This is a genomic window from Cupriavidus sp. L7L, assembly GCF_004353535.1.
Lineage (GTDB): Bacteria > Pseudomonadota > Gammaproteobacteria > Burkholderiales > Burkholderiaceae > Cupriavidus > Cupriavidus oxalaticus_A.
Genome location: NZ_SMNY01000027.1, coordinates 1 through 55696 on the forward strand (window position 1 = coordinate 1; position 55696 = coordinate 55696).

At 61.0% G+C, this 55696-nt stretch carries 58 protein-coding genes and 5 pseudogenes (1 of these 63 cut by a window edge); 39 read left to right on the plus strand and 24 right to left on the minus strand.

The window, feature by feature from the left end:
* A pseudogene (locus tag E1J61_RS25425) lies at window positions 1-215 on the plus strand (IS630 family transposase); the annotation flags it as partial.
* Between the two features lie 26 nt (window positions 216-241).
* Here E1J61_RS25425 and E1J61_RS25430 read toward each other — a convergent pair.
* The 7 genes from E1J61_RS25430 to E1J61_RS25465 form a co-directional block, all read right to left on the minus strand.
* Complete coding sequence (locus E1J61_RS25430) at window positions 242-2173, minus strand: acyl-CoA synthetase (RefSeq protein ID WP_133096734.1); 1932 nt, start codon at window positions 2171-2173, stop codon at window positions 242-244.
* Window positions 2174-2202: 29 nt separating this feature from the next.
* Window positions 2203-3243, minus strand: a complete 1041-nt coding sequence (locus tag E1J61_RS25435) for an alcohol dehydrogenase catalytic domain-containing protein (RefSeq protein WP_133096735.1) — start codon at window positions 3241-3243, stop codon at window positions 2203-2205.
* Complete coding sequence (locus E1J61_RS25440) at window positions 3240-4196, minus strand: fumarylacetoacetate hydrolase family protein (protein WP_133096736.1); 957 nt, start codon at window positions 4194-4196, stop codon at window positions 3240-3242. Before E1J61_RS25440 ends, E1J61_RS25435 begins: the two co-directional genes overlap by 4 nt.
* Window positions 4197-4242: 46 nt before the next feature.
* Window positions 4243-5385 carry a VOC family protein gene (locus tag E1J61_RS25445; RefSeq protein WP_133096737.1) on the minus strand — a complete coding sequence of 381 codons (1143 nt, stop codon included), beginning with the start codon at window positions 5383-5385 and terminating at the stop codon, window positions 4243-4245.
* A gap of 81 nt (window positions 5386-5466) precedes the next feature.
* Window positions 5467-5736, minus strand: a complete 270-nt coding sequence (locus E1J61_RS25450) for a hypothetical protein (RefSeq protein WP_133096738.1) — start codon at window positions 5734-5736, stop codon at window positions 5467-5469.
* Between the two features lie 37 nt (window positions 5737-5773).
* A complete protein-coding gene (locus tag E1J61_RS25455; RefSeq protein WP_243736972.1) occupies window positions 5774-6589 on the minus strand; it encodes a helix-turn-helix domain-containing protein in 816 nt (271 codons plus the stop codon).
* A 370-nt stretch (window positions 6590-6959) separates the two neighbouring features.
* Complete coding sequence (locus E1J61_RS25465; RefSeq protein WP_133096740.1) at window positions 6960-7550, minus strand: TetR/AcrR family transcriptional regulator; 591 nt, start codon at window positions 7548-7550, stop codon at window positions 6960-6962.
* A 713-nt stretch (window positions 7551-8263) separates the two neighbouring features.
* Between E1J61_RS25465 and E1J61_RS25470 the strand changes: the two genes are divergently transcribed.
* The 5 genes from E1J61_RS25470 (at window position 8264) to purF (ending at window position 12104) form a co-directional block, all read left to right on the plus strand.
* On the plus strand, window positions 8264-8989 hold the full coding sequence (locus E1J61_RS25470) for a cysteine hydrolase (RefSeq protein ID WP_133096741.1): 726 nt from the start codon (window positions 8264-8266) through the stop codon (window positions 8987-8989).
* 87 nt (window positions 8990-9076) lie between these two features.
* Complete coding sequence (locus E1J61_RS25475) at window positions 9077-9307, plus strand: DUF2798 domain-containing protein (RefSeq protein ID WP_133096742.1); 231 nt, start codon at window positions 9077-9079, stop codon at window positions 9305-9307.
* A gap of 99 nt (window positions 9308-9406) precedes the next feature.
* Complete coding sequence (gene cynS, locus E1J61_RS25480; protein WP_133096743.1) at window positions 9407-9877, plus strand: cyanase; 471 nt, start codon at window positions 9407-9409, stop codon at window positions 9875-9877.
* A 228-nt stretch (window positions 9878-10105) separates the two neighbouring features.
* Window positions 10106-10423: a hypothetical protein gene (locus tag E1J61_RS25485; protein ID WP_133096744.1), complete on the plus strand. Its 318-nt coding sequence runs from the start codon at window positions 10106-10108 to the stop codon at window positions 10421-10423.
* 223 nt (window positions 10424-10646) lie between these two features.
* Window positions 10647-12104, plus strand: a complete 1458-nt coding sequence (gene purF, locus E1J61_RS25490) for an amidophosphoribosyltransferase (RefSeq protein WP_133096789.1) — start codon at window positions 10647-10649, stop codon at window positions 12102-12104.
* On the opposite strand, the gene E1J61_RS38380 is transcribed toward purF, so the two are convergent.
* Both E1J61_RS38380 and galU read right to left on the minus strand, forming a co-directional pair.
* Window positions 12081-12428 carry a hypothetical protein gene (locus E1J61_RS38380; protein WP_205751686.1) on the minus strand — a complete coding sequence of 116 codons (348 nt, stop codon included), beginning with the start codon at window positions 12426-12428 and terminating at the stop codon, window positions 12081-12083. The two genes, purF and E1J61_RS38380, sit on opposite strands and share 24 nt — an antisense overlap.
* A gap of 51 nt (window positions 12429-12479) precedes the next feature.
* Entirely contained in the window at window positions 12480-13421 is a 942-nt protein-coding gene (galU, locus tag E1J61_RS25500) for a UTP--glucose-1-phosphate uridylyltransferase GalU (protein WP_133096745.1), read from the minus strand.
* A 215-nt stretch (window positions 13422-13636) separates the two neighbouring features.
* Here galU and E1J61_RS37495 point away from each other — a divergent pair, with 215 nt between their 5' ends.
* From E1J61_RS37495 to E1J61_RS25535, 7 genes are all read left to right on the plus strand, one after another.
* The gene (locus tag E1J61_RS37495) at window positions 13637-13774 is read left to right on the plus strand and encodes a hypothetical protein (protein WP_165971538.1); all 138 of its coding nucleotides are present in this window, start codon (window positions 13637-13639) and stop codon (window positions 13772-13774) included.
* A gap of 58 nt (window positions 13775-13832) precedes the next feature.
* Window positions 13833-15629 carry a right-handed parallel beta-helix repeat-containing protein gene (locus tag E1J61_RS25505; RefSeq protein ID WP_133096746.1) on the plus strand — a complete coding sequence of 599 codons (1797 nt, stop codon included), beginning with the start codon at window positions 13833-13835 and terminating at the stop codon, window positions 15627-15629.
* Between the two features lie 741 nt (window positions 15630-16370).
* Window positions 16371-17366, plus strand: coding sequence for a GlxA family transcriptional regulator (locus E1J61_RS25515; RefSeq protein WP_133096747.1), 996 nt, complete (start codon window positions 16371-16373; stop codon window positions 17364-17366).
* A gap of 180 nt (window positions 17367-17546) precedes the next feature.
* Window positions 17547-18926: an undecaprenyl-phosphate glucose phosphotransferase gene (locus tag E1J61_RS25520; RefSeq protein ID WP_133096748.1), complete on the plus strand. Its 1380-nt coding sequence runs from the start codon at window positions 17547-17549 to the stop codon at window positions 18924-18926.
* Between the two features lie 39 nt (window positions 18927-18965).
* The gene (locus tag E1J61_RS25525; protein WP_243736973.1) at window positions 18966-20153 is read left to right on the plus strand and encodes a glycosyltransferase; all 1188 of its coding nucleotides are present in this window, start codon (window positions 18966-18968) and stop codon (window positions 20151-20153) included.
* A 14-nt stretch (window positions 20154-20167) separates the two neighbouring features.
* Complete coding sequence (locus tag E1J61_RS25530) at window positions 20168-21205, plus strand: NAD(P)-dependent oxidoreductase (RefSeq protein ID WP_133096749.1); 1038 nt, start codon at window positions 20168-20170, stop codon at window positions 21203-21205.
* A 220-nt stretch (window positions 21206-21425) separates the two neighbouring features.
* Window positions 21426-22367 carry a glycosyltransferase gene (locus tag E1J61_RS25535; protein WP_133096750.1) on the plus strand — a complete coding sequence of 314 codons (942 nt, stop codon included), beginning with the start codon at window positions 21426-21428 and terminating at the stop codon, window positions 22365-22367.
* A 6-nt stretch (window positions 22368-22373) separates the two neighbouring features.
* On the opposite strand, the gene E1J61_RS25540 is transcribed toward E1J61_RS25535, so the two are convergent.
* The 4 genes from E1J61_RS25540 to E1J61_RS25555 all read right to left on the minus strand — a co-directional run bounded on the left by E1J61_RS25540 (window position 22374) and on the right by E1J61_RS25555 (window position 27496).
* The gene (locus E1J61_RS25540; protein ID WP_133096751.1) at window positions 22374-23387 is read right to left on the minus strand and encodes a hypothetical protein; all 1014 of its coding nucleotides are present in this window, start codon (window positions 23385-23387) and stop codon (window positions 22374-22376) included.
* Window positions 23388-23525: 138 nt separating this feature from the next.
* The gene (locus E1J61_RS25545; RefSeq protein WP_133096752.1) at window positions 23526-24848 is read right to left on the minus strand and encodes a lipopolysaccharide biosynthesis protein; all 1323 of its coding nucleotides are present in this window, start codon (window positions 24846-24848) and stop codon (window positions 23526-23528) included.
* Window positions 24790-27030, minus strand: coding sequence for a polysaccharide biosynthesis tyrosine autokinase (locus tag E1J61_RS25550; protein WP_133096753.1), 2241 nt, complete (start codon window positions 27028-27030; stop codon window positions 24790-24792). The genes E1J61_RS25545 and E1J61_RS25550 overlap by 59 nt, the downstream gene beginning before the upstream one ends.
* A gap of 28 nt (window positions 27031-27058) precedes the next feature.
* Window positions 27059-27496 carry a low molecular weight protein-tyrosine-phosphatase gene (locus tag E1J61_RS25555; protein ID WP_133096754.1) on the minus strand — a complete coding sequence of 146 codons (438 nt, stop codon included), beginning with the start codon at window positions 27494-27496 and terminating at the stop codon, window positions 27059-27061.
* A 202-nt stretch (window positions 27497-27698) separates the two neighbouring features.
* Between E1J61_RS25555 and E1J61_RS25560 the strand changes: the two genes are divergently transcribed.
* From E1J61_RS25560 to E1J61_RS37500, 3 genes are read left to right on the plus strand one after another with little or no spacing between them, the layout of a single operon-like run.
* Window positions 27699-27878: a hypothetical protein gene (locus E1J61_RS25560; RefSeq protein ID WP_133096755.1), complete on the plus strand. Its 180-nt coding sequence runs from the start codon at window positions 27699-27701 to the stop codon at window positions 27876-27878.
* Window positions 27879-27926: 48 nt separating this feature from the next.
* Window positions 27927-29897, plus strand: coding sequence for an RICIN domain-containing protein (locus E1J61_RS25565; RefSeq protein WP_133096756.1), 1971 nt, complete (start codon window positions 27927-27929; stop codon window positions 29895-29897).
* A gap of 13 nt (window positions 29898-29910) precedes the next feature.
* Window positions 29911-30393, plus strand: coding sequence for a hypothetical protein (locus E1J61_RS37500; RefSeq protein ID WP_165971539.1), 483 nt, complete (start codon window positions 29911-29913; stop codon window positions 30391-30393).
* A gap of 250 nt (window positions 30394-30643) precedes the next feature.
* On the opposite strand, the gene E1J61_RS25580 is transcribed toward E1J61_RS37500, so the two are convergent.
* Together E1J61_RS25580 and E1J61_RS25585 are read right to left on the minus strand one after the other, a co-directional pair.
* Window positions 30644-30856: a galactose oxidase-like domain-containing protein gene (locus tag E1J61_RS25580; RefSeq protein WP_133096757.1), complete on the minus strand. Its 213-nt coding sequence runs from the start codon at window positions 30854-30856 to the stop codon at window positions 30644-30646.
* A 94-nt stretch (window positions 30857-30950) separates the two neighbouring features.
* A complete protein-coding gene (locus tag E1J61_RS25585; protein WP_133096758.1) occupies window positions 30951-31538 on the minus strand; it encodes an SCO family protein in 588 nt (195 codons plus the stop codon).
* A 210-nt stretch (window positions 31539-31748) separates the two neighbouring features.
* Here E1J61_RS25585 and E1J61_RS37880 point away from each other — a divergent pair.
* The 8 genes and pseudogenes from E1J61_RS37880 to E1J61_RS25625 all read left to right on the plus strand — a co-directional run.
* Window positions 31749-31871: pseudogene (locus tag E1J61_RS37880) on the plus strand (IS5/IS1182 family transposase); the annotation flags it as partial.
* Window positions 31872-32165: 294 nt separating this feature from the next.
* Window positions 32166-32966: a Crp/Fnr family transcriptional regulator gene (locus E1J61_RS25600; RefSeq protein WP_133096760.1), complete on the plus strand. Its 801-nt coding sequence runs from the start codon at window positions 32166-32168 to the stop codon at window positions 32964-32966.
* The gene (locus tag E1J61_RS25605) at window positions 32963-33250 is read left to right on the plus strand and encodes a hypothetical protein (protein ID WP_133096761.1); all 288 of its coding nucleotides are present in this window, start codon (window positions 32963-32965) and stop codon (window positions 33248-33250) included. Before E1J61_RS25600 ends, E1J61_RS25605 begins: the two co-directional genes overlap by 4 nt.
* Entirely contained in the window at window positions 33247-33693 is a 447-nt protein-coding gene (locus E1J61_RS25610) for a hypothetical protein (protein WP_133096762.1), read from the plus strand. Before E1J61_RS25605 ends, E1J61_RS25610 begins: the two co-directional genes overlap by 4 nt.
* Window positions 33686-34705: a UDP-glucose 4-epimerase GalE gene (galE, locus tag E1J61_RS25615; RefSeq protein ID WP_133096792.1), complete on the plus strand. Its 1020-nt coding sequence runs from the start codon at window positions 33686-33688 to the stop codon at window positions 34703-34705. The genes E1J61_RS25610 and galE overlap by 8 nt, the downstream gene beginning before the upstream one ends.
* A 212-nt stretch (window positions 34706-34917) precedes the next feature.
* Window positions 34918-35055: pseudogene (locus E1J61_RS37505) on the plus strand (IS110 family transposase); the annotation flags it as partial.
* 67 nt (window positions 35056-35122) lie between these two features.
* A pseudogene (locus E1J61_RS38910) lies at window positions 35123-35647 on the plus strand (DUF4158 domain-containing protein); the annotation flags it as partial.
* Between the two features lie 315 nt (window positions 35648-35962).
* The gene (locus E1J61_RS25625; protein WP_371704745.1) at window positions 35963-36607 is read left to right on the plus strand and encodes a lecithin retinol acyltransferase family protein; all 645 of its coding nucleotides are present in this window, start codon (window positions 35963-35965) and stop codon (window positions 36605-36607) included.
* Between the two features lie 234 nt (window positions 36608-36841).
* On the opposite strand, the pseudogene E1J61_RS25630 reads toward E1J61_RS25625, so the two are convergent.
* The 4 genes and pseudogenes from E1J61_RS25630 to E1J61_RS37895 all read right to left on the minus strand — a co-directional run.
* Window positions 36842-37047: pseudogene (locus E1J61_RS25630) on the minus strand (ISKra4 family transposase); the annotation flags it as partial.
* 188 nt (window positions 37048-37235) lie between these two features.
* Window positions 37236-37502 (minus strand): DUF4148 domain-containing protein, encoded by a 267-nt coding sequence (locus E1J61_RS25635; RefSeq protein WP_133096763.1) that lies wholly within the window; start codon window positions 37500-37502, stop codon window positions 37236-37238.
* Window positions 37503-37824: 322 nt separating this feature from the next.
* Window positions 37825-38112, minus strand: a complete 288-nt coding sequence (locus E1J61_RS37890; protein ID WP_207951253.1) for a helix-turn-helix domain-containing protein — start codon at window positions 38110-38112, stop codon at window positions 37825-37827.
* Between the two features lie 9 nt (window positions 38113-38121).
* Window positions 38122-38271, minus strand: a complete 150-nt coding sequence (locus E1J61_RS37895; RefSeq protein WP_167884636.1) for a hypothetical protein — start codon at window positions 38269-38271, stop codon at window positions 38122-38124.
* A gap of 269 nt (window positions 38272-38540) precedes the next feature.
* Between E1J61_RS37895 and E1J61_RS25645 the strand changes: the two genes are divergently transcribed.
* The 12 genes from E1J61_RS25645 (at window position 38541) to E1J61_RS37510 (ending at window position 47281) form a co-directional block, all read left to right on the plus strand.
* Window positions 38541-38867, plus strand: coding sequence for a DUF2282 domain-containing protein (locus E1J61_RS25645; RefSeq protein ID WP_133096764.1), 327 nt, complete (start codon window positions 38541-38543; stop codon window positions 38865-38867).
* A 96-nt stretch (window positions 38868-38963) separates the two neighbouring features.
* Window positions 38964-39473, plus strand: a complete 510-nt coding sequence (locus E1J61_RS25650; RefSeq protein ID WP_207951254.1) for a DoxX family protein — start codon at window positions 38964-38966, stop codon at window positions 39471-39473.
* Between the two features lie 43 nt (window positions 39474-39516).
* Window positions 39517-40944, plus strand: a complete 1428-nt coding sequence (locus E1J61_RS25655) for an NAD(P)/FAD-dependent oxidoreductase (RefSeq protein ID WP_133096765.1) — start codon at window positions 39517-39519, stop codon at window positions 40942-40944.
* Window positions 40937-41719 carry a 3-hydroxybutyrate dehydrogenase gene (locus E1J61_RS25660; RefSeq protein WP_133096766.1) on the plus strand — a complete coding sequence of 261 codons (783 nt, stop codon included), beginning with the start codon at window positions 40937-40939 and terminating at the stop codon, window positions 41717-41719. Before E1J61_RS25655 ends, E1J61_RS25660 begins: the two co-directional genes overlap by 8 nt.
* A gap of 9 nt (window positions 41720-41728) precedes the next feature.
* Complete coding sequence (locus E1J61_RS25665; protein ID WP_133096767.1) at window positions 41729-42790, plus strand: patatin-like phospholipase family protein; 1062 nt, start codon at window positions 41729-41731, stop codon at window positions 42788-42790.
* Window positions 42791-42852: 62 nt separating this feature from the next.
* The gene (locus E1J61_RS25670; RefSeq protein WP_133096768.1) at window positions 42853-43359 is read left to right on the plus strand and encodes a cupin domain-containing protein; all 507 of its coding nucleotides are present in this window, start codon (window positions 42853-42855) and stop codon (window positions 43357-43359) included.
* 47 nt (window positions 43360-43406) lie between these two features.
* The gene (locus E1J61_RS25675; protein WP_243736974.1) at window positions 43407-44432 is read left to right on the plus strand and encodes a YeeE/YedE thiosulfate transporter family protein; all 1026 of its coding nucleotides are present in this window, start codon (window positions 43407-43409) and stop codon (window positions 44430-44432) included.
* 44 nt (window positions 44433-44476) lie between these two features.
* Window positions 44477-44764: a DUF2282 domain-containing protein gene (locus tag E1J61_RS25680; protein ID WP_010812012.1), complete on the plus strand. Its 288-nt coding sequence runs from the start codon at window positions 44477-44479 to the stop codon at window positions 44762-44764.
* Window positions 44765-44786: 22 nt separating this feature from the next.
* Window positions 44787-46220, plus strand: coding sequence for an adenylate/guanylate cyclase domain-containing protein (locus E1J61_RS25685; protein ID WP_133096769.1), 1434 nt, complete (start codon window positions 44787-44789; stop codon window positions 46218-46220).
* Complete coding sequence (locus E1J61_RS25690) at window positions 46217-46507, plus strand: response regulator transcription factor (RefSeq protein ID WP_243736975.1); 291 nt, start codon at window positions 46217-46219, stop codon at window positions 46505-46507. The genes E1J61_RS25685 and E1J61_RS25690 overlap by 4 nt, the downstream gene beginning before the upstream one ends.
* Window positions 46508-46690: 183 nt before the next feature.
* Window positions 46691-46930 carry a hypothetical protein gene (locus E1J61_RS25695; protein WP_133096770.1) on the plus strand — a complete coding sequence of 80 codons (240 nt, stop codon included), beginning with the start codon at window positions 46691-46693 and terminating at the stop codon, window positions 46928-46930.
* Between the two features lie 201 nt (window positions 46931-47131).
* A complete protein-coding gene (locus tag E1J61_RS37510; protein ID WP_165971540.1) occupies window positions 47132-47281 on the plus strand; it encodes a hypothetical protein in 150 nt (49 codons plus the stop codon).
* Here E1J61_RS37510 and E1J61_RS25700 read toward each other — a convergent pair.
* Window positions 47268-48353 carry an AraC family transcriptional regulator gene (locus E1J61_RS25700; RefSeq protein ID WP_133096771.1) on the minus strand — a complete coding sequence of 362 codons (1086 nt, stop codon included), beginning with the start codon at window positions 48351-48353 and terminating at the stop codon, window positions 47268-47270. The two genes, E1J61_RS37510 and E1J61_RS25700, sit on opposite strands and share 14 nt — an antisense overlap.
* Window positions 48354-48865: 512 nt before the next feature.
* Here E1J61_RS25700 and E1J61_RS25705 point away from each other — a divergent pair.
* The 3 genes from E1J61_RS25705 to E1J61_RS25715 all read left to right on the plus strand — a co-directional run bounded on the left by E1J61_RS25705 (window position 48866) and on the right by E1J61_RS25715 (window position 52351).
* A complete protein-coding gene (locus E1J61_RS25705) occupies window positions 48866-49177 on the plus strand; it encodes a hypothetical protein (RefSeq protein WP_133096772.1) in 312 nt (103 codons plus the stop codon).
* Window positions 49178-49186: 9 nt separating this feature from the next.
* Window positions 49187-49429 carry a hypothetical protein gene (locus tag E1J61_RS25710; protein ID WP_133096773.1) on the plus strand — a complete coding sequence of 81 codons (243 nt, stop codon included), beginning with the start codon at window positions 49187-49189 and terminating at the stop codon, window positions 49427-49429.
* A gap of 495 nt (window positions 49430-49924) precedes the next feature.
* A complete protein-coding gene (locus E1J61_RS25715; RefSeq protein WP_133096774.1) occupies window positions 49925-52351 on the plus strand; it encodes a lanthionine synthetase LanC family protein in 2427 nt (808 codons plus the stop codon).
* Here the strand turns inward: E1J61_RS25715 and E1J61_RS25720 are convergent.
* The 4 genes from E1J61_RS25720 to E1J61_RS25735 all read right to left on the minus strand — a co-directional run.
* A complete protein-coding gene (locus E1J61_RS25720; protein WP_165971541.1) occupies window positions 52317-53225 on the minus strand; it encodes a 2OG-Fe(II) oxygenase in 909 nt (302 codons plus the stop codon). The genes E1J61_RS25715 and E1J61_RS25720 overlap by 35 nt on opposite strands.
* Entirely contained in the window at window positions 53222-54406 is a 1185-nt protein-coding gene (locus E1J61_RS25725; protein WP_133096776.1) for a hypothetical protein, read from the minus strand. The genes E1J61_RS25720 and E1J61_RS25725 overlap by 4 nt, the downstream gene beginning before the upstream one ends.
* Before the next feature lie 28 nt (window positions 54407-54434).
* A complete protein-coding gene (locus E1J61_RS25730) occupies window positions 54435-54851 on the minus strand; it encodes a hypothetical protein (protein ID WP_133096777.1) in 417 nt (138 codons plus the stop codon).
* Window positions 54852-54962: 111 nt separating this feature from the next.
* Window positions 54963-55696, minus strand: the 3' portion of a protein-coding gene (locus E1J61_RS25735) for a lantibiotic dehydratase (RefSeq protein ID WP_243736976.1). 2410 nt of this gene lie beyond the right edge of the window; only the last 734 of its 3144 coding nucleotides appear in the window; the start codon falls outside the window, past its right edge; the stop codon is at window positions 54963-54965.

Below are 55696 nucleotides of genomic sequence, written 5' to 3' on the forward strand. Positions count from 1 at the left end.
ACCACACGCCGACCTACACGTCCTGGCTCAATCAGGTCGAGAACTGGTTTGCGCGCATTCAGCGCGATGTGATCGCACGAGGCGTCTTCACTTCGGTGAAGGACCTGGATCGCAAGCTGATGCGCTATATCCGTCAACACAACAAGAATCCCAAGCCAATCAAGTGGAAGTACGACGATCCATCGCGGCGAATTCGCCCGGTGCCAATTCACTGACGCGATGGACTAGATCGAGCCTCGGGTCACGCCGGATGAGTGAAGTCGAGCGGGTACGGAAACCGACCTGCCAGGAGATCCCGCACCCGTGCTGCGTCGGCAGCGGCGCATTGAACGAATGCGACGGTACCCCGCCTGATATCCGGCCCGACACGTACGCTGGCGGGTACACCGGCCTGCTCCAGTTGTTCGCGGAAGACTTCCTCGACGGCGCGCATGCGCAACTCCGCGCGTGCCACTTTGCCAATGGGAGTCAGCGGCAGCGTTTGCAGAACTTCGATGCGTGCAGGTACAGCGGCGCGCTCCGGTACTAGCGTGCGTGCCGCGGCCAGCAATTCGTCGGCCGTGAGAAGGTGCCCCGGCTTGAGCGTGACATAGGCAACAGGCAATTCACCGGCGTGCACATCCGGCTGGCTGACGGCTGCAACCATCGCCACGGCCGGATGCTGAAGGAGCGCTTCTTCGATCATTGCCGGATCGATATTGTGGCCGCCTCGAATGATCAGTTCCTTGGCACGGCCCGTCAGGTGCAGGTAGCCATCCTTGTCCAGATAACCGAGGTCGCCAGTGTTGAGCCAGCCAGGCTTTAGCCAGATGTCGCGGTTATCGTGCTCCCGCAAATAGCCGGGGAACACATTGGGGCCATGAATACCGATAACACCCGTTTCGCCCGGAGCGGCCGGCTCAGTGGCAAGGCCCGCGCGACCAGTCTTCCAGACTCCGATGGCCTGGTGAGGCAGGCGCAACCCAACGCTGCCAAGGCGGCGCTCGCCCAGAGGCGGATTCAGGGCCGAAACGCAGGCGCCTTCAGTCATCCCGTAACCCTCGTACAACGGGATGCCGGCGGCCGCTTCAAATCGCCTTGCCACTTCGGCCAGCAGCGGCGCCGCACCGCAGAATGCGAAACGAAGCGAGGAAATATCGGCACCATCGCGAGGCAGGTCGGCGAGCGCGCTATAGATTGTTGGCACACCACTGAAGCTGTTCGCCTTGAATCGTTCGACCAGCTTCCAGAAATTCGGCATCACGCCGTGACCGCGATAGCCGGCCGCGGTCAGCATGACGACCTCCCAGCCACTATGGAAGGCGGCCAGGCCGGTGACCATCGCGCCGTTCACATGGAACAGCGGGAGACCGCACAGGATTGTGTTGGGAGACGGGCTGAGAACGCCCAGCATGACGGCGACGAACGCCTCATTGAGATGCGCGTGCGTGGCGACCTTCGGCAGGCCGGTGGTGCCACCGGTGTGGAAGTACGAACAGATGTCGCCCGGCAAAATGCGTCGCTTGGATACCAGCATGTCTGAAGGCTCCGCAGCCAACGCGTCTTCGAAGCTGACCACCTTCACTTCCACGCGAGCCGGCCGCGACGCAAACTGGAAGGCCGCTTCCAGGCGTTTGCGCTCCTCGTCGCCAACGTAAGGCCTGGCGCTGACGACAAATAGGGTCTGCACCGCAAGGCAGCGGTCAACCACCGCGACCGCCTTATCCCATAGCGTGCTGTCTTCCATCGGTGCGCAGGCGACCAGCGCCCGGGTCCCGGTTTCCTCGACGATGGCTACAATATGATCCACCTCGAGCATGGGGTTGATGGGGCTGGCAATACCCGCGGCCTGCGCGCCAAGCAAGGCGAAATGCGTCTGCGGCAGGTTCGGAAGCAGCAGGCTCACGGCAGTGCCCGGGGCAATGCCACTACGGTGGAAGGCATTGGCCGCCTGCGTCACGCGCGCCTTGAGTGTGGCGTAGTCGACAGCAAACTCTTGCGCATCCGGCTCGCCGTTCATCACGAAACGAAGCGCTGTCCGTTCTGCATAGCGATCGCAGGCCCGGCACAGGAGTTCGTATGTGTTTTGCGCGGGAACCTTGTCTTCCCACGGTGTGCGCTCAAAGGCGTCGATATCGGCCTGGGTCCGGATTTCGCCGGACAAGGTCCCGCCGCCCACTGTCGTATCGGGCATGCTTGTCTCCTTGATTGATGGCTGTTTTGTCAGGATTGCTGTGGCAGCAGGATGGCGCGCCCGGGCTCGCGCCGGGTGACGTGCTGGTATGCCTGCTCAACGTGCGAAAGCGGGAAGGTCTTTACGCAAATCGGGCGAAGGGACGTTGCGCATGTGGCAAGCGATTTCAATACAGCCTTGTTCGAGCGGAAGGTCGTCCACCCATACCGTGCGCCATGCGGAACCAGGGCGCGTTTGGCCCGTTTGCCAGCCAGCGAAGCAACGCCGCCCGCGACGAGGCCCAGCCTGTCGAAGTTGCCAAGCAACGGATGGACCGTTGTTGCATGGCCCACCGCGTCAGACGAGAGCAGGTGCAGCAGCTCTGCTTCGTCGTCCCAGTTGGCGAAGTTCAGCGTGGCGGCAAAGTGCCGCGGCAAACTGGCGAGCGATTGCGCATGGCGGTCAACCACTTCGGTGGCACCAGCATCCAAACAGGCCTGGAGCCCGTTCTTTGAGCCGACCGCAGTGACATTGGCTCCCAGCAGGCGGAGCAACCTGACAGCAATTTGTCCGAGGCCGCCAGTCGCCCCATACACAAGTACGGCCCGTCCGTTCACGGTATCACGCGAAATGCCAGCATCCGCGAATGCTCTGGCCACGGTTTGGAAGTTGTAGGGCAACGTGGCAAGGGCGTCAGCGGGAATCGACGAAGGGCTGTGCGCAACGTGGTCAGGCCGGACGATTACGTGCGTGGCATGCGTCCCTTCGCTTGACGGCGGCTTGGCCCCGAACACAGCGTCGCCTTCACGCAGGCCTGTCACGCCAGCCCCCACGGCACAAACAGTCCCGGCGAAATCATTGCCGAGAACGAGGGGCAGGCGCGTTGCTCCCAATAACGAGAAGATTCTCCTGCCATAGCCGCTGCGTCGGCGCACATCGATAGGATTCACCGCCGCTGCCTCGACCTTCACCACGATCTCGCCTTTGCGCGGTTTCCGGTAAGGCATTGGACGAACCTCGAGCGCGAAGTCCTCGCCAAATCCGTCGATCGCGGCCACCGCGGCAGTTGGTTCGCCGTATGGGATGTTCATGCCGACACCACGCGATTGCGCTGCTCACCCAGCTCGATTGCCCCATCGTCAGTGCGTATCGAAGCGGTCATGATGTCGCCCGGCTGCAGATAGGCGGGGTTCGAGCGGCCCTTCTTGATGAAAAGTTGCCACTTCGTACGCTCGGACAGTACGTGGCGGAACATCCACATCGCGAGCTTTCCCGGCGCTCGGGCTGCGCAGCCTGCTGGCGTGCCGGTAGCGATGAGGTCGCCTGGCTGCAGATCATGCAGGGCGGACAACTCGGTCAGCGTCTGGTGCGGTTTGAAGATCATGTCGCCGCAGTACGTGTCCTGTCGTGGCTGCCCGTTCACATGGAGCCGCATGCGCAGCTCAGGCCAGCGTGCCCACTCTTCTGCGTTCAGCAGTACCAGGAAGGGACCCACGGGGCCAAAGCTGCGATAGCTTTTTCCTTTGTAGAACTGAGCCTGTGGCAACTGGACGTCACGTGCGGAAACGTCATTGACAATCGTGACACCTGCCAGAAACTCGTGAAGCTGGTCCGGCCCGACACGCAGTGCGTCCGTCAGGGGTTTGCGGACAACCAGACCAAGTTCGATCTCGTAGTCGAGCAGGTGCACATGCCCCGGCCGCACCACGTCGGCATCAGCCGCGGCAAGACAGGATGGAGCCTTGGTGAACAGCGTGTTGAAGCCAATCTTGTCGGGGTCCATGCCAGATTCGCGTACATGACTGGCGTAGTTAATGCCCTGGCACAGGAACTGGCGGTCTGGCGTGACTGGCGGCAGCAGCGTGACGCCATCAAGCGCAAGTGTTGCCTCGCCCGCGGTGCTGCGCCAGGCGGCTTCCAGGCCATTGGTAACGAAGTCCGCAGTACTGGCGCCATCGCAGCGCAATGGGGCGATAAGGCGGTCGTGGACCACACCCCAGTGTGACTCGCCGGCGTGGATATATCGGACGACCTTGACAGCCATTTGTTCTCCTTGATGTGTTGGTTCTGCAGCGCCTGCAATAGAGCATTCACAGCCAGGGTCTGGCAGGGCTCATGGCGCGGCCAAGCAACTTCAGGCGCTCCAGGGACAGCCGACCGGTCCGTAGCAATCCAGCCACACGGAGCACCGTGTCGAAATTGCGCTTGACGCCCATGCTTGCCGGCACGTCATCGCCCCAGGCCCAGATGCCGGCCATGTCGAGGGGGACGTAATGCGTTTCATGGTCCGCGGTGAAAACATCGCCGTCGGTGTAGTGCTCGAACTCCATGCCGTCCGGATCGAACCAGTAATCGAAGAGTTGGCTTCCGAGGACGTGCCGTCCGATGCCCCACATATGCCGGTGGCCGTTCGCACGCAGCACGTTGTGGCCCTGTCCGAGCGCATCAAGGTCGAGCACCTCGTACGCACTGTGCTCATACTTTTCCTCAATGCCTCCCGCGAGCACGAAGGAGTGATGGTCCGCGGGCGTGCTTCCCAGATCCAGGCGGAAGAAGCAGAGGTTCGGAGACCCGTCCTCGAGATACTGAACATCGGTCGGGATCAGGCCGAGATGCCGCATGTACCAGCGGGCCATGCCAGCAAAGTCAACGGTCTGCAGAACGACGTGGCCGAGCTTCACCACGGCCGCAGGCTCCAGCGGCGGCCGCACCATAGCGTTCACCCTGCGGAGCTGGCCTGGATCATTGGTGAGAACGTGTGTCGGCGTGCGCAATGGGAGCCGATCGAGCGGCGCCTGCCCAGTGACAAGCCACAGCAGGTTGCCGGCCGGGTCGGTCAGTTCGACGCCGGTTCCGCCTCCGGGAACGGCGTCCGGCGGCAGTCGGCGGGCATTCGCCTCGGCTTCGAGGCGAACCAGGTCCGCCTCGCTGCGAACGGCAAACGCGGCGCCGACATAACGTGAGCGCTGACCCTTCCGTATCGACAGCAGGCATGGTTGCGGCCCCGCGCCGCGCATCAGCAACTGCTTGTCCGTGCGCGACACGCTACACATGCCGAAATCCGTCAGGAAGGTCTCTGCAGCACGCAAGTCATGTTTTTCAAAGATGAGAAAAGCAAGCGCCTGGGCTTTCACCAGGGCTTCTGGCCGCTGGAGTTTCTGGACCGAGGAAGGCAGTGCACTTTCTGGAAATGCTGGCGGCGTGCGCAGCACGCTGCGAGGCTGGCGGGTCATGTCGTCTCCTTGAAGTGGCCGGGCACGCTCTGCAGCGACGCCCGATCTTTTGATGACATTATGGTCATCCTGACCGATAAGTCAATGTGAAAATACAGATCCAGATGTCGCAGCCGGTACCGTTTCACCGGTTGCGCGGGAGCCGGCGCCGAAAATCAGAGAATCCAGCACCTGGGGCGTCACGGGCACCCGGTCGCTACGGTCAATGCGCTCGGCGGTGTCCCGTTCTGAATTCACGCTGATCAGTACGATCTTGTGTACTGAGCCAGCCGGAAGATTTCCGAAACTCGCGTCGAGCGAGCCGCGCGCAGCAGTACGGTCCAGCAGGCCACGCACGCCGAGGTTGTCCACCAAGCCTCCGTCCACAAGATGCAGGTATGGCCTGTTCTCAGCATCGAGACAGCTTTGGGCATTGGCATGCAGCAATCCTTGCCTGCAGATTGCGGTCGCTGCGTACCGTATCCGCGAGTTGGGCCGCCTGGGGACAGGCACCGGCATAGTTGCGCAGCGTTACCGGACTGAGCGGAATCGGAACCGATGACGACGCGGCGACCGCGAATGACAGGGGCACGCTGCTCAGGTCTGAGCAGATCAGGGCAAACTGCTCGGGGGTGAACTCGAACGCCGCTCCGGTGGTAAGGTCGGTCGCGGTTACCAGCAGATGCAGCCCGCGGCTTCGGCCGCGCAGGTCGCCGAAGGTCTTGCCCCGGCAAAGCGCGTCAAGCTTTTCCTGCAGGACATTGGTGCGGCCGAACCATGGCGAGGTCATCCTGTACAGCGTGCCGGGCGAATATCCGACAAAGGTTCTCGTCAGGTGGGCCGCATCAGCGAATCCGGTATCGCTTGCAAGGTGGGTCAGCGTGGTCCGGTCTGAAAGCCGTGAAAATGCGAACCGGTAGCGCTGCCATAGCTGATATGTCCGCAGCGGAATGCCAATTTCATCGGCGAACAAATGCGAGAGCCGGCTTTCCGACAAGCAAAGTCTGTCCGCCACTTGTGGCAATGGCACGCGATTCGGAAAATCAGCGTCAATGGCGGCCAATAGTTCGTTGCTACGGTTACGCAGTCCACGGGACAGTTCGACGGCAAGACCTGCGCTCTGGCAGAGAGCCACGAGCGCCTCAACTTCGGGCTCGTCCGGCACTTCTGCGTCGAAGCAGTGCCGCAGGGAATCCAGCACCTCATGCAAAGCAATCGTTCGCAACTCCCGTAGCCCGTTTGCCTGTCGCCGACGTTTTCCGACTCCGCATTCATTTTGCGAGACTTTCTTGACGGCAATCGCTCACATCGACAGGCGCGGGCATGCGAGGCGCAGGCATGCCGAGCGTGTCCTTCTTGTCCTGACAGGATCCTGCCAGCAACTCTAGCCGAGCTGCGCAATTGATCGGTGACGCTGCTGCTCGGCGGCGCGGCCGCAGCCAGCACGCTGGTGGCTTCCGGCGTGCCCGGACCTGCTGCGGCAGCAGCGTCGGCAGAAAGGGCGAATACCGCAAAGGCCAGCGGCAAGGCCTCGGGCAGCTACAGACATGGTGAGAATTATATGTGACCAGTCGGCTATTTAAATATGAAAAAAATCAGTACAGCAATCGCTTTAACGTGACTTGCTGGAACCGGCGGCAGGCGTCGCCATTGCACTCAACCTTGCTGCGCAGGACCGCCCCTTCCCAGGCCTCGATGATGACGGACGCGAGCTGCGCGGAATCACTGTCCGCCGGCAGTTCCTGGCGCGTCCTGGCCTCGTCAAGACAAGGCGTGATCATGCCCTCCCAGCGCGCCAGAATGCGCTCCAGGGCCTTTCGGACTCCATCGCTGGTATTAGACAATTCGAGGGAAAGGTTGCCTACAAGGCATCCGATCCTAAAATTTTGTGCTGCGTGGTCGGCCACCAGCAATTCGAATAATTTTTCGATCCTAGCCAACGGCGGGATGCGCGCGTCATACATCACTTTGCCGTGGCGTTGTTCAATGGACTCCCAATAGGCTTCGAGCACTTCAGCGGCAAAGGCTTCCTTGCTGTCGAAATAGCTGTAGAAGGAGCCCTTGGGGACATCGGCGGCAGCGACGATGTCCTGCACGCCGGACCCGTTGAAACCGGCGCTGTGAATCACACGACCACCGTCGATAAGCAGCCGGCTACGGATCTCGGGGTTAGCGGGTCTTGGCATGTTCGCGATGGTTGGTGAGCAGTGGGGAGAACAATAGACGACTGGTTGGCTATTTGTCAAGCATACGATGACGATCGTCTATGCTTGTCCATCTGCGAAGCACACGGCGGTCGACTGTGGGCGAGCGCGAACGTGCCCGGCACGATCTATCAATTCACGGTGCCTGCCCATCCATACGCTTCATCGTGATTGCACAGCGCGACGACATCAGTTGTCCCCGACTTGCGCGTGCCAGTTCAGTGAGACCGCGCGATGAAGATTTGACAATAGCCAACCAGTCGTCTATTATTTATTCACTGCTCACGATTCACCGAGGCGTGCCAAGACCCGCCAACTCAAGCCGTTGGCCAGAATTGAAAAGTTGTTCGAGTTGCTGCTGGCGGACCGCAGGGCAAGAGTTCGGGTGCCTCGCGGTGGCGACTTTTCGCTCGAATTGTCCAATGTCAGCGGCGAAGCGTTGCGCTCGATCTTGCTGCGCAGGACCGCCCCAGATTCCCGGCGCGCCAGAGTGCGCTCCAGAGCCGTTCGGATGGCGAGGTTTGCCGACGATTTTGCAAAGTGACGCTCAAGCGGTTGTTGTACTGAAATTTTTTTATGGTTTTAAATAGACGACTGGTCGCGTATAAAATAACGACAGGCTCAACGCGGATCTGTTGACATTCATCCTTAGTTGAAACGACGCCCACGGGGCTCACCATTAAGAGGTACTTTGCATGTCCAATTTCCCCACCCAGTATGCAGATCCCGTTGATCCGGCTCTGCCGAAGTCCACCATTACGCTGGACCTGCCACGCACCGCGCTCGTCGTGATTGACCCGCAGATCGACTTCATGAGCCCCGCAGGCCGCAGCTGGGGCGTGGTCGGAGAAAGCGTGACGGAGCAGAACCTCGTGCCCAACCTGGTCCGTCTGTTCGAGGCCGCAAAACAGGCCGGTATCACGGTCGCCATCTCTCCCCACTATTACTTTCCCCATGATCACACATGGAAAGTGCAGGGCCCCGCCGAAATGTTCCAGCATGCCATCGGCATGTTCGATCGTCCGGGCGCGCTGAATCTGGACGGATTCCGTGAGTCGGGCGCGGACTTCATGCCGGAGCTCAAGCCGTATATTGAGGATGGCAAGACCATCATCTGCTCCACGCACAAGCTGTACGGCCCGCAGGCCAACGACCTTGTCCTGCAGTTGCGCAAGCAGCGCGTCGATCAGGTGATCCTTGCGGGCATGGCCGCCAATCTGTGCGTCGAATCCCATCTGCGCGATCTGCTGGAGCAAGGTTTCGAAGTTGCTGTCGTGCGCGACGCTGTAGCAGGGCCGAAGCTACCCGAAGGGGACGGGTATCACGCGGCACTGGTCAACTTCCGCTTTATCGCAAACGCGCTGTGGGATACCAACGAAACCGTGCAGCGGTTGGCAGGAAAGGCTGGAGCCGCCGCGTAGCGCCTGTCATGCGCCAGGGGCGACAGCCCCTGGCGCGGCAATGGCAGGGTGCATGAACGGTTCAAAGAATGCATAGGGGCGACTCACATGCCTAAGATTCCTTCGCGCTACAGCTATTTCGCATATGGCGTTATCCAAGCCGGACTGACCTGCTCCATCGCTGCTGCCATCGCAAGCATTCCATTTGCAGACGAAGGCCAGTTCTTTCAGCACTGGCTAAGGTCCTGGAGCGTTTCCTGGCTGACCATGCTGCCCGTTGTCGTGTCGGCCACGCCCATCATTCGCCGCCTGGTCGATCGCATGACAAACCACCCTTAGGTCATAGCAAATTCAAAGCACCCGCAAACCCACGCAGGCGGGAGTCGATCGGCGCGCCTGAATGCCTCACCCCACGTTCCATCCTCTCAAGGAGTCAGCATGACCCAATCCCAATTCAGCCAATCCTCCCGTCAAGCCCTGAGCGATGACATCATCGACGCCAAGATCCGCAAGGGGCTCACATTCGAGCAGATCAACGAAGGCACCGGACTGAGCCTGGCATTTGTCACGGCCGCCCTGCTCGGCCAGCATCCGCTACCCTCCCCCGCGGCAAAGATCGTCGCCGACAAGCTGGACCTGGGCGAAGATGCCGTGCGCCAGTTGCAGACCATTCCTGTGCGCGGCAGCATTCCTGGCGGCGTGCCGACTGACCCGACCATCTACCGCTTCTACGAGATCGTGCAGATCTACGGCTCGACGCTCAAGGCCCTGGTTCACGAGCAGTTCGGCGACGGCATCATCAGCGCCATCAACTTCAAGCTCGACATCAAGAAGGTGGACGACCCCGAGGGCGGCCACCGCGCGGTGATCACCCTCGATGGCAAGTACCTGCCGACCAAGCCGTTCTAATGTCTTAATGTGACGCGACCCCTTGTCGGATGACGCGCGCAGCCTGGCGGCGGCAGCCGCAGACGAAACCACCGGACAGCGAGTGACCAGTGCTTCCAGCTGTTGATTTGCAGCGAATCTGGACCCAGGATTTGCATCGAAAACTGACCGTAAACCGTCATTGCGCGTGCACTTCGGCATCTATGGCAATGCAGCCAGCGCTACTCGAGGCATGCGCTCAAGACGCCTATGGATCAAGCCGTCCAGTTGCCTCGGATTTCTTACTATCACGAGTTTCCCGACATGGCTATCAAGCTGCTGCATCCCCTGGCCGGCCCACGCCACGGCAACAAGGTGGTACAGCGACTGACTTGCACTGGCGACGACGACCGATGCGTTTTTGTGCTTGAGTGTCGCTACTTCACGTCAGTGATGACACCTAGAGGCCTGCGCGTCTATCCAGGCGCAAAAAATTGGCGCCTGTCCAGCGGAGAACTTGTCGAGTTGATCGACAGAGATCTGTTTCTCGTCCCTCACACCGGGGAAATGCTCACGAAAGTTGGATGATTCGAAAACGGTCGGATGACTCGCCAGGCCGCGGTCAAGCACAACATGTAAGCTCGCTTGACGTCTTCTTCATAGGCTCCATTCTCACTGAAGAGTGGGAGCCCCCGGAAAAACCGGCACGGTTCACATTGAGCAGTGTGCGGTGGAATCACAGCGCCGCTAGCGTTCGGGGCGGGTGCTAGGAATAGTTTGTTCGACCAAGCCGCAAGAGCGCGGAGGCATGATGTGCGGAATTGTAGGAATCGTCGGGGCAGGACCAGTCAATCAGTTGTTGTATGACACACTCCTGTTACTACAACATCGTGGGCAAGATGCCGCTGGCATTGCGACTTCGCGGGGAAGTCAGTTTTATTTGCACAAAGCGAAGGGTCTTGTACGCGATGTGTTTCGTACCCGCGACATGCGCTCACTCTACGGGCACAGCGGAATAGGCCATACACGATATCCAACGGCAGGTTCAGCTGCGAGCGGCGAAGAGTCCCAGCCGTTTTATGTAAACGCCCCTTTCGGCATTACGCTATCGCACAACGGCAACCTAACCAATACGACGCAGTTGCGCGCCGAACTTCAGTCGCTCAATCACCGACACGTCAATACCCGGTCTGACTCAGAGGTCCTGTTGAACGTCCTCGCGAGCGAGTTACAGGATGTGACCTGTGGCACAGGTATTGATAGCGACGCCGTATTCCGCGCAGTCTCCGGCGTCCATCGTCGCGTGCGTGGAGCGTACGCCGTAGTTGCGAGTATCGCCGATCAGGGGTTGCTCGCATTTCGCGACCCTAACGGTATCCGTCCCCTGTGCATTGGTTACCGTGAATTCGGGCCGACGAGGGAATGGATGGTCGCTTCAGAATCCGCAGCCCTGGAAGCGAGCGGGTTCACCTTGATGCGCGACGTAGCGCCTGGCGAAGGTATATTCATTGACCACGCAGGGAAATTGTCTTACAAGCAATGTGCATCAAGTGCGCGCAACCTTCCATGTGTATTCGAATATGTCTATTTCGCTCGGCCGGACTCGGTGATTGAGGGAGTGTCAGTGTATGCCGCACGGATGCGGATGGGCGAATACCTTGCCAGATCGGTCGCGTCGAATTTCCGCTCGGCCGACATTGATGTGGTAATGCCAGTCCCCGATTCGTCCCGTCCCGCAGCCATGCAGCTTGCAGCCAGCCTAAACCTTCCTTATCGCGAGGGGCTGGTAAAGAGCAGTTACATAGGTCGCACTTTTATCATGCCTGGCCAACAAATGCGCCAAAAATCCGTACGCCAAAAGCTTAACGCCATGGGCGTAGAGTTCAAGGGGAAGAACGTTCTCATCGTTGATGATTCAATCGTTCGTGGGACTACCAGCCGTGAAATCGTCAACATGGCACGCGCTGCGGGCGCCAATCGAGTCTACCTTGCCTCTGCGGCAGCCCCAATCCGTCACCCAAACGTTTACGGAATCGATATGCCCTTGCGAAAGGAACTGATTGCAAGCGGCCGCGATATCGACCAGGTTAGCACCATCCTCGGCGTGGATGGTTTGGTGTATCAGGACATCATGGACATGCAAAGGTCGGTAACCGATCTTAATCCGGCCCTCAAAGGGCTCGAGACGTCATGTTTTGATGGCCGATACGTAACGGGCGACGTTACGCCCCAATACCTGGAGAAGCTAGGTGAGCTGCGGCGATGCTAGCTCTCTCTCCAGCGCCGGATGCTGGTCCAGCGCCACCATCGCAGTCATCAGCTTTGTCAGCGAGGCAACTGGCGCGAGGGGCTTGTCCTGTAGTTCCCCAAGCAGTGCTTCAAACTCTGCAAGTCGGGTTTCCGCCGGGCGCGTATTGTCACGAACGAGCGCTTTGATCGCAACCAGTTGTTGTCGGTATTCAACTGCAGAGCGACCCTGTTTCGTTGTGGTCTTGTTGTAAGCGTGCCGAACCAGATCGGAAACGCGACGTCCTATTTGATAGAGCAGCGAATCGGTCAACTCGAGCAGCGTCACGCGTAGGAAAAACACCATGCCGCTTGACGTGCGGCGGACCGCGACACGTGTCGCACTTGAACACCATCCCTAAGCAACCATGGGGAGGCGCTCGCTGTCCTCCGGCGCCGCGCTTTCCGCGCGCGACGGCATGCCACCAAACGCCGCGTACTCGGCGCGCAGGTATTGCTCGAACGGCGCGCCGACCTCGGCGTGGCGCAGCGCTAACTCGACCGTGGCCATCAGGTAGCCGAGCTTGCTGCCGCAGTCGAAGCGGCGCCCATGGTAGCGATAGGCGAGCGCCTGCTCGTCGGTCAGCAGCGCCTGGATCGCGTCGGTGAGCTGCAGCTCGCCGCCAACGCCCGGCTTGAGCGCATGCAGGTAGTCGAAGATGCGCGGCATCAGCACATAGCGCCCCACCACGCCGAGGTTGGACGGCGCCGCTTCCGGCGCCGGCTTCTCGACGATACCGGACATCTTGAAAACCCTGCTGTCCCAGGGCTTGCCGTCGACCACGCCATAAGAGCGCGAGTTCTCCGGCGCGATCTCCTCCACACCGATCACCGAGCTGTGGTAGTGGTCGAACACCTGGATCATCTGCTTGAGCACCGGCGTGGGCGCGTCAAGCAGGTCGTCGGCCAGGATCACGGCGAATGGTTCGTCGCCCACCAGCTTGCTCGCGCAGCGCACCGCATGGCCGAGCCCGAGGGGCTCGGACTGCCGCACGTAGAAGCAGTCGACATGGCTGGGCTTGATGCTGCGGACCAGATCGAGCAGTTGCTGCTTGCCGCGCGCCGCCAGTTCGGCCTCGACCTCGTAGGACTTGTCGAAGTGATCCTCGATCGCGCGCTTGCTGCGGCCGGTCACGAAGATCAGTTCGGTGATGCCGGCGGCAACCGCCTCCTCCACCGCATACTGGATCAAAGGCTTGTCCACCACCGGCAGCATTTCCTTCGGGCTGGCCTTGGTGGCCGGCAGGAAACGCGTGCCGAGACCCGCTACCGGAAATACTGCTTTCTTGACCTTGAGCATGGCCTACCCCGACGTATGTTGGTTATTGGTGAATGCAGCGTATTCCCTGGGCCGGTTTCCGGCCTGCCAACAGTTCGCCATATTCCGACATGGCTGTGCATTGCCGTGCGCGGCCACGGTGAAGCCCACCGTCGGCATGGCGCTGGTTTTTGGCGGATTGTGCCGGCATCGGGCGGTTAAGCTTGCGGTACCGGCACCGGGCGGCTCCGGTGCAAATGACGGTCGCGAGCGAAAAACGGCTTCCCACGCGCTACGACCGCGGTGCGTTCTGCCAGGTCCTGGCCACCGGCATCGACGACACGGGCGTGGTGCTGTTCAGGGCGATGCCGCGGCACACCCTGTCGGACCCATGAACCGTGAATCGCCGCAGCGGCGAAGCGCAGGGGCGAGCATCGCCCGCGGAGCAAGGACATGAGCAGGCTGAGACGGAATCTGCTGGCCGGACTGGCCACCACCGCAGGCGCCGCGCTGGCGAACCCATTCTCCCCCCCGGTCCTGGCGGCAAGCGTGCCGGATGGCCGCAAGCCCGAATCTCCGAGCGTGCTCGATTTCATGTCCCCCGCGATGCGGCAGGACGCCCTGTCCGGCGCCCCAATGCTCGATCACACCCGCGCCATCCAGGCCGCGCTCGACAGCGGCGCCGCGGAGCTGGCCGTTCCCGGGGGGTGCACCTTCAACCTGACCGGGCCGCTGACCGTAGGCAGGAAAACCCGCATCTGCGGCGCGGGCGAACTGCGATTTTCGGCCGGCATTGCCACCATGGCCGCCATTACCGTCAAGGCGGATGGCTGCGAATTCGACGGCATCGTGCTCACCAATCCAAACCGGCTCCAGGCGCCGGCAGGTGGCCGCAATACCGGCATTCTGTTCCGCGCCGACCTGGGCACGGTCACGCGCTCGACCATCCGCGGTTTCCAGAATGGCATCACGGTCGAGTCGGAGGGCGAATACCACGACTTCATCATCGCCAACAACCGCATTCTCGATTGCATTGGCGCGGGGGGCGGCCCGGGCGATTCCACCTCCGGAACCGGCGAGGACCGGGGCGACGGCATCACGATCTGGGGCTGTGCGGCGACCATCACCGGCAACCTTGTCACGGCCATGGCGGGCCAGGATTGCCGGATCGGCATTCATGTGGAAGGGCTGGCTCACTATCACAACGGCGCGTCGCCGAGGCAGGACAATCTCTGCACCATTGTCGGCAACATCGTGCTGGGGCCCTTCCGGCGCAGTATCGTGACGGAGAACCTGAACAACGCATCCATCGCCGGCAACACCTGCGAAGGCGCCACATGGTGGGGCATCGCGGTGGCACGCTCGCTTGCCTGCTCCATCACCGCCAACACCGTGAAACTGGATCGCGCCAGCACCGACAAGAGCGGCGCCAGCTGGAGCCCCATCCATGCGGGCATCGCAGTGTACGGTGGCGCCGTGCAGTGCGTGATTTCCGGCAATACCGTGGACCTGACCCAGGGGCATGCCGCAGCGGCAATTTTGCTGCAGGGGCTGCAGACCGACACGGTGGTGGTGGGCAAGCAGGCGTGCATCGCCGATGGCACCAGGCGCGTACGGCTCGCCGCGCCGAATCCCACGATTCAGGTCGGCCAGCTCTTGACCGGAGGCGGGGTGCCGGCGCAAACCTATGTCGCGAACATCGATGGCACCACGCTGCTGGCAAGCAAGCCCATCGCGGCGGGTTCGCCAATGTTGACGGTCACATGGCACGACCGCGGCCAGGGCATTGCCGTCACCGACAACAGCATCCTGTGCAATGCGGCGATTGAGACGATCGGCATCTGGGCGCAATACCAGGACCACCCGACCATCAGCGGGAACAACATCCGCTATATGGGCAAGGTCGGCATCAGCTGCCATGACGTGGCCGACCCGGTCATCAATGGCAACACCGTGCTTGGCCTGAATGGCACCAAGAGCGGCATCGACCTGGCCTGGAGCAGGACCGCCGCCGTCGTCGTGAACAATGTCGTAGCCGGATTCGACGCACCGGGCGCATACGGCATCAATGTGGTCAACCGGACTGGCGGGGTCGTCTCGGGCAACTTCGTGCGCGACTGCGCCACGAACATCCACCTGTACGGCTGCACCGGCATGTCGGTGACGGGAAACAGTTCGGTCAGCTGCGCCAGCCACTACACGGCCGGCAACGGCTCGGGCATGATGCTGGCCAATAACGCCAGCCTCTGACGCCCGCGGCTGGCCGTGCCGCTGCGGCGAGGCGTCCTTTCAGTTCCCTTCCGATCCGAGCGCTTGACGAACTCCGGCGTGAAGCGTTGGACCCAGCGCATGATCGTCGTATGCGCAGGTACCAAGATGAGTTCGCGGTCGCAGTGCCGCCCGTTGAACGACCAGTCGATATCTCTGAGCGTACTCATTGCAGGCTCGCGCTCGTCAAAAATCCGAGCTTACCCACCGGCCCCTACGATTTGCACCAGAGCCTCCCCTGCTACCCGGGCTGCAGTTGCTCGACACCAGCGACGCACCTGCGCAGCGCGAAACAAATTGAAGGGGAATTATTCTCATAAAAATATGCGTTTCCTGTTTCATTCCTGAAACAGCGGCAAAAAATGACTTCTATTGGTGAACAAATCTTTGAATAAATATTCGGCATGCACCGAATCGTTTAGTTATGTGGATTTCCAAACATTCATTTTGGTGCGTGGCATGCTGCGTTGCAGCGCAGCCTCTATAGTGCCCAATAAGGAGTTCTTCCCAATGCTTGCACCAAGGTGATCACCAATTATCTTAAGGCATATTTTCTTTGGTTACAGGCACTTGCATCGCATTTTTAGAATTTTTTGCATTCCTTCCGCCAAGATCTCGTCAGTATCAGACAGGGCGCACTCCGACGATTGCAGAGTGGCTACGCTGCAATGCAGCACGACAAAGTCCGCTGCGGAAGCGATCAGTAATAATGGGGTAATCAAAATGACGGACGCGCAATTAGCACCAGCCTCCATAAACTGGTTCTCCACCTCCACCGATCGTTTCAAATGCAGCGCCAGGCGCGTCGGTATTCTGTTATTCGACGGTTTTTCCCTATTGGGCGCCGGCCTGGTGGCCGAGCTCTTCCACACGGCCAACAAGGTCTCGTCTCCCGCCAGCGGCAAGAAGCTGGCCTACGATGTCTGCTTCATCTCCGTCGATGGCGGCAGCATCGCCTGCTCGGCCTCGGTGCGGGTCTGGACCGACGGCCTCGATGCGCGCCAGCAGCCAGGCTTCGATCTCCTGTTTATCGCCGGCGGCGATGGCGCGCGCACCGCGGCCGCCGACGAGCGGCTGCTGCGCTGGCTGCGCGCGGTCCATCCGAAGACCGCCGCGGTCAAGCCGATCGCAGAGGGGCGCGCCGTGCTGATCGCGGCCGGCATCCTCAAGCCGATGGAGCCGCCGCACGGCGCCACCGTCCATCCGCTGCGAGCCGCCGAGGCCGCCGAGGCCGCCAGCGACCAGTACGAGCCGATGAAAGGCGCGTTGACGGTGATCAAGCGCGATCTCGGCCTGGACGTGGCGCGCGCCGTGGCCGCGCGGGTCATGCCGACCTGGAGTGCCAAGCTGATGCCGCCGCTGGCGGATGTGGGCATGACCAGTGCGGCTGACAAGATTCTCGCCGCCGCGCGCTGGCTGCAGAACCACTGCGAGCAGTCGATCTCCATCGCCGATGCGGCCCAGGTCGCCGCCATGAGCGAGCGCAATTTCCTGCGCCGCTTCAAGGTGGAAATGGGCGTGACGCCGTCCGACTACCTACTGCAGGCGCGGCTCGACTCCGCCTGTGGCCTGCTGGCCGAAACCGACCTGCCGGTCGACAAGGTGGCGCGCCGCTGCGGCATGGGCAACGGCGATCGCCTTGCCAAGATCTTCCGCAAACGCATGTCGATCTCTCCCACCGTGTTCCGCCAGCGCAGCAAGAGCCAGGCCGACGGCTGACGGCTGACGGCATGGGCGGCACGCGGCGCGCCAGCGCCGCTGCCTCGCGCACGGGGCAAGCCGGGGACGGCATTGAAGACGACCTCGTGCGCGTGGACCGATACCTACGGGGCTGCGCCTGAGCGGTGGGATGGCAGGGGTCGGTGGCGGTACGGCTTTGGGAAAGACGGGAGAGGCGAAATGCTCAAGCTCGAGGGGTTGCTGGCGCGCGTGCTCGACGTCGCGCTGGTCTTTGCCGGGGCCGCGCTGGCCTCGCAGATACGCTTCGACGAAGCGACGCAGGGCGGCTTCTACGAAGTGGTCATCGCGCTGGCGGCCGCGTTCACGCTGGCGCTGTTTCCCGCCTTCGGCATCTATGCGTCCTGGCGCGACCGCTCCATGCTCGGGCTGGCCGGGCAAGTCGCGCTGGCCTGGCTGCTGGTGCAGTTGTGCGGCGTGATGGTGATGTTCTCGCTGCACCGCGCCGACCTGATCTCGCGCCTGTGGTTTACTTACTGGACCGCCACTACCGGCGGCCTGCTGATCCTGTCGCGGCTCGCCACCCACCTCGTGCTCGGCCATGTGCGCAGCGCGGGCATGAACCTGCACCATGTGGCGGTAGTCGGCAGCGGCGCGCATTGCGACGCCGTGATCCGGCGTGTCGCCTCGTCGCGGGCCTCGGGCTTCCGCGTGGCGGCCGCCTTCAATGTGGCGCCCGGCGTTGGCGGCCTCAACGCAAAGGTGCCCACTTTCGAGGACCGCGCCGCCTTTCACCGATATCTGCGCACCCAGCAGATCCACGAGCTGTGGCTGGCGCTGCCGCTGTCGCAGGAACCCGCCATCCTCGATTTCGTGCGGGAATACCGCGATGAGCTGATCAATATCCGCTTCATGCCCGACCTGCGCAGCGTGGCGCTGTTCGACGCCGGCATGATCGACCTGATCGGCATGCACGCGATCAACCTGGTGGCCTCACCGATCTCGCCGAATGCGCTGATGCAGAAGGACATCTTCGACCGCCTGTTCGCCGCGGCGGTGCTGCTCGGCCTGGCGCCGCTGCTGCTGGCCATAGCCGTGGCGGTCAAGCTGTCGTCGCGCGGGCCGGTGCTGTTCAAGCAGAAGCGCAAGGGCGCCGACGGCCGGGTCTTCACCATCTACAAGTTCCGTTCCATGCGCGCGCACACCGAGCCGACCGGCGTGCTCACGCAGGCCACCCGCAACGACCCGCGCATCACGCGGGTGGGCGCCTTCCTGCGGCGCACCAGCCTGGACGAGCTGCCGCAGTTCTTCAATGTGCTGCGCGGCGACATGTCGGTGGTGGGGCCGCGCCCGCACGCCATCGAGCACGACGACCAGTACCAGAAGATCGTGGCCGGCTATATCCACCGCTACCGCATCAAGCCCGGCATTACCGGCTGGGCGCAGGTGAACGGCTACCGCGGCGAGACCGACCGCATTGAAAAAATGGAAGGCCGCATTGCCTACGACCTCTACTACCTCAGTAACTGGTCCTTTGCGCTGGACCTGCGCATCATCGCCGCGACCATCTTCAAAGGGTTGAGGCAAAGCAACGCGTACTGAAACCGAAGCTTGCGTTTCTCGAACGGGAAGGTTCACGCCATGCTTACAAAACTCGATACCCAATGCGCCGAGGCCGCCACGGCGCAATCGCCGGTCACGTTCTGCGCAGCTGCTCTTGATCAGTCCTTCCCCATGAAGATCACGCACTTGATTGAGTCAACAGCGACAGGAACGCTGGCGATGGTTTGTCTCGCCGCCAACCACTTTGCGGCCCGCGGGCACAAGATAAGCGTTGTTTATTCCCAGCGGCCTGAAACTCCATCCAACCTCGCCGGCCTGTTTCATCGCGATGTGGCACTCCATGCGTTACCGATGGGCCCCAAAGACCTGCCTGTCAGCCTGATTGAAGTTCGCCGCAAGCTGAAGGAACTCAACCCGGATGTGCTTCACATGCATTCTTCGTTTGCTGGATTCGTCGGTCGCATGGCCACACTAGGTTGGCGGTCTGACCTGAGAGCGCTGTATAGCCCGCATTGCATCTCCTTCATGAGAACCGACATCTCGCGCACCCGGAGGCGAATCTTCACCTTGCTCGAAGCCGTTGCGGCACGGGGTCGGGCTAGCTATGTGGCTTGCTCCCGCAGTGAGGCACAGGCCATCGAACGCTCACTGGGACGGCCCGCCATCCTGCTCGAGAACGCCGTCGACGTGGACTTCTTCGCCCCGTCCAAGTGGGAGGCTTCAACCAGCGCTATGAGGTCCGGCGCACGATTCACAGTTGTGACTGCCGGCGGCATCCGGCGGCAGAAGGGCTTCGAACTGTTCGCCGAGATCGCGCGGCGGCTGTCAGGCCAGGGATTCGACTTTCTGTGGATCGGTGACGGTGACACAGCCAACAAGGCCGTGCTCATCGATGCCGGCGTTCGCGTGTCAGGATGGCGTACTCGCCAGGACGTACGTGACATCCTCCACGCCGCGCACACTTATCTCTCTACCGCCGCCTGGGAGGGGATGCCCATATCTGTGATCGAAGCCATGGCTGCCGGCCTCCCCGTCCTGGCCAGTCGCTGTGCCGGCAACGTAGATGTCATTGACGATGGCATCAATGGCCTTCTGTTCTCGGTGGCTGACGAGGCCGTGAGCTGTCTTGAGCGCTTACGCGGAGATTCTTCCCTGCACACCGATCTTGCGAGCGGGGGGCAGCAGGCGGCCCGGCAGCGCTTTGCGCAGGGCAGGTTTCTGGATGAGCTTGAGCAGATATATATCGGACCTTCCAAGCCCCACTAGTGTGGGAGTTCACTATGGACGAAATCTCGAATGGCAATTGCGCTGTCATCTTCGGCGGCAACGGCTTTATCGGTGCATTCCTGGCAGAAAGTCTCGGACGGAGCGGCCGATATCGCAAAATCTATCTGTTCGATCACGAGGCTATTGAGACCAAGCATAACCGCTTCCGACTCGATATGGTCCGGTCCACCCCAGGCGCGACCGAGGTGCTGGGTGACGTGCGTCAGCCGATCAAGTGGATGCCGCAAGAGAAAGTTGATTTTGTCGCCAATCTCGCCGCAGTACATCGCGAACCGGGTCATCTGATCCACGAGTACTACGAGACGAATATCCTTGGCGCAGAGCACGTCTGCGAATGGGCGAGTCGCGCAAATGCGAGGAGCATTGCCTTCACTAGCTCGATCGCGCCATACGGGCTAAGCGATGAGAAGCGCGACGAGAGCTCATTGCCGGTTCCCACCTCGGCCTACGGCGGCTCCAAGCTGGTAGCCGAGAAGATCCATCTCGCTTGGCTCAATGAAGATCGAGCACGGCGGGTGCTGACGATCGCGCGTCCTGGCGTCGTATTTGGCCCAGGAGAAGGCGGCAATGTGTCCCGACTGATTCAAGCCGTTATGCGCCGATACTTCTTCTACATGGGCAACAAGAATACGCGCAAGGCCGGAGTCTATGTCAAGGAACTGGTCGATGCGCTTCTCTGGGTGCACCAGCAGCAGATCGAGAAGCAGGATCCTTATGTCTTGTTCAACATGTCCATGGAGCCGGCACCGTCTATTCGCGACTACGTCGACGCAGTTTGCGATACGGCCGGCATCAAGCGCCACGTTCCGGAGGTTCCCTTCTCACTTCTGCTGTTCGCATCCCATAGTATCAGTCTGGTTGCTCGTCTGGTCGGGATGAGACAACTGTTCAGCCCGGTACGGGTACGCAAACTGGTGCAGCCCAACTATATCGTTCCCAGCTATCTCCTGTCGTCGGACTACTCCTTCAAATACAACCTGACCAGCGCATTCCGCGATTGGCAGGCCCTGTGTCCGGACGACTGGAAATGACTACTGCCGACACCACAATGCAAATTGACATTGCAGTGCTTCAACCGGCAGCCGCTTGTGGTGATCGGCGGCTTGAACGTCAGGGAGGATTCAGAGCAGGTGCTATTGCTCAGATCTTCCCTCATGAACACCGCCACTCTCGACCTGACTCCCTTCACCACTGCTGCTCCTCAGGCGCGGAGCGGCAATTGCACATTGGCTGTACTCCTTCCTCTCGACCATGAAGAAATCAGTTTTCATCTTGCACCCGGGAAAGGCCCACTATCCCGAGGTTCCCGCCTATTCCAGCCACCTTGCAGACTGGGGCTTCCACGTCGGTTCAGGCACCCTGGATGACCTGGCGTACCTTCCGGACCGACTGAACACAATCCTCTGGGCCCTCATGGGCTTCTACCACCAGGCCATACCAGCAGCATGTGCTATCCATGACTATCGCTCCCTTTCGGTCGGCAGACTCGCCCAGCTCAAGGATCTTGCCAAGCGCTACCTCAACACCAAACCGGACCTGCGCATATTCCAGAACGATCGGCAACGAGAGTTAATGCGCTTCAATGACGGAATTCCTTCAATCCTCCTGCCGATGGGAGTTCCGAACTGGATCTTCGGGCCCGAATTCTCGGCACCGCAGGCCGGGGACCTCGTGGCGGATTTTTGCTATGTAGGGGACATGAGCCGGGAGCGTCATTTCGACATGGTGCTTAAGGCGTTCGAACGACGCTTCGCCAAGAGTGGGCGCAAGCTGCTGTTAATAGGCCAGCCGGAGCCACAGCTCCATGCGCAGTTCCGCTCCGTACCTGGCATCCACTTTGCCGGCAGACTTCCTCAGCCGGATGCCCTGAAGCTCGTCGCCAGGTCACGCGCGGCGATCTGCTACTTCCCGTATCACCGTCCACACTGCTACCAGACACCAACCAAACTATTGGAGTATGCAGCACTCGGAAAACCGGTCATCTGCAACGACGCCCCCGCCAATCTTGAATGCTGCAAACAACTGAGCATAGAAAGCATTGTCACCGGCGCGGATATCTTCGGCTCGCTTACCGGCGAGCAGATAGATCACGCCAAACCAAATGACCGGGAGCGCTTCAAGGAACTGACCTGGCAGACGGTCATCAATCAATCAGGCGTCCGTGCCTTTCTTCATCCACACGCTATATACTGATCCTCATTAGCTTCCATCTCGGGATGCCAGGCAGCAAAACAAGATCAACGGAGAAATCGCTGATAGATGGCGAAGGAAGGAACCGTAGTCCGGCTCGAAGATTGCCTGCACACAAAGGAAACTAATAACGAATGACAACATTTGCCTGTGTTCGACCGAGCAATTTGGTGGCATCTTGAGAATTCGACGCCAGGACGCGGAAAGCATGTGGAAAGTCAACAAAAGTCCCACGCCACCAACAACTTGCGACGCACTACCCGACAACAGCAGCGGAACCGGCACGACGAACGTAGCCAGAATAATGACAACGTTCACAATATCAAAAATAAACCCGCGGAACGGAAGTGGCGACTCAATTAACGACGCCACTTCAGTCGCCGATCTCCACTCGTTTCCCACTTCCCGCCCTAACGGCAGCCCGCCGCCGAGATATTTCTGAAATACCACGGAAAGCACCGCATACCAAAGCAGGATCAGCAATATCAATCTGAGCGGTCGCAACGCTTTCACCCCCAGCACGTACAGTGACAACCACCCAGCAATAATAATTGCCCAATACCCCCTAAAATAAAGCGCAAAGGAAACGGCCAACACCAAAAACATCAGAACGCGCGCCATCTTACCCTTGCAGCACAGCGCAATTCCAACAATAGCCAGCACTACAATTTCTTTGGATGGCAACCCCGCATACACGACCGCAGTAACCATCCAGAACACCAGCACCAGCCACTCCACAACCTTCAGTTCGCGAACCCCAGCTGCTCGAATGGAAAGAATGAAAGCAGATAACGAGACCAAACAGCCAAGAACAGAGAGCGAAAAGGTATCCAAGCCAGCCGTTCTGTAGAGCCAGGCAAAATTATCAAAGGAATCACCAAACACGACTGGCGACTGGTGTTGCGCCATGCGTTCAAGCAGCACATCCTTATCAAGCATGAAGCGCGCAGGCAATAGTGATTCATGCCAGATCGCGGCACCGAGAAGCAATCCGGAAATCAGAAGCCACAGACTCAGGGACATGCCCGCACTTAATCTTCTGCGACTGCCAATTTTAAATTTCGCTACTCGCATCGAATGTTCACCATAGGCAACGCCATCGACCGTACGAACGGGCTTTCCCCGGATCCACTCGCCAGGAGCTCAGAAGGCACATCGCCATCAGCTTGCGATCCCGCTCCTCGCCAGCCGGAGCGCAGCCAGCACGCCCAGAACAGCAAACACCGTAGTTGACAAACTCAATAGGGATGCGGTCATCTTTGGTTGAAAATTTCCTTGCCACGCGCTGGCGAATATAAGCAGTACTGCCACCGCAGATGCGAGCTGCAACAGAAATTCGTGGCGTTGATTCCGGAATACGATAAATACCTGTGAGATCGGCCCAAAGACAGTGGCGGCGACGAAGGATGGAGCGAGTATCGTAAAAAATTGAATTACTTCGTTCCATTTTCCTCCCAACGCTTGTCTCACCAGCATATCGATGCCTATATAGATTGCCCCGATGGAAAGCAACGCAACCAAGCTCATTATCCCCAGGTACTCGCTTACCTTCTTGAATGCCGGCTTCGAGTAGTTGTTGTCAAGCAGATCTCGACGCAAGACTGCCCCTATACTTTGCGTGAAGAGTGCTACCGGGAACATCCCGACCCGATACCCCAATGCGAATATTCCAGCAATCTCCTTGCCATAGATCACGGGAATACAGATCGGCATCGCATAGATGATGCATGAGTTCAACAAAATTGCCGGAAATCCGTACTTCGCGAACCCATAATTTTCCCTGAAAAATCTGATCCCCATGCCGGCACGGGGGATATTCTTAAACGCCACAAACCAGGGAATCGATGTAACCGTAATCAATGCAGCCATCAGCGCGTGTAATTCAAAAACATGCGGCTCGATTCTTTCATTAAAACCAATACCGCAGGAAATAATCAAGAATACCAAAAATACAAGATTTGGCATCAATCGTACGAGAGCCATGCCAAGGTATCTCTCACCGGTGTTGAGTACAAAACCCAGCGCGTTTTGCAAGAATACGGAAAACGCCATTGCAATCACTGCAAGCGCCACCCCGCCATAGATGGGGGCGGCAATGGAAATTAACAGAACCGATAGCAAAGCCGCCAAGGCGCAGGCATGAATGAATGCGCTCATAGCAGATTCCGACTGGCGCGAGACGCAGGCCAGCTCATAACGGAGGCCAATGCCGGAACCGATAAACAGTGCTATCGCCACCAGAAAACTGTATCGCCCCAGATTAGCGGGGCCAAAATTCTTGCCAATCAAGAACATCACCCCGAAATTTGCGAGCTGACCGCCAATCACGCCCGCCATGGCGATCAGAGAATTACGGATTCTCGGGCTTTTCTTTTCGGGTTCCATTGCCGTGGCTGTACCCGTTTGAAGTTCTGCCGTGGTCATGCTATTTCGACCTTCCGTCAATTGCCCCATCGGCGAAGTATGCATGTCGATAGCGCTCATATTTATTGCCATAGCCATATCGGAACGCCATCGGATCCAGCGCGTTAAATATTACGCCTTTCACCTCTGCATTCGCATGCCGAAATTGATTCCCGGATTCGGCTAAGTCTTCTATTGTTGTTTTCCCGAACCGGGAAACCAGGAACACAGTGCCGCATTGCGCAGCGAGGATGACCGCATCTGTCACCGCCAGCACCGGCGGCGTATCGACCAGCACAAGGTCATAGCGACCGCTGACCGCATCCAGCAGCTGCAGGATGCGCTCGCTCAACAAGAGGTCGGCAGGATTTGGCGGGACGGTTCCGGCGGAAATCAGATCTACCCCTTCCACCACCTCCCGATGGATGACTTGTTCTATCCCTGCAGAACCGGCCAGCACATCCGATAGGCCAGGCTCCCGAGCCTTGCCGAAATGCCGGTTCAGGCAGCCCTTGCGCATATCTGCGTCCATCAACAGTACGCGTTTGCCGCCCCCCGCGATGACCGCCGCCAGATTGGCAGACACAAACGACTTTCCCACACCCGGGGTCGGGCCGCCAACAAGAACGCGGTTGTTGCCAGCATCGAGCATGGCAAACTGCAGAGCGGTACGCAGGCTGCGCAAGCTTTCGATAGCGGGATCGTTGGGACAGCGACTGGCCAAGAGGCGGTTGCCGCGCTTGCTGGAATGGAACTCTTCGGCAATTGCCTTCTGCGCTTGCGATAGCACCACGGTGGCGTAGACATTCAGCCCCGTATGCCGCTCGATGTCCTTTGGATCCTTGATGCCACCATGAAGTGCATTGCGGACGAAGGCCGCCACCACGCCTAAGGTCACGCCGAGTACTGCAGCCAGTGCGAGAACTATCACCCTTCTCGGCTTGACGGATTCTTCCGGCACGCGCGCTGTATCGACAAGGCGCACATTGCCCACCTTGCCAGCCTTCACCAATCTAAGTTGCTGCATACTATTGAGCAACCCCACATACAACTCGTTGTTGACTTTCACATCACGCATCAGGCGCAGAGTGTCCTGCTCCATGTTAGGCAGGGCTTTAATACGGTTGGTCACGCTGCCAACCTTGGCGCTGAGCGAAGCAATCTGCTGGTCGATGACGACTATCGCCGGGTGGCTCGGCGTGAAGCGGTTCACCAGTTCGGTTCGCTTTTGCTTGAGCTCCTGCAACCGCGCTTCGACGGCCGCACTCTCCTGCAGATAGGCCTTGCCTTCTTCGCTCAGGTCGAAAGTGCCCCGCTTGTTGCGCATGGCGTTGTAGCTTGCTTCGGTGCGTTCCAGCTCACTCTTGAGTTGCGGGAGCAAGTCGCTCAGGAACACGAGCGATTTCTCTGCCTCGGCGGCCTTGCGCTTGACGTTCTGCGCTACGTATTCTTCACCGATCTCGTTAAGGATGCGGGCAGTCAGCTTGGGATCGGAGCCCTCCAGCGATGCGCCGATGACGCCACTTTGCTTGCCACGCTCCGCGATAACGAGATGGCGCTGCAACTCCTGCAGCGTCTTGAGTCTGGACTTGCGCACGAGAATGAATTCAGCGCCGGGGTTGGCTTTAAGCTCCGTTACCTCCAACTCGATGACACCGGCCGATTGTTCCACCTTCAACGCTTCGCCAACGCGGCCTTCGATCGGCTTGTCGAGATCACCCTGCTCGATGCGGAAGCTTTCATTGCCAAGCGCCAGCAGGGTGAAGGCCTTTCCTTCCAGTTCGGCAGGTACGTCGAAAATGGCTACCTGGATCGCCTCACTACCCCACACGTATCCACCGAACCCTCGCAGACCGGGCGCGGAAAGACGTTTATTCCTGCTTGCCAGCCAGTTTCCGATCAGGGGGAAGTATTTTGGATGCGCCTCGATATAGAGGTGCAAGCTTTCCACCGCCTTGTCCACCACCATGCGCGAGTGCAGGATTTCAATCTCGGCAGCAGCCTCAGCCTTCACATCGAACAGGTTTGAGACATCGCCCAGCAAGTTCTTCGCATTGTTGGGACTGTCTTCGACTTGTATCAGGATGTCGGCTTGATAGACTGGGCGAGCCAACAAGGCATAGGCGGCACCGAGCGCAAGCACCATGGCAGCGATCGCGAGGATCAACCAGCGGTTTGCGGTCAGGACGTCCAGGTATCGGACGAGATTGATTTCGTCGTCCTGCGGCGCCGCTACGGAGAAATAAGGAGGGCGTTGGGTCATTGCGATACCTTGATGCAAGCAACACGGTTTAGCCGAGCGCCTGGATGCGACGCACCCAGGCGCCAATGCCCTGCTGGATCAGTTGGAACGCCTGCTCAAATACCTGGCGCGGTTCGCGATAGGGGTCTGGAATATCCACGTTGCTTTCCTCGCCCAGGCGGAAGACCTTGCCAGATATTTGCGGATAGAGGCACTGGACATCGCCCTTCTGGTCGTTGTTCATTACCAGGATGAGATCAGCCTGAACCGCGAGCAAACGGGTGAGTTGCTGGGCTCGATGCGTGGAGATATTGACACCTCGTTCCGCGAGCAAGCCCACGGCAATGGGGTCCGGCGGCTCGCCAACCAAGGCGCCGAGACCAGCCGACTGCGCGGACAACCCGGGCAAGGCCTCGCGCAGCAGCCCTTCTGCCATGGGACTGCGGCAGATATTGCCGTTGCAGACGACCAATACCGAGCGAATCATCTCAGGAACCCCGCATGGTGGTTCGTCGTGAGCCACAACTTACCGTACGCGCATCGCCGGCAATCGCCATCGCCTAGCTGCTTTCGGCCAGCCGCCGGCCGGTGGCTCGCGGCATCGTGCGGCAGCGCACACGATCCGTTGATATCCGCCATGGCCGGCACGCAGATTGGCGTTTGGCGCGCAACGGACAATGCTAGTGTTTATGCATCCAGCAGTCTTGCAGACCCCGGGAAGCGCCACGTCTGAGCCAACCGTACATATTGTCGAGCCTGACTTCACCGGCCACCGCCAGCGCTATGTCGAGTGGGCGGTGCAGGCGCTTACCGAAGCCGGCCGGCGCTGCCTGGTGGCCACCGACGGTAGAGCGCTGGGCCGGGCTTGACCAGGCCCGTGCCGCCGCCCTGGCAAGGAACCACCACCACTCATTGCCATGAACCCCTCTCCCCGACGATTTGCCGGATTCAAGACGGCACGGCTGCCTGGCTGCATCGGCCCCGTTTGCATGGTCTTGGCGCTGTCCGGGCCAGCGGTGGCGCAATCGCCCGGTGCCGCGCTCAGCTCGCTGCGCCTCAGTGGAACCACCTTGTGTGCCGATGTCACAGGAATTTCGCAGGAAGACGCAGCGGCAGTGATTGTCTGGGCGTGCAATGGCCAGGCAAACCAGATTTGGGCGCTCAGGCTGGACGGCACCCAGTATGAGTCCGTCGCCCAGCACAGCGGAAAATGCCTGGACATCTTCGGCATCAGCACTGCCCCGGGCGCTCCGGCGATTCAATGGGCCTGCCACGCGGGCGCGAACCAGCGCTTCACGCTGCGTGAGCAGAGCACGGGCTACGCGATCGTAGCCGCGCATAGCGGCAAATGTCTCGTCGCAGAGGGGGGCGGGAATCCGCAGGCAGGCCAGGCAGTCGTGCAGATGCCGTGCGACGGCACCACCAGCCAAGCCTGGACAATCGATGGCCTGGGCAGCCAGCCCCCGCAGGCCAACACCCTGCCGTCAAAGTGGACGGCGCCACAGACGCTTCCGATGGTACCGGTCGCGGCGGCCAACCTTCCCAGCGGCAAGGTACTCGTGTGGTCCTCCTATGACCGCTTCAATTTCGGCGGCGACGGTGGCCAGACCTATACCGCCATTTTTGACCCTGCCACCGGAAGTTCCACCGAAACGCTTGTCAGCAACACTGGCCACGACATGTTCTGTCCGGGCATTGCGAATCTTCCCGATGGGCGGATCTTGGTCAATGGCGGTTCCAGCGAAACAAAGACTAGCATCTTCGACCCCGCCACGTCCTCGTGGTCCGCGGGCCCGCTGATGACACGTGGCCGCGGATACAACAGCAGCGTCACGCTAACCAATGGCGGCGTATTTACCCTGGGTGGGTCGTGGAGTACCACCACGGGTAACAAGGATGCCGAAACCTGGCTCCCGGGTGCTGGCTGGCAGTTCAACGCTGCAGTGTTGGACGACTACTTCCTCACCGGTGATATTGCCGGCCCTTATCGTGCGGATAACCATGCCTGGCTGTTCGCCGTGTCCAATGGCCGTGTATTTCACGCAGGCCCGAGCCGGCGCATGAACTGGGTCGAGACTGCCGGCAACGGCAGTGTTACCTGGGCCGGCGAGCGCGGCGGGGACGCCGATGCCATGAACGGCAACGCAGTCATGTATGACATCGGCAAGATCCTCACCATAGGAGGCGCGCCGAATTACGATTATGTTTGGGCAAGCGCGAACGCCAATCTCATCGATATCAACGGTGGCATCGCCACGGTGCGCCAGATCGCCTCAATGGCGTATGCACGGGCTTTCCATAACAGCGTGGTACTTCCAAACGGCCAGGTTGTCGTGCTCGGCGGCCAGACCTACCCGATGCCGTTCTCCGATGACCGTGCCGTGCTCACCCCTGAGCTTTGGGATCCCGCCACCGAGAAGTTCCGGCCGCTGGCGCCGATGGCCACGCCGCGCACTTACCACAGCGTGGCCCTGCTGTTGCCCGACGGGCGGGTATTGAGCGGCGGCGGCGGCCTTTGCGGCGGCTGCTCGACCAACCATCCCAACGTCGAGATCCTGACGCCGCCCTACCTGCTGAATGCGGACGGCTCGGAAGCATCGCGGCCCGCCATTGTCTCGGCACCGTCGGAGGCCAGCCTCGGTACTTCTATCGCTGTCACCACCAGTAGCGCCGTGAGCAAGTTCTCGCTGGTTCGCCTGGCATCGGCAACGCACTCGGTGAACAACGAGCAGCGCCGGGTCCCGGTGAGCTTCACCGTCGGTACGGCGGGCGAATACCTGATCAATGTCCCGTCCGATCCCGGCATCGCCCTCCCCGGCTATTACATGCTTTTTGCCTTGAATGCGAATGGAGTGCCGAGCATCGCCAGGACGCTGCGCATTCGCTGATGGACTGCGCAATATGCACAAACGAGGCTGGTTCGCCGCCTTCAGTCTGGCGCTGGCCGCCGAATGGAGACGCGCGGCCTTCCACGGCGAGTCCGCGCTCACCGCGGATTTGCGGGGTGACACCCGCCCGCTGCGATTTGAGCGCGGGTTGCTGCCGGATTGGCCGGGAGCCAGACAGAAACGCGTCGTGCGCTCAGGCCCGCGTGCGACACCCACGCTCACGCGTGGGCTGATGGCTGATTTCAGCCCGGTTGCTAACGCGGGCGCTTGCTTTGACGAACACCGCCTGCGCGTCACTCGGCGCAAGCCCGATTACTGGGTCAGGAGAAAGGTCCACAACGCCGTGCACTCGTCATCCGACAACACGTACTGCGGCATCGACTTCGCCAGCATCACTGTCGCCGGATCGATACTGGTGGCGAGTACCCTGCAGAACGCGTCCCGGTCATACCGCGTGGCTGGCCCTCCTCGACGGGGAATCGCACCAAGCAAATAGCCAGCCGTCAACTGCGGGGCAAATGCAGGTGCCCCGCTCGATGGCGTGTGGCAGCTGGCGCACCGCTTTGCGATTGCTGGCAGCGGGCGGGCATCACCCCGCAAATGCGCAGCAACGTCCAAATTCCCTTGAAAGATGGCTTGCCCCAGCTCGGCGACCGGGCTGGCATCCGCAGCCGCCGTCGCGCTGGCGGCGACCAACGCCAGGCCTAAGGCCGCATACAAACGACGTACGCACATCGCCGAAATCATCAGTGAACGCGCAACGTCTTTGCGACGCTCAGCACGCCCTGCTTGTTGAGAGCAAACAGCAGGTAATAGCCGGGGACGACGATGCCGGGATTGGACGGGACATTGATCAGGTATTCGCCCGCCGTACCGACGGTGCGGCTCACTGGAACCCGGCGTAGCTCGTTGTTCAACGAAAGCCGAATGAGAGAAAACGCAGTGACGGAGCTATTCATGGTCACAGCGAAGGAAATACCCGGCGTTGGGAAGCAGGAGTCATGACAGTTGGTGGTTGTGGTTTGGTGCTGTCTTGCCTGGGGACCACAGCAGTCAAGCTTGGGCCAGATGCGCCAGAACGCGCAGGACTTCTTCCGCCCGTGGCAAGGGGGTGCTGCGCCAGCACAGTTGCGCAGCCTCGTTGAAGAAATAAACTTGCGTGGAATGGCTCTCCATGCCCGGGCGCGATGCGCCGCCGGCGAGCGCCGCCCTGATCTGCTCTACCTCGCCAACGGGCGACGTCACGGCATGCCAGGCTGGGCCGGCGTCGAATCGCTTGAGCCATGCGCGCAACGCGGCCGGGGAATCGGAAAGCGGATCGATGCTGAGCGACAACAACTGAACTGGATAGCGTGAACGCAGTTGAGCTATCCCCTCCTGGGCCGCGCCAAATATCGCGCCCTGTAGCGGGCAAACCGAACTGCAGCCTGTGAAGATTGTCTGCACCGCGGAAACGCCGCCAGACAGGACCTTTTGCAGGCGCCGCCTTCGGCCGGCCTCGTCGATGACCCAGATGTCGGGAATAGGCAGTGGTGGCTTGACCGGACCGATGCCGACGTGCGCGTATATGTCGCGAGACGCGACAGCGAAGGTGCTTGCGAAAATGCCCCGAAGCCACGCACGCCGGGTCCATGACGTCATGCTATTACGCCTCCAAGCACAAGTTTTTCATCGGCTCGCTGGTATAGGACACTGGCGCTGCTAGACAGGAACCAGGCCAAGCCTTTCCCCGGCAGGGGAATTGCGATTCCCAGAGCGCGATGTCGAAGTCAATTAATCATAAAAGAAGGCTGCGACTTTTCAAGCGACGCCATCTGTGCGGAGTCGCTCACAGAATGCCGATCTGTCTGGACCAAAGCTCATGCACTGCTGCATGGCGAGGAAAGCGATGTGTTCAGTGATGCCGGATACCAAGGCGTTGAAAGGCGCGGTGAGGCGCAAGACATCGCGCTCAACTGGCATGTTGCGAGGCGCGCCTGGCTGCCGTTGGCGGCATATTGGCGCACACAGGCGAAAGCCACATAGGAAGATGCAGGACAAGGCATTCGCCCCCAAAACCGGCAACTAGGGAGAAGGGATGCTTATTGATACCAGAAGGGTTGAGCAGGATAGCGTGCTGCACACGACGGTCTGCATCATCGGCGCGGGGTTGGCGGGCATCACGCTGGCCCTGGAGATGCAGCAGCCGGGCATCGACGCCGGTGTGCCGGAGAGCGGTAGCTGTACTGGCCCGGCACGTTCGCACGGCGCCGCACGGAGGATGCAAAAATGGAAGATCGGGGTTCGGGTGTGCCGGGTTCGCACGTCAATCACCTGCTGGGCGCCTTGCCGGGCAAGGAGTGGCAGGCCATATCGCCTCACCTTGAGCTGATACGGATGCTTCCCGGGCAGTTGGTAAGCGACGTGGGGCAATGCATCCATCATATTTATTTCCCGACCACGGCCGTGGTCTCGATGCTGGTCCAACTGGAAGACGGCGCGAGCATGGAAGTCGCCATGATCGGCCATGAAGGCCTGATCGGGATCCCGGTACTGACCGGCGGCGGCTCCATGCCATACCGGGTGGAAGTCCGCAGCGCGGGTCTTGGCTACCAGCTGCCAGCCGACACGTTCAGGCAGGCGTTCATTCAGTCGGCTGCGATCCGGCGCGTCTCCTTGCTCTATCTGCACGCCGTGCTTACGCACGTCGCACAGACCGCTTTTTGCATTCGCCACCACTCTGTCACCGAGCAACTGTGCCGCTGGCTATTGCTCGCCACCGACCGGCGGCGGGCGAACGCGCTTGCGATCACCCAGCAGTCGATCGCCGAACGGCTCGGCGTGCGGCGCGAAGGGGTGACGGCGGCGGTGGGAAGGCTGGCAGAGCTAGGCTTGATCCAGCATAGCCGTGGCCGCATCGCGGTGCTTGACCGCGGCGGCCTGGAACTGTGTGCCTGCGGCTGCTACCGGCTGGTGCGTCACGAGTACGAGCGGCTGTTCCCGGCCGCTACGCCGGAGCCCGCGCGCGCCGAGGAGAGCGAGGCGCGCTTCCGCCCTGCCGCATCCCTTCATCCGGGGGGCTGCCTGTGAATACCTTTGTCCGATCCGATCAGCCGGCCGCGCACAGGCTGCTTGCGCTGGACAAGGTGGCGGAGGCGCTCAGGCGGCTCGGCCAGGCCCGCGCCAATGTGGTGGGGGGCGTGCCCAATGGCGTGCAACTGCGCCGAAGCAAACCGGGAGTGCCGCGCGGACACGAGCGAGTACTTGCGCGTGCAGGCCGGCTCCAGCTGGTCGCTGCCGGCGCAAACCACGCGGTGATCGGGCCGCGGTACACGGCAAGCCAGATCTTGAATCGGGCCGGAGGGTTTTCATGACACGTCGCATGGCCTGGGGCATGCCATTCCTGTTCGCGCTCGCCTTGCTGGTGGGCACCCAGATCCCGGGGGCCTGGCGCGACAGCATCGAGCGCAACCTGCATGCGCCGTTTCCGCTATCGTCGCTGGCGCACCTGGTGCTGTTCGCCGCGATGGCCTGGCAGCTTGCCGCGCGGCCGTTTGCCTGGCGGGCGTCGCGCATTGTGCTGGCCCTGCTGGGACTGGCCTTGCTGAGCGAGGGGCTGCAGGTATTCGCGATCAGCCGGCACCCACGCTGGCTCGATATCGGCATCGACCTGGCAGGCGTGCTGCTTGGCCTGGGCTTGTCCGCGGGGTTGTCCGCGGGGTTGTCTGGATATCGCGCCCACCGCGCAAATGGCCGGCTCAATCGGTCCAACCAGGGCTCCAACCATGGCTCCAACCAGCCCCCCCGCCATCTCTGAAGCCCTGCTGCTGACCGGCGCCACCGGTTATATCGCCTCGCATACCTGGGTAGCGCTGCTCGAAGCGGGCTACCAGGTGATCGGGCTCGACAATCTGTGCAACAGCAACGGCGTGGTGGTCGAGCGGATTGCGGCCATTACCGGCAAAACCCCGCATTTCGTCGAGGGCGATGTGCGCGACCGCGCCTTGCTGGAGCAGGTGTTCGCCAGCCACCGGATTGCCGGCGCGATTCATTTCGCCGCGCTCAAGGCGGTGGGCGTTTCGGTGGCACAGCCGCTGGCCTATTACGACAACAACCTGAACGGCCTGCTGACGCTGTGCTCGGCCATGCAGGCGGCAGGGGTCAGGCAACTGGTGTTCAGTTCCTCGGCCACCGTCTATGGCAACCCGCACAGCGTGCCGATCCTGGAGGATTTCCCGCTCTCGGCCACCAATCCCTATGGCCAGACCAAGCTGATGGGCGAGCAGATCCTGCGCGACCTGGAGCGCTCCGACCCGTCCTGGCGCATTGCCTACCTGCGTTACTTCAACCCGGTCGGCGCGCACGAAAGCGGCCTGATCGGCGAGGACCCGGGCGGCGTGCCGAACAACCTGATGCCCTATGTGGCGCAGGTGGCGGCCGGCCGGCGCGCACAGCTGATGGTGTTTGGCGGCGACTATCACACCATCGACGGCACCGGGGTGCGCGACTATATCCATGTGTGTGACCTGGCCGACGGCCACCTGGCGGCGCTGGTCTACCTGCGCGAGCGTGGTCAGGGCCTGACGGTCAATCTCGGCACCGGCCGGGGCTATAGCGTGCTGGAGGTGGTGGCAGCCTACGAGCGCGCCAGCGGGCGAGCGGTGCCCTACCAGATCGTGGCGCGCCGGCCCGGCGACATCGCCGCCTGCTATGCCGATCCGGGCCTGGCGCAGCAACTGATCGGCTGGCGCGCGCGCCACGATCTTGACCGCATGTGCGTGGATTCGTGGCGCTGGCAGTCGATGAACCCGGATGGCCTCGCGTCCTGAGGGCGCTCTATCCTCCATCCCCATCCCTGTTTGCAGGGGACGCGCGCCACAGTGATGGCCTACCGGTCGGCGACCTTGATTCGAAGTTGTGCTTACTTGAAGGTCGGCCGGAATTCATGAATATGTGACGCCTCACATATGGCAGAGGATTTTTTCCCGGCGCCTCCCTTCGGGGGACACTGTCGGCCTAACCTGACACGTGGAGGTTCATCATGGAAATCGACATCCTCGGCATCGATCTCGCCAAACATGTGTTCCAGCTCCATGGCGCCGACCGCGGCGGACGGCCTGTGCATCGAGCGATGGTCTCGCGTGGCTTGCTCCTGGAGGTTGTGCGCACACTAAAGCCGGGGATGTAAGGACAGGATGCGCGGATCTCATCAAGGCTGCGGGCATGCTTCGGCAAGAGCCCACCAGGCAAGCCGCTCCCGGCATCAGAAGTTGCTACGCGGGTATCTCCACATTCGACCGGTCGAAGCCAACACGCTGAAATGGCGAAGCGCTCGCAACCGAGGCGTCGCACACCAAGGTCGAATTGCCCGACATTATCAACGTGCTGATCGAAGAGCTGATCCGGCTACGGTGCGAGCTGCCGCCATTAGCCAGCTTCACCGAATGGCCACCGAGGCCCGCAGCCGGTGCAATGAAGCCATCTATCGTGCCATTGCTGACGCGCTCGACGACTCGCAGATCGCTCGGATTGACGCGTTGTTTGACGGTCAGGGCGAGCAATCCGGTTGGGACCAGCTCAAGCGCGAGCCTAAGCGCCCCGCCGCACGCGAAATCGCAAGCTTCCTCAAACACATCCAGACCCTGCGAAGCCTGGCCGACGGTCTCCCGCAGGCACCAGCATTGCTTTCCGTGTCCAAACGCACGCAACTGGTGACGGAGGCCCGGGCGCTTGACATTGCTGAGCTCAAGTCGCTAGGGCCATTCTACCGAAGGCTTACTGCAACACAGCCACGCAAGGGGCAAGGCCACCTCTCGCGAGGAAGCTGCTCGTCGGCAGCGGAACGGTTCACGCTCGCCGTCTGATCCCCGCGCATTGGCTGGATGGAAAGCGTTGCCCTTGCCGCCCGCAAGTACCGCTGCGCCGAAACCGCTAGAGTCGCCCACGCCGCGGTTGCCGCCGTCCGTGGGCGTCGTGAAGAAAATTTGAGGTTTGTGCGACGCAAGCGTGACCCCTGTTTCTCATACTGCAGCACAGAGACAGCTACCCCTCCTGTCCATCCAAATCTGATGTCGGGGGTATGAATCATGAAGAGAGAACAGATCAGCCGCAGTGCCAATGCAACCATGCTCGCGCTGTGCATCGCCGACGCTGCCACGCAGGTACTTGCCGCGCTAGGCGACGGCGAGCAAGCAATGAAGGGTAGCGAGGCAGGCTGGCAGGCGCCGGTCGCGCAGTGCGAAGCGGCAGGCGAGCCGCCGCTTGGCGCACACTTGGTCACGCAGCGTCGCGGCTACAGCCACCACGGCATATATGTGGGCAACGGCCGCGTGCTGCACTATGCGGGCCTTTGCCGTGGGCTGCACACGGGGCCTGTGGAAGAGCTGAGCCTAGAACACTTCGGCGCCGGCCACGGCATCGAGGTAAGAACCGAGTCGCTGCCGCGTTTTACCAGCGACCAAGTGGTCAGGCGGGCACGCTCGCGCTTGGGCGAGAACCGCTATCGCCTGCTGAGCAACAACTGCGAACATTTCTGTACCTGGTGCCTGTATGGCGAAGCCCGCAGCGAGCAGGTCCGCCAATGCGCCATCCACCCCATGCGCATACTCCGCGTGCTGAACTCCCTGCTCTCAGTTTGGTGGAACAGCCGGCCAGCCCATGCGCTGCTTGCAGCCGGCTTCAATGATCGCTCCTCCCTAGAGCATGACCTTTCCGGTGGCCTATTCGACTAAGCCGTTGATTAATAAAAATGTAGGGCCGTTGCGATACGCTGCCCCAATGTCGCCGACCCGCCGGTCGTTCATGGCGTCGTCGCGACCGACGCCCCGGGCCCATTCAGGCCTTGTTGCCGAAGCTAAGATCGGCGTCCAAGTCGCAGGCGGTTCGGCGCTGCGCCTGCTCGGCGACCACGAGCCGATCGGCGATCGCCACCGCCTCGGCTTGAGACCGCGCCAAACCGGGGCTGATTAAGCGGCAAAGCGGTGGTCGTTTTCATCGGCGATGGAGGGATACCACCGTTCAGAATGATCGGGGCTGGTCATTGAGCACGGCCGTACGGATCTGTAGCAGTGCGCTGCAGTTGCCAGGCCATCTGTTGCCGTTTGACGAATCGCTTGCTGATCACCTGGTTGACGGCCGATTCGACGAAACCCGATGCGGTTACGGTTCCGTTCAATATGATTTGCGCACTGCAGCTTAAGCAGTTGAGTAGACGATTCGGGATGACATTCCCGCGCAGGCGGGAATCCAGCGTCTTTTTAAAGTCACTGGGTTTTTGCCTTCGCGGGAACGACAGTGGTTATCTGAACGGCATCGCCCCGGGTGGCGCAGTTGCCGTGGGCACTCGTCATTCTTGCCGGATCAGCGTGCGGCGGCCTCTCTCTGGGCCGCCCGCAGGCTTTCATAGACGGCAAATCGCCGTTGATATTCCGCGCTGTTGACATCGGGGCCGCTATCGCCGTGCCAGTACTCGGCCAGGCCTGCGCGTGTCCAGGCTTCAAGGTCGGCACGCACTTCGGCGCGCGTCAGGGGAAGGGCCGCACCGCTGGCGTCGGCGGCATGTGCCGCGACAGCGAGCGTCGAGAAGAGCAGGGCAGCGGCGAGGGAAGAGATCGTGATGGGTTTCATGTTGGTCCAGGTCCTGTTTCCTAGGCATTAAGAGGGGTTGAGCCGGGCCGGCGCAAGCGCACTTCGACATTTTCATGACGGTCCACGACGGGTTTAGACTCGGACAGACTGATTGTCTGTCCTTGGTATGTAGTGTGCGCAACAGAACTCACGCCTTTATCCGTTAAAGATCAAATTTCCGTCACGGCGCACCATTGAGCGCCTATTTGTCCCCCGCTATCGGCTATCCATGCAGAAGCGATGAAGCTAGCCGCGTCACGCTCTGATGGTTAAAGCCGACACCCCATCGAGCAACTGGTCAAGCAGCAAACCGGTTACGCTGTCATGCGACGTAAGAGCGGGACGGTGGCAAGAACAGATTCGTGTTGTGGGCATCGCCATGCTCGATCGCGTGCGGATGGAAACGCTGCATCGGGGGGATGTCTGATCTGCTGGCGCCGCGCATCGGACCATGACGCGTCAGGCGGCGACACATGGCGTGGCCCACAAGCGGCGTTCCCGCGCCGCCCGTCGCTGCGCTACCCGGCACCGGGCGCTGCAGGTCGTTGCTGGCAAAGTAGAGAAGCAGCTGGAATTCCTTGGCAGTGAGGAAGATAGGCGCGCCGCGCACGGTTACTTCTCACTTGTCGATATCGATGTGCAAGGCCTTGACCTGCACCGTCCTGGGGCCATCGGATGGCGGGTTGGCCAGGGTGTCGACCAGCCGGAAGATCGCCTTGACCCGCGCGGTCAGCTCAAGGACGCTGAACGGCTTGTCCTGGCGCGACATGGCTTTACCTCATCTTGAAACATGTGGGATGTCGGCAAGACCGTCCTTGCATGCCCGATTTGCGGCCGGGGAGCCACTAGAACGCATTTCATGGATGGCAAGCCATTCGCCGGTTTCGCTGATGCCCCGGCCCGTCGACACCTGCGCACTCGTGATGGAAATTTGAAATTTGAGCGAAACAAGCGTGAGCTCGCCTTTCCATACTGCCATCCAGAGACAGGTATCCCTCCCCTCCTGTCCTGAACCCAACCGAAGACGGAGTGTGCATCATGAACAGCGATCAAATCATCCGCGGCGCCGTTGCAGGCATGCTGGCGCTTGGCATTGCCGGCGCCACCTCGCAGGCCATGGCAGCGGCAGGCAACAACGAAAAATGCGCGGGCATTGCCAAGGCGGGCAAGAACGACTGCGGCACCAGCAAGAGCTCCTGCGCCGCCACAGCGAAGGTCGATCGTGACGCGGAGGCCTGGATCCTCGTGCCCAAGGGCACTTGCGAAAAAATCGCGGGCGGCCGGCTGCAGATGTCCGAGTTCGCCAAGCCAGGTGGCAAGAGCGGCGAACTCAGCCCGGCCGCCAAGGCGGCCCACCCGGCCTGAGCGGCACCCGAGCCTGCAGCGGAATGCCGTGCCACGAACCGCGTCACGGCTGACCAGCGCGCCCCAAGTCCTTGACCGCTTCGCGAGGTAGCCCAAATGAAATGCACCACCCCTCTGTCGTCCGCGCCGCTGGATGTGGCCGGCGCAAAGCCTTCGCACATCATCGCCGCTGGGCAGGCGGCGATCCGCCTGCTGGAAATGCTGGCTCCTGTGCTCGATCTCGGCATTCGCGTACTGATCGGCCTGGTGTTCTTCCAGTCCGGGCTGACCAAGCTCGCCAGCTGGTCCAGCACGCTTGTGCTCTTCGAAAGCGAATACGCCGTGCCGCTTTTGAACCCGACCCTGGCCGCCTATCTTGGTACCGCAGCGGAGCTGTGCCTGCCGGTGCTGCTTATGCTCGGGCTCGGTACGCGGGCAGCCGCGCTGGCCTTGTTCGTCTTCAACATCGTCGCGGTGATCTCGTATTCGGGATTGGGCGAAGTCGGCCTGAAGGACCACCAGTACTGGGGGCTCCTGCTGCTGGTCACGATGCTGCACGGCCCCGGCCGGCTGTCGCTGGACCACCTGATCGACCGCTTCCCGCTGCGCGGCAAGGGCAGCCACTAGCTCGAAAGCCCAGGGCGCCATGCCAGGGGCAAAAGGAACCGTCATGCTTGCAGAGAACAACATCGTCATCATCGGTGGTGGATTCGCCGGCACCACGCTGGCCCAGGCGCTGGAGAAGCTGCTGCCGACGACTCACCGGCTGATGATCGTCAGCAACGAAAGCTACACCACCTTCAACCCGATGCTCGCCGAGGTGGTGGGTGCCTCGGTCTTCCCTGAACACGTGATTGTGCCGATCCGCCAGATGCTCAGGCGGACCCAGTTCATCATGGGCACCGTGCAGGACGTCAACTACGCCCAGGGCAAGCTGTCCTGCACGACCCTGGCGGGCCTGCGCGAGATTCCCTTCGACCATCTGGTGTTTGCCTTCGGCACCCGTGCGAATCTCGACCTGGTGCCCGGCATGGCCGAGCACGCCCTGCCCCTGAAGCTTGTGGGTGACGCCCTGTTTATCCGCAACCGCGTGTTGCGCCAACTGGCCCGCATGGAACTGGAGTCGGACCCGGTCCTGCGCCGCCGGCTGGGCCATTTCATCGTGGTGGGCGGGGGCTTTTCGGGCGTGGAGGTTGCCGGGGAACTCGCCGATTATCTTTGCAGCATCCGGCGCTTCTACCCGCGCGTGCAGCGCGAAGAGCTGGCGGTGACGCTGCTCCATGACACCGGGCAACTGCTTCCCGAGTTGCCCGCCTCGCTTGGCATGGCCGCGGCACGCCATATGGCCGCGCGCGGCATCCGGCTCAGGCTCGGTACCCGGGCCGTCCGCTTCGAAGCCGACACGGTGGTGCTGGCTGACGGCGAAATGATCGAAGGTGCAACGGTGGTCTGCACCGTCGGCACCAAGCCGAATCCGCTGGTCGCCACCCTGGAGCGCAATCTCGCATTAGCCACCCGGCGCGGACGCATCGAGACCAACCCGGATATGTCGGTGCGCGGCATGCCCGGACTGTGGGCCATCGGCGATTGCGCACGGGTCGCCAACGCCGCCACCGACGAGGATTCGCTGCCAACCGCGCAGTTCGCCGTGGCTCAGGCGCGCCAGCTTGCCCATAACCTCGCCGGCCACCTGGAACAGCGTGAAAGCAAACCGTTTTCGTACCAGAGCAAGGGCGCGATGGCCAGCATCGGGCATATGAAGGGCGTTGCCCAGGTGTATGGCTTCAGCTTCTCGGGTTTGCCGGCCTGGCTGGCCTGGCGTGCGCTGTACCTGATGCGCATGCCGACGCTCGGGCGCAAGCTGCGCCTCTGGGCGGAATGGACGTTGTCCATGTTCTTCCCGACTGACATCACCCACCTGCGCTTTACACGCACCAGCGAGGCAGACGAATCGCCACCCGATGGGCTGCCACCCCACCGCCCACAAGCGCCGGGTGCATCGGCAACCCGCATTGCAACGCATGACCTTTCCGGGATACCGCGGGCGCCCTACGCCACCCCCGCCGCCCCCACGCTAACAGGAGATCAACATGCTTGAAGGAAAATCAGCCATCGTTACCGGCTCCAGCAGCGGTATCGGGCTTGGCATTGCGCGCGCCTTTGCCGCCCATGGCGCCGATGTACTGCTGAACGGCTTCGGCGATGCCGAGCAAATTGAAGCCACGCGTGCAGGGCTGGAGGGCGAGTATGGCGTGCGCGTGCGCTATTCGCCGGCGGACATGAGCCAACCTTGCCAGGTTCGCGAAATGGCCGAATTTGCTGCATCCGAGTTCGGCAAGGTTGACGTCATCGTGAATAACGCGGGCATCCAGCATGTTGCCCCGACCGAAGAGATGCCGGACGACAAGTGGGACGCCATCGTTGCCATCAACCTGTCCTCGGCGTTCCACTTGATCAAGGCCGTCCTGCCCGGCATGAAGGCCAGGCGCTGGGGCCGCATCATCAATATCGCCTCCGCCCATGGCCTGGTGGCTTCGCCGTTCAAGGCGCCCTATGTCGCCGCCAAGCACGGGCTGATCGGCCTGTCCAAGGCTGTGGCGCTGGAGACGGCCGAGTTTGGCATTACCAGCAATACGATCTGCCCCGGCTATGTCAAGACGCCGTTGGTGGAACAGCAGATCGCCGACCAGGCGCGCGCGCACCGGATCTCGCCCGCCGACGTCGTGCGCGATGTCCTGCTGGTGCACCAGGCGCGCAAGGAGTTCGTGCGGATTGACGAACTTGCTGCCCTGGCCCTGTTCTTGGCCTCGGACAATTCAGCCTCGATGACCGCCACTGCGCTCGCAATGGATGGTGGCTGGACCCAGCACTGAGGGCGAGCCATGTCGACCAATCCTGGAATGCGAGATGCCGGAGAAACCGGCCAAGCCGTGAAGCCGATCACGCTGGCGTTGCAAGGCGGGGGTGCCCATGGTGCCTTTGCCTGGGGCGTGCTGGACCGCCTGCTCGAAGACGGCCGGCTTGCAATCGAGGGCGTCAGCGCCACCAGCGCCGGCGCGATGAATGCCGCGGTGCTCGCGTACGGCCTGCTCCAGGGCGGGCCGCCACGCGCCCGCACCGCCCTGCACGACTTCTGGCGCGACGTTGCCAACGCCGCGCGCGCCAGCAACCCGTTCCGCAAGCTGCCATGGGAGACCTTGCTGCACAACGGCTACGGGCTCGATTACTCGCCGATGTACCTGCTGACGGACATGATGCTGCGTGTGCTGTCGCCCTACCAGTTCAACCCACTCAACTTCAACCCGCTGCGCGACGTGCTGGCCCGCCATGTCGACTTTGACGCGCTTAACCAGCACTGCCCGATCCACCTTTACCTGTGTGCGACCAATGTCGAGACCGGCAAGGTACGCGTGTTCTCGCGCGACGACATCAGCCTGAAGGCTGTGCTGGCTTCTGCCTGCCTGCCGTTCCTGTTCCAGGCGGTGGAAATTGGCGGCGAACACTACTGGGACGGCGGCTATGTCGGCAACCCCGCCATTTTCCCGTTGATCTACAACTGTGGCGCGCGGGATGTGGTGATCGTCCATATCAATCCCATCGTGCGCAAGGGTGTGCCGAAGACTGCCGCGGAGATCCTCAATCGCATCAACGAGGTCAGCTTCAACTCCTCGTTGATCCGCGAACTGCGCGCCATCAGCTTCGTCACCAGGCTCATCCAGGATGGCAAGGTCAACCGCGGGGAAATGAAGGAGATGCTGATCCACTCGATCCGCTCGGACCAGACCATGATGGCGCTCGGCGTCTCCAGCAAGCTCAATGCCGACTGGGACTTCCTTTGCTATCTGCGCGATCAGGGCCGGGACGAGGCCGGGCGCTGGTTGCAGCAGAACTACAGCGCAATCGGTGAACGGTGCAGCGTCGACTTGCACCAGGAATTTCTTTGATCCACCACGTAGCGCCACCGAAGCGGTCGGCGCGGATTCCTCAACCCACGGAGTTTAGGACCATGACTACCACCAAGCAAGCCGTACCCGTCTGGCATCGCGTGATGCGCGGCGCGATCGTCACCGTCACCCTGTCCCTCGTCTCAGTGATGGCCTACGCCGGCCAGTGCCCCGCCGACAAGCGCGTCGCGGATGGCCAGGGGCAGCGGCCTGGCGCGACAGAACCCAAGGGCGTCACCGATACAGTGCGCGCCTCGACCGACCTTTCGAAGGAGCCGGCAGCCGTAGCGGGACGCCTGCTGCGGCTGCGCCAGCTCGACGTGCAGCCCGGTGGCATCGTGCCATGGCACAGCCACAACAACCGCCCGGCAATCATCTATATCGTCGCCGGCGAGATCGTGGAGTATGCGAGCAACTGCGCGGTTCCGATCGTACACCGCGCCGGCGACGTGACCGCGGAGAGGAACGGGACTTCCCACTGGTGGAAGAATGAAGGCGGCAGCCCCGCAGTCTTGCTGTCGTCCGATCTCTTCCCGGTCGAAATGAAGATGGACCCGCATACTATGTGAACAGGTGTGGGGACGGCTACCTGCGCATGCCCGAGGATGATGCGCCCATGAAACTCATGCTGCTGAGTCTGTCCTTTGCCGCCGCCCTGCTTTGCGCCGCCGTGATGGGATTCGCCATCCAGCGCGGCGCAACCTGTGCGGTCGCCGCGGTCAGCGAGATCACGTCATCGCGCAGTTGCTCGCGCCTCCGTGCCATGGCAGAAGCGTCGCTGTACGTGTGTGGCGGACTGCTGATCGCGCAGCGGTTGCATCTGCTTCCGGCCATGCCGTCCGGCTATCCGGTCGATGGCCTGACCGTCCTGGGAGGTGCCCTGCTCGGGCTGGGCGCCTTCATCAATGGCGCATGCGTATTCGGCGCCATCGCCCGGCTGGGCAGCGGGCAATGGGCGTACGCTGCCACACCCCTCGGATATTACGCAGGCTGCGTGGGGCTGCTTGCGCTGTGGCCGCAAGCCGAGCGCCCGGCGCTCGCAGCCACCTCGCCGGTATGGGGTGCTGCGCCGCTGCTGACAGTGCTTTTCCTTCTGTTCGTCGGATGGCGCCTGCTCCGTCTGTGGCAGCGGGCGCGACGCCATGGCGCTCCTGCACCCTTGGAGCAAACGTGGCATGCACGCGTTGGCGCCCGGATCTGGTCACCGCACCATGCCACCACGGTGATCGGTGTCACCTTCTTGCTGCTCCTGTTGCTGGCAGGCGCGTGGTCATACACCGAGGTGCTGGCCGAACTGGCACGTGGCAGCGCTGCCATGCTGCCGGCACGGGCATTGCTGTCGCTGGGGCTGCTCGCTGGTGCCATCCTCGGCGGGATGAGCGCTGGCCGCCGCGAAGGTCCCGCGACTTCCAGTGCGCAGTGTCTCCGGTGCTTCGCAGGCGGTGCCTTCATGGGCTGGGGTGGCATGCTGATTCCGGGCGGCAACGATGGACTGCTGCTGGTCGGCATGCCCCTGCTGTGGCCGTATGCATGGGTCGCATTCGGCACGATGTGCGTCACCATCGCGCTCGCGCAATGGATTCAGCGTCGGCTTGGCCAGCCGCTGCGACCCCGGGCGCCCCGCAATCCTAGGCCAGACTAGCACGACCAGCCGTGTTGCACTGCTGACAATCTGAAGGAGTAAGCATGAGCCACCGTATCGGGAACGCGCTGGTGATCGCGACCGCGCTCGCTGCCGTCGGGCTTGCGATCAAGCAGAACACGCATCTGCTGGCCAGTTCCCCGGCACACTTTGCCCTGGACCGTGAACGGTGCTTCGGCGTAGCCAGGGCAGGCAGGAACGACTGCGGCACCGCGTTGCACGCTTGCGCGGGCCGCGCCCGCCACGACGCCGCCGGCGATGAATGGCTGATGCTGCCCGCCGGCACCTGCGCCCGGATCGCGGGTGGCAGCCTCAGGTCTGCCGCACCCTGAACGGTGGCTGCGGGACAGCGCGATGAAACAGGAAGAACAGACACTGACGGCACCGCACCGGCAGAAGTCGGAACGTATTGCGGCAAGCATGGCACGGAAAATCGCTGCGGGGCTAGCAGCGAAGCTCGCTGCGTTGGGCCAGGGCATGCAGTTGCCGCCACGAGTACGGCGGGAGCTGGAGCGTGAACAGTATCTGAGCGAGTTGCTGGTGACCTCACTGCAACTGCTGGTGCTGCTCCTGTTCGCGGTCCTTTATCTCGGAACGCCCCCGGGCTTTTCACCCGACGCGCCCGTACGCGCGGTACCGCTCGGCGTCTCGCTGTTCGCGGTGCTGGCGTTGGTCCGGCTCTACCTTGCCATGACCCGGCAACTGGTCAACTGGATGGTGGGACTGAGCGTGGTGGCCGAAATGGCAGTCCTGATCTTCGTCATCTGGGCCTACCACCTGCAGTACGAGCAGCCAGCCCAGATGTACCTGAAAACCACCGAATTCGCCTATATCTTCGGCTTAATCGCCTTGCGTGCCTTGCGCTTCGAGCCGCTCTGGGTGGCGCTGTCGGGCCTCACAGCGACCTTGGGCTGGCTGCTGTTGCTGCACTACGCGCTGACACACGCGAGCGGCAACCCTGTCACCTGGGACTATGTCACCGCATTGCGCTCGACCCAGATCCACTACGGAGCGGAGTTCGACAAGCTGCTTTCCATCCTGATCGTCAGCGCCACGCTGGCATTGGCCCTGGCCAGGGCGCGCGGCTTTGTGGTCAAGGCCGTCAAGGGCCAACTGGCGGTCGCGGACCTGTCGCTATTCTTTGACGATTCCGTGGCCCATCGCATCACCGACTCCGAAGCAAGCGTCATGGTCGGCCACGCCGAGCTGCGCGAGGCGTCGGTCGTGTTCCTCGACATGCGCGGCTTCACTCAGGCGTCTGCCATGCTGCAGCCCTCCGCACTGATCCAATTACTGGGCGAATACCAAAGCCTGGTTGTGCCGATTGTCAAAGCGCATGGCGGCAGCATAGACAAATTCATGGGCGACGGCATCCTTGCCAGCTTTGGCGCCGTCACTGCCGACGATTGCCATGCAGCAAGTGCCTTGCGTGCCATCGATGCCATCCTGGAAGCGGTTGACCAATGGCGGATTCGGAGGCAGTCCAGCGGTCAGCCTGCACCTGACGTTGGCGCCGGGATGGCAAGCGGGCCGGTGCTGTTCGGCATACTCGGGCATGACAGCCGTCTTGAGTACACGGTGATTGGCGACACGGTCAATCTTGCGGCCAAGCTTGAGAAGCAGAACAAGATCCAGGGGACGCGAGGCCTCACCACGCGAGCCAGCTATCAGCGGGCTCGCGTGCAGGGCTATCTTGGCGAGAAGCACGTCCTTCCCCAGCAGTCTGTAGGCGGCGTAAGCGGCACGATGCAGCTGGTGGCCCTGGCGAGGCCACAGAGCATGTTGTGAGTGCTATCCGCGAGGTGCTGGCAGGCAATATCTACCTGAGTGCCTCAATGCATGAAAAGCTGGCGCGGACTCTGACGGCTTCCAGGAAGATGCCGACGGGTCTGATCTCGCGGCTGTCGGAGCGGGAATTCGAAGTCCTGCACCTGATCGGACTCGGCTTCAGCACCCGGGAAATCGCCGAGAAACTGAATCGGAGCATCAAGACCATCGACGCACACCGGGCCAACATCAAAGAGAAGCTGGATATCCCGAACGGCAAGGAGCTGATGCGCTTCGCCATTCAGTAGATCGAGAGCCAATAGGGCGGAGCCCGCCCACCGAATAAGGCAATCCCCTAGCCTCTTTTTGGGGCGATACCTTATCCATACGTTCACGGTCATTGCGTACAGTGCATTCGTACCTGCCGGCGTGCCGCGATTCGTGGACGGGGTGGGCAAGCCCAACCCGACAGCTCCATGAGGATCGCCGCCATGAATGCCAGTATCCAGCATACCGTCTTAGTCCTGATCACCGCACTCATTGCCGGAACGGCCATTGCGGGCCCGGATTTTACCGTTATTGAGGGTGCCCGCCAGGCCGCAAGAGCGGCACAGCTCGCCGCGCAGACCGCAGCTCCTCCCGCACCCCGGAACTACGGCCCTCGCCCTCAGCACGTCGGGCAGCCCGCGAAGCCGAACCCCGCCCTGCTTGAAGCGCAGCGCACGCGCTAAGCGGTTGCGGCAGCCCAGCGAACAGAACGCCATTCACCAGCAGCGCCTTCACAGACGTGGGCTCGACCATCGCATCGCGCTATCGATGATGCGTGCATTGCAGGTACCTCATTGGCCTCTCAGTAGCGGTCCGGACGTCAGCCCCCGTTTTGGCGCGCTCTCCTGTCCGACGCCTTGTCTCTGCCCACCGCGATGGCGGTCATGCCCGCTTTCTCACTGCTGGCGGCGCTGGGCTTTCTGATCGCAGCGCGCAGCTATGAACAGGACATATGGCGCATCCAGGAGCAAATGGCTGCTGAAAGCGCTGCAGCGGACTCCATCCCGGGTGTTGACATTCTCAAAAGCTCTTGAGTTCAGCGATCAGCGCGTGCGCGCTTCCATCTGCGCGGGTTTGTTGGCGTAGCGGAGCGGTGCAGGCTATGTACCCGGACCAGCCCCGGCAATGCTGTAACTTTCCGCTCGACAAATACCCAAAATCAGCATCGTTCTGCATCCAGCCCGCAACAGGCACCCCGAACCCGTCGCGGAACCAGCGCGTGAAAGACTGGGGAGCGCTGAAGCCCAGCAGCATTGCCAGTTCGTTGCGCGAGCGCGGCGGGCCAGCCAGGTAGCGCTGAGCGAGTTCGCGCCGGACTTCGCGCATCAGGGTATTGAACGAAGTGGCCTCGCTATCCAGGTGCCGGCGGATGGTTCTCACATTGATGCCTAACTGCGCGGCAATGAGGCTCTGGGAACAATGGCCAGTTCCCAACGCCGTCAGGATCAGGCGGCGCACTTGGGCCGTGGTTGATAACGGAATGTCCGCGCTCAATGATTGCACGTAGTCATGGGCATAGCGCTCGAGGTGGGAACTGGTTGACAGAGGAAGTTCCAGATCCGCACGCTTGAGGACTATGCCGTTGATCGCATCCTTGAAGCTTGTCTTGGTCGTGAACACGCGCCGGATAGCCCGCAGATCCTGAGGAGCCTCATGCATGAAGCACACGCGAATAGGCACCCAACTTTCGGGCAGCGCTTGTTTGAGAAAACGATACCCCATGGTGATCGACTGATCCAGCGCTTGGCGCGCAGGCGATCTGCGCCCCAGGTACTCAAAACACAAGCACGCCTGCAGTGCGTCCTCTTCCAGCCAGAGCTGAAGGGCTTCGCTGTGCAAATGGATGTAGTTGGAGAGCACCTGCAACGACGCACGCACGTTGCGCTGTTCCCGCACCAGAAAAGCCAGCGGCCCCAGCACGAGAAACGGCCTGGATTCGGCCAGCCGTATGCCGAAATCCTCCCAGCCCGATCGCTGGGCCGAGTGCTCCAGCAGCAGGCAGACGGCCTCGGAAGATACCTTGACGTCCGGATTCTTGAGGAGGGCCGGATCGATTCCGACTTCGCGCAGCATCGCCTCGGGGTCGAGTCCGGCGGCTTGTGCCAATGCAGCGTAATTGGAAAGGAAGCACTGCCGTGCATGGATCCATGCACGACTGCTGCAAATTCAGTGCAGGTCAGTATTAAGTTTCATGCAATTGCTCATTGAAGGCGATCTTCTACGATCCATGCATTGCCGGACAGTCCGCGGTCGGCCTTCCGCGCAACAAAATGAGGCAATGCGAGGGGGCGCCTGCGATGACGTCATGCATATCTACAGGTCAGGTCTTAGGCCAGCCCAGGAGACGGCATCTACCGCGCTTGCGGTATTGCGTACCGTCCCCGGAGGTAAGTCGAGCTCTACGACTGGGACGCAATTCACGCCAAAGCGCCCAACCGCTCACGTCTATTGCATCCACATGCCCCTGGCGCCTGCCCCCCGGGCCGCCAAGCCAGAATTGGTTCCGTCTGGAAAGGGCCTCATCAACCGTTGGTTGGTACCTCTATTGAAGCTCGGCAGGCGCTACCCTTCGCTGTGAGTCGATGGTCATTCACGTTGAAAGAAGGAGAAATCCAAATATGGCGACGATCAACCATTTCGGACCCTACTACGTTACGCCTGCCGGAGGCTTGGCTCCCGGCGCCGCGTGTAACGTGGTCTGGGGCCCCAGCGATGTATTCAAGGGTTCCACGATTAATGTGACGGCTCACCCTGGTGGCAACCGCAGAGCTAGGTATGCGGCTTGGATCAGCGACATGTCGATCGAGAACGTCATTAGCGGCACAGGGGACATCAGCTTTGTGGAAACAAACGCGTATGCCACGTTCGCCAACGACGGACAGGAGACCATTGACTATGTTTCTTTGTATCTGACCGTGACAACGGCTTAGGGGATTTCCATGCGATTGACGGTTATTCATGACAGCAGCGGGAACATCGTTTCCATGGTTGCTTATCCCGAAGGTTCGCCTCCGATGTACCCCGAGACAAAGCCCGGGCAGCATATGACTGAGATGGAAGCGCCAGCACATATCAGGCTTGATCTGGATGCCAGACAGTTACATGAGCGCCTGTCCGAAGTGATGCAGAATTACCGGGTGGACATGGGATCGATGAAGTGCAGCCTGACGAGAAAGTCCTGAGCTTCAGCGCCTGGGTTAGCGGGGGCGGGCATACGCTGTAGCGGGACGAACTGCCGCTAAACCCAGGCTCGTTGATCGAAACACAGTTCTCGCTTCAGCCTCTCCTGCGCGAAGGTTCGTGCTGGCCATGCGAGCCATGAAACTATTCATTGGGGATTCGGAGCTGAACACCTGTGCGTCGACTGCCGACGGCAGGCGGCACCGCCGATGTCGGCCTTCCTGAGCCACCGGCTAGGCTTCTTCCGCCGTACCAAGTCAATTCAATTATTTTGAATCGGCAACTTACCGCTACCGCAAACTTCGAAGCGATCTGGTGCCGCGGCCGGCTGACCAGGCGGCCGTCGGACGGGGTGGTGATGGAATGGCAGCGAGCGGGATGGCTGCTTCTACAGAAGAATCGGAGCTGCCTTTGATGGCAGTCTAATATACGTGGATGCTGCGAACCAAGTCTCTCTGCGGGCGCGGACCACATGCGGAAAGCTCGGAGGCCAGGCAATGAACGCGACCACCAGACTCCTTCTCCCCGAAGATGTAGCGTTAGCTCCAGTCGCTAATCTTCCCTCAGAGTTGGGGCGTCGTGTTTCCAATGATTCTGGCGACTTCTATGTGACGCGCGCGCGTACCCGCTCGGGATCAATCATCGTCGATGCACAGACTGCTGCGCTATTGACGCACTTCCGTTCGCCGTCGACGGTCGTGGATGCAATCCTGGCCTATTGTCATGCCAACGAACTGGATCCGATGCGCACGCTTGTCGCCGCGTTCGCTATGCTGAGCGAGTTGGTCGCCGCAAGGGTGCTAGTACCGGCCGAGTCGATTCTGGCTCAGCCCATTGCATCGTCATTGTCCGTCGGTGAATTTGTAGGAGACGTCGAGATTCTCGAGGCCATCCATCTTCTTGATGACACCGAGGTCTACCGTGGACGTTCCGCTGACGGAACTGCTGTTGCGCTCAAGATCGTGGGAGCCAACATCAGGCGGACTACCACCGCCACCATTCATAATGAAGCCAATGTCCTGTCATGCCTGGATGGGAAGGTTAGCCCTCGCCTGCTGGCGGCCGGCCGACTTGATGGGCGCTCGTTCATCGTGACGACATGGCATTCTGGGGTAGATTTGTACCGTGCTGTGGCGGAGGCCCATGCATTACCTGAACCGGAACGCAGCGACACACTACTGAAGCTTGCCGAGCACGTCCTTCGATCGTATGCGCAACTTCATTCACAAGGCGTATTGCATGGCGACGTTCACCCTCGCAATATCGTTGTTGACGAAAGCGACAAGATTACTGTCCTCGATTTTGGCCTTGCGGTCATGCCGGCCGCCGGCACAATGGGCTTGCACGGTGGTATCGATCTATTCCTTGCACCTGAAATCGCCCGCGCGAATCTTGCATCGGTAGAGGTTCCGCTTGCCTCCCTCGCCTCGGAGCAATACTCGATTGGAGCATTGCTTTACTTTCTTTTTACCGGCGCCCACACGCATTCATTTTCGCTGCAGCAAGATGCCATGCTAAGCCAGGTGGTCAACGAGCCACCACAGCCTTTCTCTCATCACCGCGCCGACAGGTTCTTCTGCCTGGAAGGCTGCCTCAACCGTGCGTTGGAAAAAGACCCGGCCGACCGTTTCTCGTCCTTAGACGAAATGCTGCAATCGTTCCTGCAGGCTTCGCCGCGAAGACAGCTCGTAGGGGCGACATATTCCGTCAGCCACAGCACGGACGTGCAGTCTCAGCTAGTGCTGGACAATGTGCTAAGCCGTCTCCGCGTACCAGAGCGCTTGTACCGCGACGGGTTGGAAGCGCCCACGGGATCGATCACTTATGGCGCCGCTGGGATCGCCTATTTCTTGCTCAGAATCGCGCGTAGCAGGGACGACGAGACCTTACTCGCCGCCGCCGACCAGTGGCTGACCCGCGCGGCGTCCGCAATCTCGAGCGACGCTACCTTTTGGAATGCCGAACGTGGCATTGTCCCGGAAGTCCTCGGGCAGAGCTCCTTGTTCCATCACGCCTGCGGCATTCATTGCGTGCAGGCCCTCATTGCTCATGCGCGCGGCGATGATGTCGCACAGCAGCACGCGCTGGAAGCTTACGCCGCCGCTTGCGCACTATGCGATCAGCTCGACGTTGCGTTTGGTCGGTCGGGATTGTTGATTGGTTGTGCGATGCTTTTGGACATAGCGCCCCAACATTTCGAGTGCGATGCTTTACTCGCATTGGGGCAGAGACTGCTGCATGGCATCTGGGTACAACTGGATGCTTACCCTCCGTTGGAGCGAGTGTCGCAGGCGACGTTGGGCGCGGCTCATGGATGGTGTGGGTACCTTTTTGCCACCATGCGATGGTGTGAGGCGTCCGGCGCAGCCGTGCCGCCGCGCCTGGTCGAACGACTGCAGCAACTTGCGGCGCTCGGACAACCTTCAGGCCGCAGCATGCTGTGGCCACGAAAGATCCAACATACGGCCACTACTGGAGTACTCTCAGCCAGTTGGTGTAATGGTGCCGCAGGGTACGTCCATCTTTGGACGACGGCGTATGAACTGCTCGGCTCCGACTTCCAATTTGAGCGTCTTGCCCGCATGGCTGCCTGGCATTCCTACGATGGATCGTCCGATGCCCCAGGCGATTTGTGCTGTGGATTGGCCGGACGAGCCTATGCGTTGTTGCGGCTCCATGGGTCTACTGGGGAATCGGTGTGGCTGGCTCGCGCCAGGGTAATGGCGGAACGTGCCGCCGCGAGTCCCGGCTTGACATCGAATCGGCTGAATAGTCTCTTCCATGGCGACCTCGGCATTGCGCTGCTCGTTGCGGATCTAGCCGCACCGGAGTTCGCCTGTATGCCATTCTTTGACAGCGAGCATTGGTCGAAGCGGGCGCCATCGTTGGCTACCGGAGAGGCCCCGGGCCAGTCAGCCAGATAACGAGCGTCCAGCGAACACCGCTGGTAATCATCGCTGCTCGATGCATGACGAATGACGGAAACACGACGACATCTCCTATGTCGGCATGCAACTGGTTGTCGATCGCATCACCGTAAAATATCTCGGTGCCACCGCCCTTCATGTCTTTGTTTGCACTAAGTTGCAGAACCATCGAGATCTTGCGAACGCTCGCATCCTTGGCGCCGAGATCCATATGCCAGTTGTACTGCTGCCCTGGTGTATAACGAGTGAGCTGCGCCATCCCCATTTCTGGCAGTAGCTCGAATTGATATGCCTCGTTGAAGCGCTGTGCTGCCGCCCATAGCCGAGAAAAAATCCATTCAGTGCTTGCGCTTCTCGGGATCCAAAACAGGTGGCAGTCTCTGACGGGATCACCCGACTGATAATTTATTCTGCTTGCCACCATGCTGTATTCATTGTGCAGGGAAACGATCGATTGGCAGTCCTCCTCGCTGAACAGTCTTCTGTAGATTTCGTAGTAACGATAGGTCTGCCATTCGATGTGAATGCGCCGAATGGGCAGCGCTAAATGCGCTTCAGCGGGGACGAGCATCATTGCGGCAACCAGGTCCGCTAGCACGGCGAACGCATCTTCCAGCGTGCGCATCGGATCCAATTCGTTCCTTGCACAGAAGTTGGCGATGGCATCCACCACAGTCGTCGGAGAACGGAAGTGCGCTAATAGCGCTGCGGTGTCTTCATCGACAACAAAGGATTCAGCCCCGGCGGCGGCTCGCGTCACAATGAAGTCGTCGGGCTCATGTGCAACGCCACGTCGAAGATATGAAGGAAGGTTGGCGACCGGCGCCACAATCACATCCTCTGGGAGAAGAAGCGTTGTGGTCGCGTTCATGCCCTTTCCAATGCCGCCGGCCACATCCCGTCGGACGGAATCCATGTGTCGGTATCGATCTCCGCCAAGCTCAGACGTTCGAGCGCATATTGCCAAGGCTCCATCGTGTTCAGCGCGGCGGTTCTGGCTGAGACAAGATATTCGGCAAGGCGCCAAGTCACCCACATTCGCCAGCTTGTCGTTCGCTCGCCTTTGACGGCGCCACGCGGCGGATCGGCTCCCCAGGAGAGGAGACCGTTCTCCGAAGCCGCGGCGCTAAATGGAACACCGTGCGGCGCGCAGCCGGCAAGTCTCGTCCGAAGAAGGTCGGCAAATTGATAGAGATCATCTAAATGAGTGAAATAGACTAAGGTCTTGTCCGGCCGGGAAATCCCCCAAAGTCCGACGCCAACCTTGAATCCCGTGACCCCATGTGCATGAGCCAGTGCGCCGATGAGAGTCTCCAACGCTTCAGGCATGTCATTTACAACAGGACTCAAATAGAGCTTGAAGCTGGCCCTCTGTGCGGTCCCGCGCGGCGGCTCGGATGTGGAAAGCCACTGCCACCAGAATTCCCGAGCACCTTGCGATACCGGCACATGCGTCCAATGACGATGGAGCGAGCGAACCAGGATACCGTCCTCAGCGATTCCGAGGAAGCGGGCTACTGCCGCAGGACCAGTGAGACGCCGTTGAAGTTTGGGAGACACCGGCTTCCGGCCATAGGAGTACAAGCGATGCGCAAGTTCGGTTTCGGGAAGGCAGTTCAACTCCTGGCCATACCGAAGCGCGGACACGGAAAGATCGAAGTTGCAACCGCGGCTCGACCAACCAGGCAGCGATCCGGAAAGTCCCGCCACCTGCGGACCACTGATGAAATCATCGTTGAGCAATATCTGCAGGACTCCATCCAGCAGAAGCCTCTTTATGGTGGACTCAAGGTCGTGACCGAGGCGACGCAGCACATAGCGTGGTAGCGGACCGGCTTCGACAAGCGCCACGAAGAGCAGAGCAGTTTCACAAGATACTGCGCGCCAGCCTTGCGCGCTGCCACCTTGCGGCACGAGAGCGCCATACAGGTCTTCCGAGCAATCGGCTTCCTGAAGTTGGCGTCGCTCTTGCTCGCTGAGCCGATCGACCAGCACCAACCGGTAGTCCGGATTCGATCGAAATATGGAAGTTTCAAGCAGGCGACCGTCCATATCTCTCTGCTTTCGCCGATCCGCACCGTTAGTTGTTCTTGCCCTTCTTTTTCAGTTCCTTTTCGACGCGCTCAACGTCTGCCAATTTTGATTGGACTCGTTTCTTCGCCAAAGTGGTGGCGTCATCCGCAAGCTCCAGCAACTTCATCTTTAATTCAAGCTCTTCCTTGAACAAGGGAAGATCTTCGGGCGACAGAAGCGCCTGCTCGGTCGGGTTGATGACCTCATCCCATGGATTGAGTCCGAAGAAATTGCTCGGCATCCCACAGGGCGGAGCGCCTTGCGGACGAATCGGGGGAGGCGGCGGGCAGACAGCAGATTGCGGTGAGTCGCTGCACCCTGCATCACAGCCCGCGGCGATATCAAGCGGGTCGCCGGGGTTTAGAATCGAGCCGGAGATTCCACAAGGAATTTGGATCCTTACGCGCTTCGCTCTAAAAGCCATGTGTGACACTCCGCTTGGTTGACTAGCAAAGTGCGATTTGCCGCCGTTAAAAGCTTATCAGATGAGCCTGTTTTTTCAAGGCGATTCAGTTCCACCGCTACACGTGACGCGTCAGTTGTCGCCAGCCTGGCGCCGTGCCATCTCGCCCGCATAGTGTCGCGCGAGCAGGTCGTACAGGGCCAGCTCATAGGTGTTCGCACAATCCCGAAAAATTCGGTTTGCCCACATGTGCAGATAGCTCTGGACAAGCGCTACGCGGCTACATCCAAGCAGCCCATCAGCATCCAGGGCAACTAGTTTGTTGATTGTGGGTGCGATGCTCGCGGAGCGGGTCCGGATGGCGAGATCGGCTTCGCCGCAGTCATGCGTTTGCGTGGAGAGCAAGCTTCCCACGACACTCTTCACTTCGCGGTATTTGGCTGCCAGAGCCACCAATGTCTCTTGGTGCGCGCGGCCTTTCAGAAGGAGACTTCGGCAGGCGGTCATGACCCGTCGGCGCTCATCCATGCCCAGACAAAAATCATCGAGCAAGGTGTGCATGCCGAGCAAGGCGGCACGCCATCTCGCTTCATTGTCTGCGCGATACCGGGCAATAATCGAAATTGCAGCCACGCTGTCGCTTTCGAAGATTGCATGCGCAAGCTCCATCGCTTGAAAGCCGCCGTAGCGCTCCATCTCGGGCGCGTATGTGTCTATGGCGTGCTTGTAAAGGCTGTTGCGCCACGGCGCCAATGCAGAGAATACCCGGGGCACCACGTGCCGCCATAGGATCGATGCGTCGCCATGCATGCGCCATCGTAAATGCCATTCCGGATCCGCGTAGCGTATGAAGAACCAGGTATCGA

Bases quoted from the DNA above. Each gene is read 5' to 3' on its own strand.
- E1J61_RS25430 (WP_133096734.1), bottom strand. From the start codon at position 2,173: ATGCCCGATACGACAGTGGGCGGCGGGACCTTGTCCGGCGAAATCCGG.
- E1J61_RS25435 (WP_133096735.1), bottom strand. From the start codon at position 3,243: ATGAACATCCCATACGGCGAACCAACTGCCGCGGTGGCCGCGATCGAC.
- E1J61_RS25440 (WP_133096736.1), bottom strand. From the start codon at position 4,196: ATGGCTGTCAAGGTCGTCCGATATATCCACGCCGGCGAGTCACACTGG.
- E1J61_RS25445 (WP_133096737.1), bottom strand. From the start codon at position 5,385: ATGACCCGCCAGCCTCGCAGCGTGCTGCGCACGCCGCCAGCATTTCCA.
- E1J61_RS25465 (WP_133096740.1), bottom strand. From the start codon at position 7,550: ATGCCAAGACCCGCTAACCCCGAGATCCGTAGCCGGCTGCTTATCGAC.
- E1J61_RS25470 (WP_133096741.1), top strand. From the start codon at position 8,264: ATGTCCAATTTCCCCACCCAGTATGCAGATCCCGTTGATCCGGCTCTG.
- E1J61_RS25475 (WP_133096742.1), top strand. From the start codon at position 9,077: ATGCCTAAGATTCCTTCGCGCTACAGCTATTTCGCATATGGCGTTATC.
- cynS (WP_133096743.1), top strand. From the start codon at position 9,407: ATGACCCAATCCCAATTCAGCCAATCCTCCCGTCAAGCCCTGAGCGAT.
- E1J61_RS25485 (WP_133096744.1), top strand. From the start codon at position 10,106: ATGGATCAAGCCGTCCAGTTGCCTCGGATTTCTTACTATCACGAGTTT.
- purF (WP_133096789.1), top strand. From the start codon at position 10,647: ATGTGCGGAATTGTAGGAATCGTCGGGGCAGGACCAGTCAATCAGTTG.
- E1J61_RS38380 (WP_205751686.1), bottom strand. From the start codon at position 12,428: ATGGTGTTTTTCCTACGCGTGACGCTGCTCGAGTTGACCGATTCGCTG.
- galU (WP_133096745.1), bottom strand. From the start codon at position 13,421: ATGCTCAAGGTCAAGAAAGCAGTATTTCCGGTAGCGGGTCTCGGCACG.
- E1J61_RS37495 (WP_165971538.1), top strand. From the start codon at position 13,637: ATGACGGTCGCGAGCGAAAAACGGCTTCCCACGCGCTACGACCGCGGT.
- E1J61_RS25505 (WP_133096746.1), top strand. From the start codon at position 13,833: ATGAGCAGGCTGAGACGGAATCTGCTGGCCGGACTGGCCACCACCGCA.
- E1J61_RS25515 (WP_133096747.1), top strand. From the start codon at position 16,371: ATGACGGACGCGCAATTAGCACCAGCCTCCATAAACTGGTTCTCCACC.
- E1J61_RS25520 (WP_133096748.1), top strand. From the start codon at position 17,547: ATGCTCAAGCTCGAGGGGTTGCTGGCGCGCGTGCTCGACGTCGCGCTG.
- E1J61_RS25525 (WP_243736973.1), top strand. From the start codon at position 18,966: ATGCTTACAAAACTCGATACCCAATGCGCCGAGGCCGCCACGGCGCAA.
- E1J61_RS25530 (WP_133096749.1), top strand. From the start codon at position 20,168: ATGGACGAAATCTCGAATGGCAATTGCGCTGTCATCTTCGGCGGCAAC.
- E1J61_RS25535 (WP_133096750.1), top strand. From the start codon at position 21,426: ATGAAGAAATCAGTTTTCATCTTGCACCCGGGAAAGGCCCACTATCCC.
- E1J61_RS25540 (WP_133096751.1), bottom strand. From the start codon at position 23,387: ATGTCCCTGAGTCTGTGGCTTCTGATTTCCGGATTGCTTCTCGGTGCC.
- E1J61_RS25545 (WP_133096752.1), bottom strand. From the start codon at position 24,848: ATGAGCGCTATCGACATGCATACTTCGCCGATGGGGCAATTGACGGAA.
- E1J61_RS25550 (WP_133096753.1), bottom strand. From the start codon at position 27,030: ATGACCCAACGCCCTCCTTATTTCTCCGTAGCGGCGCCGCAGGACGAC.
- E1J61_RS25555 (WP_133096754.1), bottom strand. From the start codon at position 27,496: ATGATTCGCTCGGTATTGGTCGTCTGCAACGGCAATATCTGCCGCAGT.
- E1J61_RS25560 (WP_133096755.1), top strand. From the start codon at position 27,699: ATGCATCCAGCAGTCTTGCAGACCCCGGGAAGCGCCACGTCTGAGCCA.
- E1J61_RS25565 (WP_133096756.1), top strand. From the start codon at position 27,927: ATGAACCCCTCTCCCCGACGATTTGCCGGATTCAAGACGGCACGGCTG.
- E1J61_RS37500 (WP_165971539.1), top strand. From the start codon at position 29,911: ATGCACAAACGAGGCTGGTTCGCCGCCTTCAGTCTGGCGCTGGCCGCC.
- E1J61_RS25580 (WP_133096757.1), bottom strand. From the start codon at position 30,856: ATGAATAGCTCCGTCACTGCGTTTTCTCTCATTCGGCTTTCGTTGAAC.
- E1J61_RS25585 (WP_133096758.1), bottom strand. From the start codon at position 31,538: ATGACGTCATGGACCCGGCGTGCGTGGCTTCGGGGCATTTTCGCAAGC.
- E1J61_RS25600 (WP_133096760.1), top strand. From the start codon at position 32,166: ATGGAAGATCGGGGTTCGGGTGTGCCGGGTTCGCACGTCAATCACCTG.
- E1J61_RS25610 (WP_133096762.1), top strand. From the start codon at position 33,247: ATGACACGTCGCATGGCCTGGGGCATGCCATTCCTGTTCGCGCTCGCC.
- E1J61_RS25625 (WP_371704745.1), top strand. From the start codon at position 35,963: ATGAAGAGAGAACAGATCAGCCGCAGTGCCAATGCAACCATGCTCGCG.
- E1J61_RS25635 (WP_133096763.1), bottom strand. From the start codon at position 37,502: ATGAAACCCATCACGATCTCTTCCCTCGCCGCTGCCCTGCTCTTCTCG.
- E1J61_RS37895 (WP_167884636.1), bottom strand. From the start codon at position 38,271: ATGTCGCGCCAGGACAAGCCGTTCAGCGTCCTTGAGCTGACCGCGCGG.
- E1J61_RS25645 (WP_133096764.1), top strand. From the start codon at position 38,541: ATGAACAGCGATCAAATCATCCGCGGCGCCGTTGCAGGCATGCTGGCG.
- E1J61_RS25650 (WP_207951254.1), top strand. From the start codon at position 38,964: ATGAAATGCACCACCCCTCTGTCGTCCGCGCCGCTGGATGTGGCCGGC.
- E1J61_RS25655 (WP_133096765.1), top strand. From the start codon at position 39,517: ATGCTTGCAGAGAACAACATCGTCATCATCGGTGGTGGATTCGCCGGC.
- E1J61_RS25660 (WP_133096766.1), top strand. From the start codon at position 40,937: ATGCTTGAAGGAAAATCAGCCATCGTTACCGGCTCCAGCAGCGGTATC.
- E1J61_RS25665 (WP_133096767.1), top strand. From the start codon at position 41,729: ATGTCGACCAATCCTGGAATGCGAGATGCCGGAGAAACCGGCCAAGCC.
- E1J61_RS25670 (WP_133096768.1), top strand. From the start codon at position 42,853: ATGACTACCACCAAGCAAGCCGTACCCGTCTGGCATCGCGTGATGCGC.
- E1J61_RS25675 (WP_243736974.1), top strand. From the start codon at position 43,407: ATGAAACTCATGCTGCTGAGTCTGTCCTTTGCCGCCGCCCTGCTTTGC.
- E1J61_RS25680 (WP_010812012.1), top strand. From the start codon at position 44,477: ATGAGCCACCGTATCGGGAACGCGCTGGTGATCGCGACCGCGCTCGCT.
- E1J61_RS25685 (WP_133096769.1), top strand. From the start codon at position 44,787: ATGAAACAGGAAGAACAGACACTGACGGCACCGCACCGGCAGAAGTCG.
- E1J61_RS25695 (WP_133096770.1), top strand. From the start codon at position 46,691: ATGAATGCCAGTATCCAGCATACCGTCTTAGTCCTGATCACCGCACTC.
- E1J61_RS37510 (WP_165971540.1), top strand. From the start codon at position 47,132: ATGCCCGCTTTCTCACTGCTGGCGGCGCTGGGCTTTCTGATCGCAGCG.
- E1J61_RS25705 (WP_133096772.1), top strand. From the start codon at position 48,866: ATGGCGACGATCAACCATTTCGGACCCTACTACGTTACGCCTGCCGGA.
- E1J61_RS25710 (WP_133096773.1), top strand. From the start codon at position 49,187: ATGCGATTGACGGTTATTCATGACAGCAGCGGGAACATCGTTTCCATG.
- E1J61_RS25715 (WP_133096774.1), top strand. From the start codon at position 49,925: ATGAACGCGACCACCAGACTCCTTCTCCCCGAAGATGTAGCGTTAGCT.
- E1J61_RS25720 (WP_165971541.1), bottom strand. From the start codon at position 53,225: ATGAACGCGACCACAACGCTTCTTCTCCCAGAGGATGTGATTGTGGCG.
- E1J61_RS25725 (WP_133096776.1), bottom strand. From the start codon at position 54,406: ATGGACGGTCGCCTGCTTGAAACTTCCATATTTCGATCGAATCCGGAC.
- E1J61_RS25730 (WP_133096777.1), bottom strand. From the start codon at position 54,851: ATGGCTTTTAGAGCGAAGCGCGTAAGGATCCAAATTCCTTGTGGAATC.